Annotated in this window: 50 protein-coding genes, 1 tRNA gene and 2 pseudogenes (1 of these 53 only partly in view); 13 read left to right on the plus strand and 40 right to left on the minus strand. The window is 50.6% G+C overall.

Translation table 11 applies throughout. The features are described from left to right. Window positions 1-383 precede the first annotated feature (383 nt). The 4 genes from H9L05_RS13775 to H9L05_RS13790 all read left to right on the plus strand — a co-directional run bounded on the left by H9L05_RS13775 (window position 384) and on the right by H9L05_RS13790 (window position 6,678). Window positions 384-1,487 (plus strand): putative type IX sorting system protein PorV2, encoded by a 1,104-nt coding sequence (locus tag H9L05_RS13775; RefSeq protein ID WP_187731456.1) that lies wholly within the window; start codon window positions 384-386, stop codon window positions 1,485-1,487. 109 nt (window positions 1,488-1,596) lie between these two features. Continuing rightward, on the plus strand, window positions 1,597-2,022 hold the full coding sequence (locus H9L05_RS13780) for a hypothetical protein (protein ID WP_187731457.1): 426 nt from the start codon (window positions 1,597-1,599) through the stop codon (window positions 2,020-2,022). Then, window positions 2,004-4,577: a putative type IX secretion system sortase PorU2 gene (gene porU2, locus H9L05_RS13785; RefSeq protein WP_455429302.1), complete on the plus strand. Its 2,574-nt coding sequence runs from the start codon at window positions 2,004-2,006 to the stop codon at window positions 4,575-4,577. The genes H9L05_RS13780 and porU2 overlap by 19 nt, the downstream gene beginning before the upstream one ends. Continuing rightward, window positions 4,495-6,678, plus strand: a complete 2,184-nt coding sequence (locus H9L05_RS13790; protein WP_187731459.1) for an interleukin-like EMT inducer domain-containing protein — start codon at window positions 4,495-4,497, stop codon at window positions 6,676-6,678. Before porU2 ends, H9L05_RS13790 begins: the two co-directional genes overlap by 83 nt. A gap of 71 nt (window positions 6,679-6,749) precedes the next feature. Here the strand turns inward: H9L05_RS13790 and H9L05_RS13795 are convergent, their stop codons facing one another. From H9L05_RS13795 to H9L05_RS13805, 3 genes are all read right to left on the minus strand, one after another. After that, the gene (locus H9L05_RS13795; RefSeq protein WP_317174963.1) at window positions 6,750-7,316 is read right to left on the minus strand and encodes a dihydrofolate reductase; all 567 of its coding nucleotides are present in this window, start codon (window positions 7,314-7,316) and stop codon (window positions 6,750-6,752) included. 35 nt (window positions 7,317-7,351) lie between these two features. Further along, on the minus strand, window positions 7,352-8,308 hold the full coding sequence (gene fmt / locus H9L05_RS13800; RefSeq protein ID WP_187731460.1) for a methionyl-tRNA formyltransferase: 957 nt from the start codon (window positions 8,306-8,308) through the stop codon (window positions 7,352-7,354). 87 nt (window positions 8,309-8,395) lie between these two features. Then, window positions 8,396-9,649, minus strand: a complete 1,254-nt coding sequence (locus H9L05_RS13805; RefSeq protein WP_223284429.1) for an exo-beta-N-acetylmuramidase NamZ family protein — start codon at window positions 9,647-9,649, stop codon at window positions 8,396-8,398. Window positions 9,650-9,697: 48 nt separating this feature from the next. Between H9L05_RS13805 and H9L05_RS13810 the strand changes: the two genes are divergently transcribed. Beyond that, window positions 9,698-10,912 carry an ABC transporter permease gene (locus H9L05_RS13810; protein WP_187731461.1) on the plus strand — a complete coding sequence of 405 codons (1,215 nt, stop codon included), beginning with the start codon at window positions 9,698-9,700 and terminating at the stop codon, window positions 10,910-10,912. 85 nt (window positions 10,913-10,997) lie between these two features. Here H9L05_RS13810 and H9L05_RS13815 read toward each other — a convergent pair whose 3' ends face one another. Continuing rightward, entirely contained in the window at window positions 10,998-11,693 is a 696-nt protein-coding gene (locus tag H9L05_RS13815; RefSeq protein WP_187731462.1) for a peptidoglycan DD-metalloendopeptidase family protein, read from the minus strand. Between the two features lie 172 nt (window positions 11,694-11,865). On the opposite strand from H9L05_RS13815, the gene H9L05_RS13820 reads away from it, so the two are divergent. Beyond that, the gene (locus H9L05_RS13820) at window positions 11,866-12,972 is read left to right on the plus strand and encodes a ferredoxin--NADP reductase (RefSeq protein WP_187731463.1); all 1,107 of its coding nucleotides are present in this window, start codon (window positions 11,866-11,868) and stop codon (window positions 12,970-12,972) included. 120 nt (window positions 12,973-13,092) lie between these two features. Next, entirely contained in the window at window positions 13,093-14,838 is a 1,746-nt protein-coding gene (locus H9L05_RS13825; protein ID WP_187731464.1) for a M3 family oligoendopeptidase, read from the plus strand. A 126-nt stretch (window positions 14,839-14,964) separates the two neighbouring features. On the opposite strand, the gene H9L05_RS13830 is transcribed toward H9L05_RS13825, so the two are convergent. From H9L05_RS13830 to H9L05_RS13855, 6 genes and pseudogenes are all read right to left on the minus strand, one after another. After that, a complete protein-coding gene (locus H9L05_RS13830) occupies window positions 14,965-15,564 on the minus strand; it encodes a hypothetical protein (protein WP_187731465.1) in 600 nt (199 codons plus the stop codon). Between the two features lie 48 nt (window positions 15,565-15,612). Beyond that, complete coding sequence (gene paaD, locus H9L05_RS13835) at window positions 15,613-16,092, minus strand: 1,2-phenylacetyl-CoA epoxidase subunit PaaD (RefSeq protein WP_187731466.1); 480 nt, start codon at window positions 16,090-16,092, stop codon at window positions 15,613-15,615. Between the two features lie 63 nt (window positions 16,093-16,155). Next, window positions 16,156-16,910, minus strand: a pseudogene (gene paaC, locus H9L05_RS26900) (1,2-phenylacetyl-CoA epoxidase subunit PaaC). Then, window positions 16,907-17,587: a phenylacetic acid degradation b gene (locus H9L05_RS13845; protein ID WP_187731467.1), complete on the minus strand. Its 681-nt coding sequence runs from the start codon at window positions 17,585-17,587 to the stop codon at window positions 16,907-16,909. Before H9L05_RS13845 ends, paaC begins: the two are co-directional and overlap by 4 nt. Window positions 17,588-17,666: 79 nt before the next feature. Next, window positions 17,667-18,656, minus strand: a complete 990-nt coding sequence (gene paaA / locus H9L05_RS13850) for a 1,2-phenylacetyl-CoA epoxidase subunit PaaA (protein WP_187731468.1) — start codon at window positions 18,654-18,656, stop codon at window positions 17,667-17,669. 33 nt (window positions 18,657-18,689) lie between these two features. Beyond that, window positions 18,690-19,280 (minus strand): TetR/AcrR family transcriptional regulator, encoded by a 591-nt coding sequence (locus H9L05_RS13855; RefSeq protein WP_187731469.1) that lies wholly within the window; start codon window positions 19,278-19,280, stop codon window positions 18,690-18,692. A gap of 163 nt (window positions 19,281-19,443) precedes the next feature. On the opposite strand from H9L05_RS13855, the pseudogene thiL reads away from it, so the two are divergent. Further along, window positions 19,444-20,471 (plus strand): annotated as a pseudogene (gene thiL, locus H9L05_RS13860) (thiamine-phosphate kinase). 84 nt (window positions 20,472-20,555) lie between these two features. Here the strand turns inward: thiL and H9L05_RS13865 are convergent. The 3 genes from H9L05_RS13865 to rlmD all read right to left on the minus strand — a co-directional run bounded on the left by H9L05_RS13865 (window position 20,556) and on the right by rlmD (window position 22,731). Then, window positions 20,556-20,930, minus strand: coding sequence for a hypothetical protein (locus H9L05_RS13865; protein WP_187308949.1), 375 nt, complete (start codon window positions 20,928-20,930; stop codon window positions 20,556-20,558). Window positions 20,931-20,957: 27 nt separating this feature from the next. Then, window positions 20,958-21,275 carry a GIY-YIG nuclease family protein gene (locus H9L05_RS13870; RefSeq protein WP_308422039.1) on the minus strand — a complete coding sequence of 106 codons (318 nt, stop codon included), beginning with the start codon at window positions 21,273-21,275 and terminating at the stop codon, window positions 20,958-20,960. 106 nt (window positions 21,276-21,381) lie between these two features. Further along, the gene (gene rlmD, locus H9L05_RS13875; protein ID WP_187734275.1) at window positions 21,382-22,731 is read right to left on the minus strand and encodes a 23S rRNA (uracil(1939)-C(5))-methyltransferase RlmD; all 1,350 of its coding nucleotides are present in this window, start codon (window positions 22,729-22,731) and stop codon (window positions 21,382-21,384) included. A gap of 219 nt (window positions 22,732-22,950) precedes the next feature. Here rlmD and H9L05_RS13880 point away from each other — a divergent pair, with 219 nt between their 5' ends. Then, window positions 22,951-23,757 (plus strand): SDR family oxidoreductase, encoded by an 807-nt coding sequence (locus H9L05_RS13880; protein ID WP_187731471.1) that lies wholly within the window; start codon window positions 22,951-22,953, stop codon window positions 23,755-23,757. 90 nt (window positions 23,758-23,847) lie between these two features. Here H9L05_RS13880 and H9L05_RS13885 read toward each other — a convergent pair whose 3' ends face one another. After that, window positions 23,848-24,372: a hypothetical protein gene (locus H9L05_RS13885; RefSeq protein ID WP_187731472.1), complete on the minus strand. Its 525-nt coding sequence runs from the start codon at window positions 24,370-24,372 to the stop codon at window positions 23,848-23,850. A 269-nt stretch (window positions 24,373-24,641) separates the two neighbouring features. Between H9L05_RS13885 and H9L05_RS13890 the strand changes: the two genes are divergently transcribed. Further along, window positions 24,642-24,714, plus strand: a tRNA-Lys gene (locus tag H9L05_RS13890). Window positions 24,715-25,389: 675 nt separating this feature from the next. Here H9L05_RS13890 and H9L05_RS13895 read toward each other — a convergent pair. From H9L05_RS13895 to xrtX, 14 genes are all read right to left on the minus strand, one after another. Continuing rightward, window positions 25,390-26,835 (minus strand): malectin domain-containing carbohydrate-binding protein, encoded by a 1,446-nt coding sequence (locus H9L05_RS13895; RefSeq protein ID WP_187731473.1) that lies wholly within the window; start codon window positions 26,833-26,835, stop codon window positions 25,390-25,392. Next, window positions 26,832-27,272, minus strand: coding sequence for a PKD domain-containing protein (locus H9L05_RS13900; RefSeq protein WP_187731474.1), 441 nt, complete (start codon window positions 27,270-27,272; stop codon window positions 26,832-26,834). Before H9L05_RS13900 ends, H9L05_RS13895 begins: the two co-directional genes overlap by 4 nt. Continuing rightward, on the minus strand, window positions 27,269-27,616 hold the full coding sequence (locus H9L05_RS13905) for a malectin domain-containing carbohydrate-binding protein (RefSeq protein WP_187731475.1): 348 nt from the start codon (window positions 27,614-27,616) through the stop codon (window positions 27,269-27,271). Before H9L05_RS13905 ends, H9L05_RS13900 begins: the two co-directional genes overlap by 4 nt. After that, window positions 27,613-28,347, minus strand: a complete 735-nt coding sequence (locus H9L05_RS13910) for a PKD domain-containing protein (protein ID WP_187731476.1) — start codon at window positions 28,345-28,347, stop codon at window positions 27,613-27,615. Before H9L05_RS13910 ends, H9L05_RS13905 begins: the two co-directional genes overlap by 4 nt. Continuing rightward, on the minus strand, window positions 28,344-28,691 hold the full coding sequence (locus H9L05_RS13915) for a malectin domain-containing carbohydrate-binding protein (protein WP_187731477.1): 348 nt from the start codon (window positions 28,689-28,691) through the stop codon (window positions 28,344-28,346). The genes H9L05_RS13910 and H9L05_RS13915 overlap by 4 nt, the downstream gene beginning before the upstream one ends. After that, on the minus strand, window positions 28,688-29,578 hold the full coding sequence (locus H9L05_RS13920) for a malectin (RefSeq protein WP_187731478.1): 891 nt from the start codon (window positions 29,576-29,578) through the stop codon (window positions 28,688-28,690). Before H9L05_RS13920 ends, H9L05_RS13915 begins: the two co-directional genes overlap by 4 nt. Window positions 29,579-29,721: 143 nt before the next feature. Continuing rightward, on the minus strand, window positions 29,722-30,180 hold the full coding sequence (locus H9L05_RS13925; RefSeq protein WP_187731479.1) for a hypothetical protein: 459 nt from the start codon (window positions 30,178-30,180) through the stop codon (window positions 29,722-29,724). 29 nt (window positions 30,181-30,209) lie between these two features. Then, window positions 30,210-31,679, minus strand: coding sequence for a Kelch repeat-containing protein (locus H9L05_RS13930; protein WP_187731480.1), 1,470 nt, complete (start codon window positions 31,677-31,679; stop codon window positions 30,210-30,212). Between the two features lie 634 nt (window positions 31,680-32,313). After that, window positions 32,314-34,218, minus strand: a complete 1,905-nt coding sequence (locus H9L05_RS13935; RefSeq protein WP_187731481.1) for a hypothetical protein — start codon at window positions 34,216-34,218, stop codon at window positions 32,314-32,316. Window positions 34,219-34,734: 516 nt separating this feature from the next. Beyond that, window positions 34,735-35,514 carry an exopolysaccharide biosynthesis polyprenyl glycosylphosphotransferase gene (locus H9L05_RS13940; protein ID WP_223284430.1) on the minus strand — a complete coding sequence of 260 codons (780 nt, stop codon included), beginning with the start codon at window positions 35,512-35,514 and terminating at the stop codon, window positions 34,735-34,737. An 864-nt stretch (window positions 35,515-36,378) separates the two neighbouring features. Then, window positions 36,379-36,582: a hypothetical protein gene (locus H9L05_RS13945; protein ID WP_187731482.1), complete on the minus strand. Its 204-nt coding sequence runs from the start codon at window positions 36,580-36,582 to the stop codon at window positions 36,379-36,381. Between the two features lie 1,363 nt (window positions 36,583-37,945). Next, window positions 37,946-38,470: a class I SAM-dependent methyltransferase gene (locus tag H9L05_RS23755; protein ID WP_223284431.1), complete on the minus strand. Its 525-nt coding sequence runs from the start codon at window positions 38,468-38,470 to the stop codon at window positions 37,946-37,948. Window positions 38,471-39,101: 631 nt separating this feature from the next. Continuing rightward, on the minus strand, window positions 39,102-39,644 hold the full coding sequence (locus H9L05_RS26905) for an XrtX-associated membrane protein (RefSeq protein ID WP_188548696.1): 543 nt from the start codon (window positions 39,642-39,644) through the stop codon (window positions 39,102-39,104). Continuing rightward, complete coding sequence (xrtX, locus tag H9L05_RS13955) at window positions 39,631-40,161, minus strand: exosortase X (protein WP_229743166.1); 531 nt, start codon at window positions 40,159-40,161, stop codon at window positions 39,631-39,633. Before xrtX ends, H9L05_RS26905 begins: the two co-directional genes overlap by 14 nt. A 1,080-nt stretch (window positions 40,162-41,241) precedes the next feature. Between xrtX and H9L05_RS23760 the strand changes: the two genes are divergently transcribed. The 3 genes from H9L05_RS23760 (at window position 41,242) to H9L05_RS13970 (ending at window position 44,103) form a co-directional block, all read left to right on the plus strand. After that, window positions 41,242-41,745 (plus strand): glycosyl hydrolase family 28-related protein, encoded by a 504-nt coding sequence (locus H9L05_RS23760; protein ID WP_223284432.1) that lies wholly within the window; start codon window positions 41,242-41,244, stop codon window positions 41,743-41,745. Between the two features lie 11 nt (window positions 41,746-41,756). Then, window positions 41,757-42,944: a hypothetical protein gene (locus H9L05_RS13965; protein WP_187731484.1), complete on the plus strand. Its 1,188-nt coding sequence runs from the start codon at window positions 41,757-41,759 to the stop codon at window positions 42,942-42,944. Window positions 42,945-43,656: 712 nt separating this feature from the next. After that, a complete protein-coding gene (locus H9L05_RS13970) occupies window positions 43,657-44,103 on the plus strand; it encodes a T9SS type A sorting domain-containing protein (RefSeq protein WP_187731485.1) in 447 nt (148 codons plus the stop codon). 14 nt (window positions 44,104-44,117) lie between these two features. Here H9L05_RS13970 and H9L05_RS13975 read toward each other — a convergent pair whose 3' ends face one another. From H9L05_RS13975 to H9L05_RS14025, 12 genes are all read right to left on the minus strand, one after another. Then, window positions 44,118-45,386 (minus strand): WcaI family glycosyltransferase, encoded by a 1,269-nt coding sequence (locus H9L05_RS13975; protein WP_223284433.1) that lies wholly within the window; start codon window positions 45,384-45,386, stop codon window positions 44,118-44,120. A 13-nt stretch (window positions 45,387-45,399) separates the two neighbouring features. Then, a complete protein-coding gene (locus H9L05_RS13980; RefSeq protein ID WP_187731486.1) occupies window positions 45,400-46,299 on the minus strand; it encodes a hypothetical protein in 900 nt (299 codons plus the stop codon). A gap of 133 nt (window positions 46,300-46,432) precedes the next feature. Further along, window positions 46,433-46,981, minus strand: coding sequence for a WcaF family extracellular polysaccharide biosynthesis acetyltransferase (locus H9L05_RS13985; protein ID WP_187731487.1), 549 nt, complete (start codon window positions 46,979-46,981; stop codon window positions 46,433-46,435). 357 nt (window positions 46,982-47,338) lie between these two features. Continuing rightward, window positions 47,339-48,004, minus strand: coding sequence for a glycosyltransferase (locus H9L05_RS23765; RefSeq protein WP_223284434.1), 666 nt, complete (start codon window positions 48,002-48,004; stop codon window positions 47,339-47,341). Then, entirely contained in the window at window positions 47,941-48,615 is a 675-nt protein-coding gene (locus H9L05_RS26910) for a glycosyltransferase (RefSeq protein WP_394368433.1), read from the minus strand. Before H9L05_RS26910 ends, H9L05_RS23765 begins: the two co-directional genes overlap by 64 nt. Beyond that, on the minus strand, window positions 48,612-49,628 hold the full coding sequence (locus H9L05_RS13995; RefSeq protein ID WP_223284435.1) for a glycosyltransferase: 1,017 nt from the start codon (window positions 49,626-49,628) through the stop codon (window positions 48,612-48,614). The genes H9L05_RS26910 and H9L05_RS13995 overlap by 4 nt, the downstream gene beginning before the upstream one ends. A 189-nt stretch (window positions 49,629-49,817) precedes the next feature. Beyond that, complete coding sequence (locus H9L05_RS14000; protein WP_187731488.1) at window positions 49,818-50,861, minus strand: CgeB family protein; 1,044 nt, start codon at window positions 50,859-50,861, stop codon at window positions 49,818-49,820. A gap of 40 nt (window positions 50,862-50,901) precedes the next feature. Next, a complete protein-coding gene (locus tag H9L05_RS14005) occupies window positions 50,902-52,572 on the minus strand; it encodes a hypothetical protein (RefSeq protein ID WP_187731489.1) in 1,671 nt (556 codons plus the stop codon). 63 nt (window positions 52,573-52,635) lie between these two features. Next, window positions 52,636-53,790 (minus strand): glycosyltransferase family 4 protein, encoded by a 1,155-nt coding sequence (locus tag H9L05_RS14010; protein WP_187731490.1) that lies wholly within the window; start codon window positions 53,788-53,790, stop codon window positions 52,636-52,638. A gap of 317 nt (window positions 53,791-54,107) precedes the next feature. Further along, on the minus strand, window positions 54,108-55,355 hold the full coding sequence (locus tag H9L05_RS14015) for a lipopolysaccharide biosynthesis protein (protein WP_187731491.1): 1,248 nt from the start codon (window positions 55,353-55,355) through the stop codon (window positions 54,108-54,110). A gap of 23 nt (window positions 55,356-55,378) precedes the next feature. Continuing rightward, window positions 55,379-56,383 carry a glycosyltransferase family 2 protein gene (locus H9L05_RS14020; protein WP_187731492.1) on the minus strand — a complete coding sequence of 335 codons (1,005 nt, stop codon included), beginning with the start codon at window positions 56,381-56,383 and terminating at the stop codon, window positions 55,379-55,381. Between the two features lie 60 nt (window positions 56,384-56,443). Then, window positions 56,444-57,671 carry the 3' portion of a GumC family protein gene (locus tag H9L05_RS14025; RefSeq protein WP_187731493.1) on the minus strand. 1,109 nt of this gene lie beyond the right edge of the window, so only the last 1,228 of its 2,337 coding nucleotides appear in the window; its start codon lies off the right edge, out of view — the gene reads right to left on this strand; its stop codon occupies window positions 56,444-56,446.

Consider the following 57,671-nt stretch of genomic DNA (forward strand, 5'->3'; position numbering starts at 1 on the left):
GACAATTTTTATAGAGAGAAAAGGCGAGTAAAATGAAAGCAAAAAGCCCCGCCTGGCATCTTGGGGGCTTTTTTGGATATCAATTATTTCTTCGCAGCAACTGAAATAAAAAATAAAGGGCTTTCGCTGACTAATAAAAATCAGGATACCAGATGAATTCAAATGGTAGCGCTTGCCCTCATGCAGTAGCTTATGCTTGGAAGCGGAGGATTGGAAATTGGCCTTGTGCGCATTTATCGCGCTCAAAAAAGCCCCCCAGCCATCGCCCGGCCCGATTTATGCGGACGTCGCAGACACTATTAGCTCGATTAAACCAGCAGACGCACTAGAAATAAGTAACTTGCGCTGCTGCTGCAATTATTCGTTTTCCCCTACTTTATTCTATGCTGCACTTCTCCAAAGTAGTCCCTTTGCTGATTGGCTTGGGGCTGAGCTTGGGCGCGGCGCCCGCCGCGTGGGCACAGTCGAACGATGCCACTCCCAAGTACAGCAATGAGTTCCTCAATATTGGGGTAGGCGGTCGGGCCCTCGGCATGGGCAATACCCAGGTCAGCATTGTGCAGGATGCCACCGCTGGCTACTGGAACCCAGCCGGTCTGCTCGATCTGAAAACTAAATACGACGGTGTGCTCATGCACTCCGAGCTGTTTTCGGGCATCGTGAAGAATGACTACGCGGCCTTCGCTATGCCGCTCGATGAGAACAGCGCCATCGGGGCCAGCCTAATTCGGCTGGGCGTCGATGATATTGCCGACACCCGCGACCTCGTGAATGAGTACGGCTACATTCAGTATGATCGAATCCGCTATTTCTCCGTGGCCGATTACGCCTTGTTGCTGTCGTATGCGCGGCGCATTGGCGCTATCGAAGGCTTGAAACTGGGCGTCAACGCTAAGATTATCTACCGCAACGTCGGCAAATTCGCCAACGCCTATGGGTTTGGCGTTGATGCAGGCTTACAATACGAGCATCAAGGCTGGCGCCTCGGCCTGATGGCCCGCGATATTACCACCACCTTCAATGTCTGGTCTATTGATGCCGATGAGTTCAAAGGATCCGCTACTACCATCGACGAAATCCCCAGCAACAGCTCGGAAGTAACCCTGCCGCGCCTCATCCTAGGTGTGGGACGCTCAATCAAATTGCCGGGCCAGTTTACCGCCCTCGTCGCCACCGATCTGGAGATGACCACCGATGGGCAGCGCAACACGCCTATTTCTACAGGCTTAATCAGTATTGATCCGCACGCTGGTTTGGAAATCGGCTACAACAACGTCGTGTTTCTGCGCGGCGGGGTTAGCAATTTTCAGAAGATACAGGCCTTCAGCGGCAAAGAGGAATGGAAAGCCCAGCCCAGCCTTGGCGTGGGCATAGCCACCAGTGGCCTCCGCTTGGATCTGGCATTGTCGCGGCTGGCGGTGGAGAAGCTGGGGCAGCGCTCCCAAACCAACTCCATTATCGTTTCGCTGGGCTACGGATTTAAATAAGAAAGTGAATGAGTACGTGGCTTTGGGTTAGCCATTCCGCCATCCGATTATTCAGCCATACAATTAGCATGAAACAACATTACAAGTTACGCTACCTGCTGGGGGCTTTTTGGGGCTGATATTGCTACTAAGCAGCTTCCAAGCCGTCGCACAGTCAGGACCTTACGGCAACGAGTGGATAGTGCCGGGCCAGTCTTACTATAAAATCCGGGTAACGCAGGATGGTATTCACCGCCTCGACAACCAATACCTGACCCGCGCTGGCCTCAGCAACGGCACCGATCCGCGCCGCCTCCAACTCTGGCGGCGGGGCCAGGAAGTAGCCATGTATGTGGGCGGCAACCAAACCAGCCTCGACCCCAGCACCTTCATCGAGTTTTACGGCCAGCGCAATGATGGGCGTCTGGACCGCGGCATGTATAAGAAGGCCGTTGATCAGCCGCAGCCGCTGTACAGCCTCTTCACAGATACGGCTGCTTATTTTCTGACGGTGGCCCCACAGCTACCGGCCGGCGCATGGCGGAGCCAACAGTAGCTGCCTCTGGTGGCCAGCCCTATCACTTACAGCAGCGGCAGCGTATATTTTCTAGCGAATACTCTGATATAACAGAAGGTGTGCTTGCCTATATGCCGTGGGCTAGTGCGGGAGAAGGCTTTTTGTCGGGCCAGTTTGGTCGTAACGCAGTTAATCCAGCTGATTTTGAGGTGGATTCGCTGCAGAATGTAGCCAGCAGTGGTACGCCGCACGTAGTTGTTGGGCTGGTCGGGACTAGTCCATCCATACACATCACGCAGGTATCGGTGGTGCAGCCTGGCGGCACGGTGCGACTATTAGGTACGGTAGCTAATTACGACAGCTTTGATAGAGTGAAGGCGCAGTTTCCGCTGCTGCGCTCAGATATTGGCTCTGATGGAAAAGTAAAACTGCGGTTCGAAAACACTGGCCCCAATGATAGCCGCTTCCCCCGCGACCGGTCGCGGCTGGCTTATATAACGGTGGTCGCTCCCCGCGATAATCGCGTATTCAGCGAACGGCGCAGTACCGCCTTTAGCAATGATTCTACTTTGCAGGGGCCCGCTACCTACGTGCTCGAAAATGTGCCCGCTACCCTGCGCGGCTACGATGTTACGGATGCCGCGGCAGTTCAACGAATTGAAGGCAATAGCACAGGCGGTGCCCAGCGCAGCTACGTGTTTCCGGCGGCGGCAGGCCGCACACGCAATCTGTTGCTGGTCGATGCCGCCCGTCCCAGGGTGCCGCTGCCGGCCCGCCTTATTCGGTTTCGCACGATTACGCCTGCCGCTTACAGTTTTCTGGTAGTTAGTCACGGTTCTTTAATGCGCCCCGTCGGGAATGTGGCAAACCCTGTGCGGGCCTACGCTAGTTACCGTGCCTCCGCGGCCGGCGGCCGCCACGATACCCTCGTGGTAACAAGTCAGCAGCTCTACGACCAGTTTCACTACGGTGAGAAATCTCCCCTCGCTATTCGACAGTTTGCGCAGTGGATGCTGACAAGCAACCGCGAGAAGTATTTGCTGCTTTTGGGTAAAGGGCTGGCCACAGCAGAAGGTGTACGCACTGCTGCCGGTTCTTTTTATCATCGGCAAGTGCCGGAAAAAGATGCTCCGGTACTGGATTTGGTGCCAACCAGTACCCGCTCGCCATCTGATATATTTTTTACGGCTGAGTGGCAGCGTAACCAATACGTAGCTCGCATTCCCACGGGGCGCGTATCGGCCCAAACGCCCCAGCAGGTCGTTAATTACCTCAACAAGCTGCGGGAGCATGAAGGCCTCGGGCCAGAACCCTGGCGCAAGAATCTGCTGCACATGGCAGGCGGTGCCAATGAAAGTGAATTCGCTCAGTTTCAAAGTTATGTAAACGGCTATAAAGAGCGGGCCGAGAAGCCTTGCTTTGGAGGTACCGTAGTAAAAACCTACACCCGCGACACGCCGGGCGATTATCAGCGCTTTCCGATCACCATCAATATTGCGCCGGAGCTGAACGCTGGCTTAAGCCTGATAACCTACTTCGGCCACGGCTCTCCGCTAGTCTTCGACCTGAACCTGGGCGATATCAACGACCCCAGCAACAACTATAACAACCGGGGCAAGTACCCGGTCTTTATCGTTAATGGCTGTGCCGGGGGCTTCGCTTATGGTTCTTTTACCTCTATTGGTGAAGACTGGACGCTGGCGGCTGACAAGGGCGCTATCGGATTTCTGGCTGATTCCGACTTTGGCTACGATGGTCAGCTGGATGCTTTCTGCGACCGGATGTACCAGCTGCTCTTCAATGACCCGAATTGGTATGGGAAGCCCATTGCCGTAATTCAGGCAGAAGCGAACCGGCGCTTGCAGGCAGTGTTTGGCAATAACCCGAATGGTGTTTCGCTGCTGATGAACACGACGTGGCAAGGCGACCCCGCGCTGAAGCTTTATGCCCCCGACAAGCCGGACTTTGCCACGGCTGATTCGCGCTTGCAAATTGCCCCCCAGGCACCCGAAACCACCGTTCAGGCTTCGTCGTCCCGGTTTCAGCTGCGGGTGGGTGTCAGCAATGCCGGTAGCCTCTGCTCTGGCGGCACAAGCCTGGGTATTTCCGTAACGCGCCGCTATCCGGCTAGTGCTGCCCGGCCCGCCGAGGTGCTGCGCTTCGAGGTTCCGCAGCCCCGCCGCGATACGACCTATGTTTTTGAGCTTCCAAACACGGGTAATGTGTTCGGGGAAAACGAGTTTGTGGTGGTGTTGGATCCTGATAATAAGGTAACTGAGCTAAGCGAGACGAATAATCAAGCGGCTATTAAGTTCAATTTCCTGCAAGGCGGCGTTACGGCCCTCAGCCCTCCCGAGTTTGCGATTGTATCCAGCCCGGCCGTACGCTTAATCGGGCAAAACAATGACCCAAAGGCCAGCTGCGCTTCTATGAAATGGAGTTGGATACGGTGCCGACGTTTAACAGCCCATTGGTGCGCCGCACCACCGTGCAGGCTGCAGTTGCCCCAGAATGGAAGCCAACTTTGCCCCCGCGGCCGGCCGCGACAGTGTAGTATGGTACTGGCGGTTGCGGTTTCAAACCAGTGGTCCTAGCGAAAACCAGGAGTGGGCCGTCAGCTCTTTCCGCCTCATAAACGGTAGCCCCGGCGGCTGGTCGCAGAGCCACCATGGGCAGTTTCGCCGCGACGGGCGCACGACCGTGGACGTCGCGGCACCTTCGGGCAAGTGGGACTTTAGCGACCAAAGTATTGGCGTGAAGCTTTCTACCCGCGGCGGAAGCACCGGCACTGGCCCTACTTTCCTCACTTCCTATGGTATTGCTCCCGAGGGAACCAGCCCGTACGTCATTAACTGTGCGCCCTCCACGCCCAATATGCTGGCGGCAGTGTTTGATGGCCTGACCCTGAAGGCCGTTCGCAACGTGCCGGGCGCATACGATTCCTGCGGCCTGAACCCTAATATGTACTATCACTTTGCCCGCGAAGGCACGGCTGATAACCTGAATACGCCTGCCCGCCAAGCCCAGCTGCTGGCTTTGCTGACCAACCTGAAACCCGGTCAGTATGTGGCGCTGGTCTCGATGAATAAGGTAAACTTCTCTGCCTTCTCACCCGAGTTAAAAGCTGCTTTGAAGGCCCTTGGCTCTCAGCTGATTGATCAGCTGCAGGATGGTGACCCGTTCGTGTTCTTGGGACAAAAGGGTCCCGGAGCCCGGCCGGCTCAGGAGCGCACGTTTGACGCGGCTAGCACCGTGGCTCGCGCTGAGCAGATCATAACACTGGACGCTTTCCTGCGCACCCGCGCCGCCCGCGGCACGATAACTTCTACCCTGATCGGGCCGGCCAAGCAGTGGGGCACGCTCTTCCATACCGTGCGCACGGAGCCGTCCGACAGCTACACGCTTCGTCTGATTGGCATCGACAAAGACGGTAATCAGCGACAGTTGAACCCTGATGTGAAGAACCGTCAGCTGGCCTTGGCTGGGGTATCGGCGCAGGATTACCCATACCTGCAACTGGTTTTACAGATGCGCGACACGCTCAATAGGACGGCACCGCAACTGAAGCAATGGCTAGTAACCTATGAGGGCTTACCGGAAGGAATTGTTCGCCGCGACTTAGCGGAAGCAAAGGACGCGAAAGTGTACGATGCTGCGACGTTGGCCCAACAGGCCATGACCCGCGGCGAATTGACCTTCCCTGTCTACTTCCAAAATGTGTCGTCCTTAGATTTCGGCCAGCCGCTTGTTGCCGAAATCACGGTGCGCGATGCCAGCAATAATGTGCGTACGGCCAAGATTCAATCTCTCCGCCCACTTAAAGCTGACTCGACGGCTACCTTCAACATCCGCCTCGATGTACGCGGTTTGTTGGGGGCCATTACGGGGCAGGTAAACGTGAATCCGCGCCTGCTGCCGGAGCAGTTCTACTTTAATAATGAGTTGATACTGCCGCCTTTCACCATAGAAGACCGCAATACGCCACCTGTGCTCGATGTGGCCTTCGATGGGCAGCATATTCTGGATGGAGACATCGTGTCGCCGATGCCCGTTATCATGGTACAACTCAATGATGAGGATAAACTTCGCGCCGTCCGCGACCCCAGCAACTTTGATTTGTTCCTGACCAAACCCGGCGAATCTATCCCAATCAAGGTGCCGATGACGGGCTCCGACGTACTCTTCACGACCGACGTGGAGAAGGGCATCGCTCGCGTAGAGTATCAGCCTGGCAAGCAAACGCCTCTACCAAATGGCATTTATAAGCTGGAAGTACAAGGCCGCGACGCTACTAATCTGGCGGCCAGTACGCAGCGCTACTCTATTCGCTTCGAGGTGATTAATGAGTCTACCATCACCAACTTTTATCCGTATCCTAATCCTATCACCAGCAAAGCCAAGTTTATCTTCATGCTTACAGGCGCCGAGTTGCCCCGCGACCTAAAAATTCAGGTGATGACGCTGACGGGCAAAGTGGTACGTGAAATAATGATGGCTGAACTCGGCCCTCTGCATATCGGCAACAACATCACCGACTATGCCTGGGACGGCACCGACGAATTTGGCGACCAGCTGGCGAACGGTACCTACCTCTACCGCGTGGTGATGGACAACCCCGGCCAGTTTGAGCGCCGCCGCACCGCCGGCGACCAAGCCTTTAAGAAGGATTGGGGCAAGCTGGTGCTACTGCGTTAGCCTCGAATATTCAAATAAAAAAGCCCTCCAGAACTTATCTGGGGGGCTTTTTTAGTAATATGCATTCGCAATTAACGCCGGCGCAAGGTTACAAAGCTGAATGGATAGGCGTGCTTCTCGTCGGGCTCATAGCGTTCACGGGTTTCCTCGCGCCATTCGGTGTGGTTGAGGTCGGGGAAGGTAACGTCGCCCTCAAAGTCGTGGTGGACTTCGGTCAGGTAAATCGTGTCGGCTGCTGATAGTGACTGACGGTATATTTCGCCGCCGCCAATAACGAAGATATTTTCATCGTGGGTTTGTGCCAGTTCTATTGCTTCGGGCACGGAATAAGTTGTTTCTGTGCCGTCGGCTTTCCAATCGGGCTGGCGCGTAACCACAATATTCTGACGCCCCGGCAACGGCTTTCCGATTGCCTCAAACGTGCGCCGTCCCATGATAATTGGGTGGCCCAAAGTCAGGGCTTTGAAGTGTTTTAAATCCTTCGGTAAGTGCCAGATAAGCTGATTATCACGACCAATAACACCATTCTGAGCTACTGCAACTACTAAAGCAATCATATAATTCTTTTGATTAACGAGAAGTAATTTCTCCTCACTCTGCTGAGTAATGTCGTGCTGCAGCAAGCTCAGCCGGATCATACTAGCAGCTTATTTACTGGTCGAAGGGCAAACGGCTATTTCTGCAATGCCGACTGATTAAAACCACGCAGAAACTCCTGAATCGGCATCCGCTTTTTACCTTCTAGCTGCACATCCAATAGATCCAGCAGGCCATTGGTCGTTTGTACGCGCAAATAGGTGCGACCGTCGGAAAACCAGGTGCCTGGATACGTGGTGGTCGGGCCGGTAGAGTCCTCATCGTCGAGGGCCTGGGCGCGAAATACCTTCAGGATGCGGCCGTCGGGCAGGGTAGTGAAGGCTGTAGGGATGGGGGAGAGGCCACGCACCAGATTCACCAGCTGGGGGGCATTTTGCTTGAAATCGAGGCGGCCGGTTTCCTTCTGAATCTTGGGCGCAGGGCGTAGCTCCCCGCTTTCCATTTGAGGTAAGCTGGGCGCGGTGCCGTCCGCAATAGCTTGCACTGTGCGCAGAGCTAGGGCCGCTCCGGCCGTTTTCAGCTTCTCATACAAGGAGCCAAAATCATCCTCGTCCGTAATCGGCACGACATCCTGAAAAATCAGGTCGCCGGTGTCAATTTCGTGGCGCAGGAAAAAAGACGTTACGCCGGTTTGCGTTTCTCCATGAATCAGGGCCCAATTGATTGGCGCCGCTCCCCGATACTGCGGCAGCAAGGAGGCATGTATATTAATAGAGCCCATAGGAGGCATACTCCACACCGCTTGCGGCAACATCCGAAACGCCACGACAACCTGCAAGTCAGCTTCTAACTGCTTCAGTGCAGCCTGAAACTCCAGATCTTTCAGATTCGTGGGTTGCAATACGGGCACGTTGTGCGCCTGCGCGGCTTGCTTCACTGCCGATTCGGCTAGCTGGCGTCCGCGCCCTGCTGGCTTGTCGGGAGCCGTTATGACAGCTACCACCACACAACCGGGCCAGGAAAGCAAGGCTTCCAGCGTGGGTACGGCAAATTCGGGCGTACCCATGAAGACGATGCGCAGGGGTTGAAGCATAATTGATTTCTCGCAGTGTTACGCAGTGAAAAAATGCAGTGTTGCGCAGTGTTCAGGTGTCAACACACTGCGTAACACTGCGGGAAATTATGCCTCAGGATACAGCAAATACTTCTTGCGCATGGCCTTGTATTGACCCAGCGCCGGCTCCCAGGTCTTACGGATTTCGGCTTCCGACTTACCCGCTATAATTTGCTGGCGCAGGGCTGCGGTACCAACCAGGCGCTCAAATCCTTTATTAAAGAAGTTCGCTTTGTCGGTGCTTTGCTGGTAGAAGTCGAGCAGGTATTTCAGCGTAAAACCGATGTCGCCGTTGGTTTGGCGCAGGTCGAGGCCGTAGCAAAGCTTACCTTTTTGGGGAGGCGCGGTGGAGGCAGGATTGGGAGTAGGCGTGAAGCTGAACGGGCGGGTAGAAGGCTGAGTAGGCGCGCCAATCACTTCGAAAGGCATAGCTGTGCCCCGGCCCACGCTCACATCGGTGCCCTCAAACAAGCACAGCGTCGCGTATAGATCGACTGAGTGCGCGGTGGGCAGGTTGGGCGAGGGGCGAACGGGCAGCTTATAGCGCGTGGCATGCGTGTAGCCTTCCACCGGAATCACCGTCAGGGAGCATTTTTTGCCCCCCGCCAGCCAGCCTTCCCCATTTATCATCTGAGCCAGCTCGCCCATAGTCAGGCCGTGAACCACGGGAACCGGGTTCAGACCGACGAACGTTTTGAACTGCGGCTCCAGCACCGGGCCATCTACGTAGTGGCCGTTGGGGTTGGGGCGGTCCAGCACGATTACCGTCTTGCCCTGCTCGGCAGCGGCTTCCATCACGTAGTGCAGCGTGCTGCTAAATGTATAGAACCGGGCGCCAACGTCCTGAATGTCAAATACCAATACGTCCAGATCCTTCAGCATTTCGGGGGTGGGCTTACGGGTGGCGCCGTAAAGGGAGCGCACGGGCAGGCCGCTGCGGGCATCGCGCCCATCCTTAATTGTCGCTCCATCGGCCTCTTCGCCCCGAAATCCGTGCTCGGGGGCAAAAATGGTTTTGACCTGAATGCCTTGCCGAAGCAGCGTATCTACCAGATGGGAGCGGCCCACCAGGGAGGTTTGATTTACGACCAGCCCCACGCGTTTGCCCTTCAGCAGCGGCAAGTAGCGGTTGCCCAACTCAGCGCCCATGCGCGGCTCCTCCACGATTTGCTGCGGCGCCGACTGCACTGCTACCGGCGCGACTGTCGTACTGGCTTCGGTGGTTGCGCTGGGGGGCAAAGTTGGCGTAGTTTGGGCTGCGGAGCAGTTGGCCATCAATACGCTCAAACTTAATAGGCCGGGAAGGAAGGTTGAATACATGCGGAAATGGGGCTAGAAAACTGGACGGGTTAGAGTAGCTTTACGGCAGTGAATATATCGCGCTACATCTCCAGTAAGATTGACGGAGCCGACTCTGGGTCGTTTACTTCGTCGGTGACAAAAATAGCCATTATCAGCATTGCCCTCGGGCTGGCTGTGATGATTGTGTCATTTTCCATCTTGGAGGGCTTCCGAAACGAGATCCAAAGCAAGATTTTTTCCTTTGGCGCGCACCTGCAAATCAGCAAGTACGACACCAACAACTCCCTGAACGCCGAGCCCATTAGCGGGCCGCGTCTTATTCAGACGCTGCGCCGCTCGCCGCAGGTAGATGTTATTCAGCCTTTTGCCCGCAAAACGGCTATTATCAAAACCAAGGAAGAGGTGCTGGGCATCGTGCTCAAAGGAATTGATGAGAAGACGAGCCGCTCGCCTATGCGCCAAAATCTGGTGGCCGGTGAGTTTCTGACCTTTCCCGATTCCAGCGCCAGCAACGACGTACTGCTCTCCCGTAAAGTGGCTGATAAGCTGCGCTTGAAGGTAGGCGACGAGGCGCTGTTTTATTTTATTCAGAACCCACCCCGCGTGCGCAAATTCCAGGTGCGCGGTATCTACCAGACTGGCCTCGACGAGTTTGACGAGGTGTACATTATCGGCGATATTCGGCAAATCCGGGAGCTAAACGCTTGGCCTGATACCTTGGTGGGTGGGCTAGAGGTAACGCTGCGCGACTTTCAGCGCCTCGACCCCGTGTCGGATAACCTGTACGAAACGCTGCCCTACGACCTAAAGTTGGATAAGATAACTGATCAGTATGCGCAGCTGTTTGATTGGCTGAAGCTGCTGAATAAGAACGTTGTTATTTTCCTGATCCTCATCATCTTCGTGGCTACTTTTAACATGGTGGCCACCATATTTATCATGATTCTGGAGCGCACCAACATGATTGGTGTACTCAAAGCCATTGGCGCTACCGACAACCAGATTCGGAGCATGTTTTTCTTTCGGGGCCTGAGCCTGACGTTGCGCGGCATGCTCATCGGCAACCTGATTGGTCTGGGTTTCTGTGCCGTGCAGTACTACACCCACCTCATTCCGCTCGACCCCGAGAACTACTACATGGACCGCGTGCCGATTCACTGGGACCTCACCATCATCATCGTCCTGAACGTGGCTACCTTCCTCACTTCACTCTTGGCCGTGCTCATCCCAACGTACCTGATTTCGCGCATCATGCCCGTAGCCGCTATCAAATTCGACTAAACTAGGTATTTCATCAATAAAAAAGCCCCCTAGCAATGCGCTGGGGGCTTTTTTATTGATGAAATACCTAGCCACAATTTCTGTATTAGTCAAGGTGCCGGCTTTGCAGAATCAGGTTAGGATTGGGACACAACGCGGCCCACTTCTCGCGCTCCTCCAAAGGCGCCACGCCCGGAAAATCACCCTGTCGGCCCTGCATGTCAGCTATTACCTGAAAATGGAGGTGAGGCGGCCAGTCGCCATTCTCGGGGTGCGGGCCTACTTCGGCAAAGGTGACGCCGGGCTCGACCAGCATTCCCGGCCGTAGCAAAGCAACTTCGCGGCGGCCTAAGTGGCCGTAGAGGGTATAAAAAGTGGTGCCTTCCAGCTCGTGCTCCAAAATAACGGTTGGCCCGTAGTCGCCGAAATTCTCATTATCGGCCAGGCTGTGCACAGTAGCGGGCAAGGGCGACCAAACGGGCGTGCCGGCCCGCACCCACACATCGACGCCCAAGTGCAAAGAACGCGGATGCACAGTCGGGTCGCCAAACAAACCGGGGCTGCGGCGGTAGATAATACGATTCTCCAAATAGCCACCCACCCCAATCAGTCCCTCCTGAGCCTCCAGCAGCTCAGCTACTAACACCTCGAAAGCAGCGGTATCGCGCAAATCAGCCGATACTACCCTCGGATTGCGGTCGGTAAAATCGAGCCGGCATACCTCCGGGCTGTTCAGGTCGATGGGCAGCACCGGACCGAATTGCGCCTGATGCCGTTGTAAGAGTTGAGAAAGTTCAGTCATATTAATTTCGGGAGAAAATGACCGTTTATGAGGTATTTGAAAATGAAGAAAGCGTATACACGCGCTGGCTTTACCACATAAAGTCGGGCGCAAGCTAAGGTCTGAGCAGCATTAATCCCGTACTTTTGCCCCCTAGGTTTCCAAGTTCCTAAGCCCCAGTCTTCCATCCAGAATGAGCAGTCCTTACCTCACCCTCCACGTTGTCGAGCTCACCCACGAAACGCCCGACGCCGTTACGATTCACCTTGAGCTACCCACCCGCCAGCCCATTGCCTGCCAGCCCGGCCAGTTTCTAACCCTGATTCTGCCCTGCGGTCCGGGGGGCAAAAAAGAGCGCCGCGCTTACTCCCTGAGTAGCACGCCGCACGAAGCCCCGCGCTTGTCCGTCACGGTGAAGCGGGTGCCCGGAGGTTTGGTAAGCAACTATCTGCTTGATACAGTGCGCGTAGGCCAGCAGATAGAGGCCATGGCGCCGCTCGGCAACTTTACCGTAAAGCCCAGTCCCAAATCGGCTCGCTCGTTGGTTCTGGTTGGTGCCGGTAGCGGTATTACGCCTTTGATGAGTATTCTGAAATCGGTGCTGCGCGAGGAGCCTCAGAGTCATATTCTGCTCGTGTATGGCAACCGGAATGAGGAATCAGTAATATTCCGGCAGCAGCTAGCTACGCTGGAGCAGGAGTCGGGGGGGCGTTTGCAGGTCGAGCATGTGTATAGCCAGCCTGCCAATCCGGAAGCTGCGCAGCATAAAGGCCGTCTGAACCGCACGATGCTGTTGCGCATTCTGGAGCAGCGCCACCAGTTCCCGGCCGAGCAAGCCGAATATTACCTCTGCGGCCCCGATGGCCTGATGCAGGAAGCTCGTTCCGCGCTGGAGCTGCTAGGCGTTCCTGCTGCCCGTATCCATCGGGAAAGCTTTGTTGCGGCCGCCGACACTATTGAAGCTGCTGTTGCTCAGCCCAATGGGCACGGCGACGTATCATCGGCCGACGATGACGGCAAAATCGTGACCCGCACGGTAACCATCAATTACGAAGGCAGCGAATACAAACTGGTGGTTGAACCCAACCAAACGATTCTCGAAGCCGCCCTCGATCAGGATATCGACCTGCCTTATTCCTGCCAGGCGGGCTTGTGCACGGCTTGCCGCGGCAAGTGCCTGTCGGGCAAAGTACACCTGGACGAGCGTGAAGGCTTATCCGATTCTGAGATGAAACAAGGCTACGTCCTTACCTGCGTGGGTCATCCGCTGACAGCCGACGTTGTTATTGAGATAGCGTAAGGAACTAGCGAAACGGGATTTCGCGAAAATATCTCCTGTTGAGGTAGATTTGTAGTAAGTCGATTGGAATTTGCCTCAACTTTCGACAACATTAAATCGCTGGCTTATCTTGTACTTCCTATGCTACACGCCGCCCCCGAAATACAGCTCGCCTCGGCCACTGATACCCAGCGTCCCGCCCGCCGCTATTTGCCCGAAGATTTTATTGTAACGGATTGGTCTGCTCTGGAGTCCTACTTCATTGAGCTGCGCGACCGGCAGATAAATGCCCCCCAGGAACTGGAAGAGTGGCTGCTCGATCGGAGTGAGCTGGAAAGCGCGTTAAGCGAAAACCTGGCCTGGCGCTACATCCGCATGACCTGCGACACCCAGGACGAAGAGCGCGCCGAAGCCTTCCAGTATTTCGTGAGCGAGATAGAGCCCAATGTAGCGCCCTACGACCACGCCCTGAACGAAAAGCTCATTCAATCAGAGTACGTGGGCGAGCTGGACCCGCAGCGCTACCGCGTTTTCATTCGGTCGGTGCGGCAGGCGCTGGAGATTTACCGGGCCGAGAATATTCCGCTCAAAACCGATATCAGCACCAAGCAGCAGCAATACGCGGCCACCGTGGGCGCGATGACGGTTAGCATTAATGGGGAGGAAATGACGCTGCCGCGGGCCGCCGACTTTCTGAAAAACCCCGACCGGGCCGTGCGCGAGCAGGCGTATATAGCTATTCAGGAGCGGCGCTTACAGGATAAAGAGTCGCTCGATAAGCTGTTTACGCAGTTGGTGCGGCTGCGCCACCAGATGGCGCTGAATGCGGGGTTCAAGGACTTCCGCGACTACATGTTTGCCGCGCTGGGCCGCTTCGACTACACGCCGCAGGATTGCTTCAACTTCCACCGCGCTATCCGCGAAACGGTAGTGCCCCTCATCGACGACCTCGACTTGGAGCGCCGTCAGGATCTGAATCTGCCGGAGCTTCGGCCCTGGGACTTGGATGTGGATGTGAGCGGCAAAGCGCCCTTGCGGCCCTTCGAGACGGGTGCGGAATTGCTCGAAAAAACCATCACCGTTTTTCAACACCTTGACCCTTATCTAGGTGACTGTCTGCGCACAATGCGGCAAATGGGGCACCTCGATCTTGAGTCGAGGAAGGGTAAAGCGCCCGGCGGCTACAACTATCCGCTGGATGAAACCGGCGTGCCGTTCATCTTCATGAATGCCACCTCTTCCCTGCGCGACGTGGTAACGATGCTGCATGAAGGCGGCCACGCCGTGCATTCTTTCCTGACCCGCACCTTGCCGCTATCAGCCGATAAGCACCCGCCGAGTGAGGTAGCTGAGCTGGCCTCCATGAGCATGGAACTGATGAGCATGGACCATTGGGACGAGTTTTTCCCGGATGCCGATGAGCTACGCAGGGCCAAGAAGACGCACCTGGAAAGTGTGCTCGAAACCTTCCCCTGGGTAGCCACCATCGACAAGTTTCAGCATTGGATTTACGAAAACCCGGAGCACACCACGGAGCAGCGCCACGAGCGCTGGGTGCAGGTGTTCGACGAGTTCAACCAGCGCACAGTGAGCTGGAAGGGCTTGGAGCAATACAAGCCGTACTTGTGGCAAAAGCAGTTGCACCTCTACGAAGTGCCGTTCTACTACATTGAGTACGCCATGGCTCAGCTTGGTGCTATTGCCGTGTGGCGCAACTTCCGCCAGAATCCGCAACAGGGCTTAGAGGCTTACAAGCGCGCTTTGGCTTTGGGTTATACTGCCCCCATCGGCGAGATTTATGCTGCCGCCGGTATTCGCTTCGATTTTAGCACTGAGTATTTGCGCTCCTTAGCCGACTTCGTGCGCGAGGAAATGGCCCGGTTGTAAGAAGTATAAACAAGTAAGAGGCGGTCATGCTGAGGCCACGAAGCATGACCGCCTCCTAGTAGAAATAAAACCTAAAAAAGCCTCCCAGAATATTTCTGGGGGCTTTTTTAGGTTTAGAGGTTACAATTATTGTTGCAACTCAAATAAGGGTAGGGGCTGCAACTGGCTGTATTCGCCACCTATCTTGGAAATCTCAGACTCGTGTAGCTTGAGGTAGTTGTTGAACTGCTTCGCTGCCTGATCATAGCGGACACGGTGACCAACTACTTCACTATCAGCTGACTGAATGCTTTCAGTGAGCGTCTGGACGGTTTCGTTGGCAGGGCCGCTGGCAGGAAGAGCTACCTCGTAAATCGCCCGCAGTACCGAATCCTGGGCTGCGTCATAGGCATCGATACGCTCAGAGGCAGCCATGCTTTGTTGGGAGTAGCGCAACGTTTTGAGTCGCTCGTTGGCGCGGGCAAGCTGCTGTATCTGCGTTGCATTGGTATCAGGTTGCTTGCGCAATTCGCTTAAAACCTGTGTAGTAGCGCTCATTTTGGCGTCGTCACTGGCTATCATACGAGTCCAGCGGACGTCCAGTGTATCGCGGAATACATCAAGCTGAGCTTTCGCCGCCGCCGGCGATACCGGATCGACAATAGCTACTTTGTTAGCGCGGTCAGTTTTGCAGGAAGAGAAGGCGGCCATAAAAAGAATGAAGGCCAATGGAAATATTTTTTTCATAACGGAAATAACGCCGGAAATCGGCGAATAGCATATGCTGTTAGGTTGTTAAACGGGTTTAAATTGTTCAAATAGCTGTCGGCAGTCGTTGCAGTAGTGCATGGAGCGGCACAAAGTGGCTCCAAAAGGCGTTCGCAGCTCCGTATTGTGGCTGTTGCAGAAAGGGCATTGAGCGTATTCCAAGATGTCCAGATCCAGAATTCCCTGGTACGCGGGCGGAGGAGCCAGCCCAAAGTTCTTAAGCGCCTCCCGACCTTTCTCCGAAACCATATTCGTGTCCCAAGGTTCCTCAAAGCTCATTTCTGTTTGAACATCGGCTATGCCGTGCGCCTGCAAAGTCTGCACCACATCGCGCTGCATGTAGTCCATGGCCGGGCAGCCCGAAAACGTAGGCGTCATCTTCACCGTCACGCGGCCGCTTTCGTCTATCAGCACGTCGCGAATTACCCCCAAATCCACCAGCGAAAGCACCGGAATCTCAGGGTCTTTTACCGCTTCGAGCCAAGTAAGAATAGTGGCTTTGTCCATGATTAGGTTAGGAATAGGTAGTGCAGGTTTCCGATGAGCGGCTATATAACAAGCTGCATCCAATTACCATTCCGCTGTCGGATCAACCCGAAACACCTCCGCCATTTCATCGAGCAACGGCTGCAAATACTCCGTATGCTCGCCTATTCTACCACCAAATACCGGTGTCAATGCAGCCAGGTCAGGTATATCTAAAGCTGTCTGGCTGAGAATCTTGGTGATATTCTCCTGCCAGCGTGCCTTTATTTCGTCCTCGCCTACGAAGATGCCTTCCGAGATTATCTGGTCTTCGGCTGCTGTCTTCTCAAACAAACCCAGTGCGAAAGGCAAGGTGTAATTCAGTGAGTTTTGCAGCCGCTCAATAGCTTCTTCCGTCGAGCTGCCGAGTTGCTTTATCCAGGTGTTGGCGTGCAGCGTATGATATTTCAACTCGCCCTTCAGCTTGCGCGCCACTTGCGCCAGCGGCTCATAGCTACTGTGGCTGAGCGCTTCAAAGCGCAGAATCTCGGCGTGGTCATACAGGAAGTGGCGAATCAAACTGAAGTCGTATTCACCGATGGGAAGCTCTACCAGCTGCGCGCAGTGAAACTGGGGGCATTTCGGGTGAAAGCTACCGTGTCGGGTTCCGCTTCGCCGAGCTGGTGGAGCAGCGTGTAGAGTTGAAGGCTGTGGCCCAGCTTGTCTTGGGCCATGGAAGAGAAGGCAATGTCTTCTTCCAAAATAGGCCCCAGACCGTTCCACTCGGAATTGCGGTGACCCAGGATAAGCTGGTCGTCGGCCAGGCGGTAGAGCAGGTCTTTTAGCGCGTCGGTGTTCATGCTTGGGGGGCGTTTTCGGGGTTCTCGGCTTTGAAGCGCTCAATTTTGTCCTGCACTTTATAAGCCAGGGCATCGCGATATTTTTTCTCGGGAGTAGTCGACCAGATGTCGCGGTCATCTTCGTCCGAGCGCAAGATGTCGGCCGACCGAATCACCCATACATTCACTACTGGCCGCTGGTCGCCAAACACTGCTTTTGCCTGCTGCAAGGCCATCGTGTGCGAGCTGGCCCGCACCTTCCCAACATGAACGTGCGCTTTGCCGCGCTTCTTCAGGTGGAAAATGTCGTAATCTTCCTCCCCAGCCGCGTAAGCCACTTGTTCCTCCGCAGATTCGGAAAGCGGTGCTTCAGTAGGCTCATTTTGCCCCCCAGGCAGCGTATCGTACACTGAGCCCGTGTCGTCGCCGTAAGCAGTTACCTGCACCGCGCTGGTTGGAGTCACCCACAAACCGGTGCAGGCAAAACGACGACTATATTGCTCTTTACCAAACAGAAAGGCCACATCCAGAGAAGGCGCATGCACTGGCCCTACATAAGCGTAGGCAGTGCCTTCCTTTTTCTGGTGGAATACTTCGTAGGTCTCGAACTGATCTAAAGCGGGCTTATCCGGTGGAGGCGGAGGCGAATCGGGCAGCCCTAAACGGGCAATGCGGGGATCAAGAGAGGAAAGGGACATTGGAAAATCGTATGTCAAACAGATAGAACGTCATGCAGAGTGGTAGCGAAGCATGACGTTCTTGTTTATTTCAACTTGCTTATGCCAACGGTTTCACGTATTTCGCTTTGGGCGAAAGTAAAGCCCGGCGTACCCAAGCGCCATTTTCCTCGGCAGCACGACGCACGGCTAAGCGTTCCGCGTTGCAGGGACCGTCGCCGTTGATTACGCGCTTAAAGTCTTCCCAGTCAGGCTCGGTGAATTCCCACACGCCATCTTCGTTTTTGCGCAGTTTAGCATCGGGCACCGTAAGTCCTAGTTCCCAAATTTTAGGTACGTACATATCGAGGAATTGCTGGCGGCAATGGTCGTTGGAGGCCATTTTTACCTTCCAGCGCATCAGAATCTCAGTGTGCACACTCATCTTATCCGAAGGACCGAAGAAGGTCATAATCGGCGGCCACCAACGGTTCAGCGCTTCCTGAATCATGCGGCGCTGGGTAAGGGTACCGGTAGCCAAGTGTACTACGGCATCGTGGCCATACTTTAGATGGAAGCTCTCTTCGGCGCAAATCCGCTCCAGAGCCCGGCAATAGGGGCCGTAACTGCCTTTGGCATTCGCCATCTGGTTAACGATAGCACCAGCATCAATCAGCCAGGAAATAACGTTGGAATCGGCCCAGGTGAAGGCGGGGTAGTTGAAGACGTTGGAATACTTGCTCTTGCCATTAATCAGGTCAGAAAGCATCTGCTCGCGGGTTTTGCCCAATGTCTCAGCCGCCGAATATAGCAGTTGCGCGTGGCCGACTTCGTCCTGCACTTTGGCCATCTGCGCCATCTTGCGACGGAAGCCCGGAGCCCGCGTAATCCAGGTGCCTTCGGGCAAGGAGCCGATGATTTCGGAGTGCGCATGCTGCTCAATCATACGGATGAGCTGCTTGCGGTACAAGGCCGGCATCCAGTCGCGGGGCTCGATTTTTTCGCCGCGGGCAATGCGCGCCTCAAACTCAGCCAACAGGATTGGATCTTCGTTTTCGAGGCCGGTAGTGGCGCTGACCGGAATATCGTGGGTGCTTGCGGAGCCGTACATAAGGGTGGGATTATGAGGGTGGAATGCTAAGATTTAGGAGTTAGCCAGACCAAGCAACAACTGGTCGGCCAAGCGATGCGCAATTTCACTGGGGGGCAATTTGCCGTCAGGTTTGTACCAAGAAGGCAGCCAATTCAGGCTGGCCAGTAGAGTGAGCGTTGCAAAAGCGACATCAGGCGTGCGCAGGTCGTTTTGCTCAATGCCCCGCTGAATTAAAAGCCGAAAGCCGGCTTCATATCGCTCGCGTAAAGCCAAAAACTCGGTGCGGGCGGGTTCGCTCAGGTGGCGCCACTCGTGCAAAAACACCGCGGAGGCAGCTACATCCTGCGTCAGGACTCGCACATGGCTTTCAATGGCCCGACGCAATTGCACAGCAGCCGGCTCGGCCGCATCGTGGGTAGCGGCGGCAAAGCCAGCAAAAAAGTCGTCGGCCAAGCGGAAGCAGATACGGTGCAGTAACTCCTGCTTGGACTTGATATGTGAATACAAGCTACCTGCCTCCAAGCCTAAGGCCTCCGCTAGCTCACGCATACTAGTGGCTGCAAAGCCCCGCGTCCGAAACAGGGCCGTAGCCGTCTGGTCGATTTGGGCTTTCCGCGAAAGGGTAGGGGCAGTGGCTTCCATATTCTAGTAAACAAAGCTAAGGTTCCTAACGTTCGTTAGCAAGCAGAAGTTGCGTTTAGTATAGTGCTGCAAATCACCGCATAACCGCGATCCTGCTCAACGGTAGCTCTCTTGAGCAAAATGCTGCCAACGCCAGCCCAAAACCTCACGTACCTTTGCACCTATGAGCGACATTACACCTCTCGATAAAGTCGGTGAGTTCGGCCTTATCCGCCGCATCCAAGAAACCATCACCCTGCGCCAGCCTAGCACCACGCTCGGCATCGGCGACGACGCCGCTATCCTGACACCCGCTGCCCAACACGACATCGTGGTGAGCACCGACCTGCTGGTGGAAGGCGTCCACTTCGACCTTACATTTTGCCCCCTGAAGCACGTGGGCTACAAAGCCGTTGCCGTCAACGTGTCGGATATTGCCGCCATGAATGCTCTGCCCACGCAAATCGTGGTGGGCCTCGCCATCGGCAGCCGTTACTCCGTGGAGGCCATTGAGGAGCTATACGAAGGCATGCGCTTAGCCTGCGAGGCGTATAACGTAGATCTAGTAGGCGGCGACACCACCGCCAGCCGCGGCGGCCTCACCATCAGCATCACGGCCATGGGCCAAATAGAAACCGGCCGCGCCGTGCGTCGCAGCGGCGCCCAGCCCAACGACCTCATCTGCGTAACCGGCGACCTCGGGGGGCTTTTTTGGGCCTGCAAGTGCTCGAACGCGAAAAAGCCGCCTTCCTCGCCGACCCCGAAATGCAGCCCGAGCTAGCCAACTACACCTACGTACTCCAGCGCCAACTCCGCCCCGAAGCCCGCCTGGACATCATCCACGAGCTGCGCGACCTGGGCCTCACACCCACCAGCATGATCGATATTTCCGATGGCCTAGCCTCCGAAATCCTGCACATCTGCACGGCCTCCGGCACTGGTGCTCGCATTTTCTCCGAGAATCTGCCCGCCGCCAACCCCATGCTGGAAGTCGCCAACGAGTTCAACCTCGACCCCATCATGTGTATGCTCAACGGCGGCGAGGACTACGAACTTCTCTTCACGCTGCCCCTGGCCGATCACGCCAAAATCAAAAACCACCCCGATATCACCATCCTCGGCCACATCACGGAGAAAAGCGATGGCGTAAACCTCATCACCAAAGCCGGCCAGCCCGTCCCAATTACTGCGCAAGGGTTCCAACATTTCTAGATCATAGTATCGTGTGAAGTACCAATAAAAAAGCCCCCCAGGCTAGTCTGGGGGGCTTTTTTATTGGTAGAACTCATCTGAAACCTAATCCTCAGGATAAGGCACGTACACGAAATTCGTAAACTCCTCATCCAGCACGAATAAGCAGCAATACTCCTCCGGGTCTTTATACGTCTGTTCAAAAGCCTCAATGCCTTCAGGGCTGATAACGCGTTGCTGCACGAATACATCCAGATACGAGGCGAAGACGTGCCACTCCAGATTCAGCTCGTCGGCATTCACCAAAAGGCCCCCCAACGGCACCTCCTGCCGGGCAAACACGAAAATGGGATACTTCGAAATCTCCCGCTTCCGAATTTGATAAGAAGCTTCTTTCAGCGTATCCGATACCGTGGCGAAGTCCTTGGTGATGGTACCGAGGTATTTGCCGTTCAGTTCGGGGTCGTTAGAGTAATCCATAATACGTAGCAGTCGTTGTTAACATTGTCATCCTGACGAAGGAAGGACCTTATCGCCGATGCAGTCTTGCGTTTTCTGCGGCTGCAAAAAAAGCCAGTCAGAATTATCCGAAGCAATTAGCGCCTCTTTTTTCGCTCGCCTCCAGCCCTTCAACTCCTTTTCGCGCTCAATAGCTGCCTTGCTATCAGAGTATTCTTCAAAATACAACAGATTGTAGCAGAAATAGCGTCCAGCAAAAGTTTGGTTCGTGCCACGATTACTGTAATGCTGCGCCATTCGCTGAAGAAGACTATTCGTGATGCCGATGTACAAAACCGTTTTGGCCGGGTTGGTCGTGATGTACACGTAATACGGCATCGCTAATTGGGTGTAAATGGTTTTGCAGCGACTTGTTCAGGCGTGATAAGGTCCTTCGCAAGCTCAGGATGACAGGCGGTTATTTAATGAAAACTCATCGCAGCTCCAGCGCTACCACATTCTCTACATGATGCGTGTGCGGAAACATATCCACGGGCTGCACACGCGTCACGCGGTACGCAGGGTCTAGTAGCTCCAAATCCCGCGCTTGGGTGGCAGGGTTGCAGCTGACGTACACGATGCGGGGGGCGCGTATTTCGAGCAGACGCTGCACTACATCGGGGTGCATGCCGGCACGGGGCGGGTCGGTGATAATGACGTCGGGGCGACCGTGCTGGGCGGTGAAGTCGGCGGTGAGCACGTCCTTCATGTCGCCAGCAAAGAAGGCCGTATTCGTGATATTGTTGATTTCTGAGTTCACGTAGGCATCCTGCACGGCCTGCTCCACATACTCAACCCCAAGTACCTTGCTAGCCTGACGGGCCACAAAGTTGGCGATGGTGCCGGCGCCGGTGTATAGGTCGTACACCAGCTCGTTGCCAGTTAGCTGGGCAAAGTCGCGGGCTATTTTGTAGAGATTGTATGCCCCCTCAGAGTTGGTCTGGTAGAAAGACTTCGGCCCCACGCGGAAGCGCAGCCCTTCCATTTCCTCGTGAATGTGGGGCTCACCTTTGTAGCACACCACATCCAGGTCGTGGAAAGTCTCGTTACCCTTGTTGTTGAGCACGTAGTTGAGCGAAGTGATTTGGGGAAACTTCGCGTGCAGATAATCCAGCAGGGGTATTAGGGCATCGTGGTGGTAATAGCACTGCAAAATCACCATCAGGTCGCCGGTATTGGCCGTGCGGATGATGAGGTTGCGCAGGAAGCCTTCCTGCGTCACTAGGTTATTGAAGGGCAAATCGTGCTCGTGGGCGTAGTTGCGCACGGCCAACCGGATTTCATTCGAGGGCTCGGGCTGTAACCAGCAGTGCTGCACATCGATGATCTTGTCGAAGCGGGCCGGAGTGTGAAAGCCCAGCACCCGGCGCTCAATCTCCGCGCCCGACTGAATCTGCTCGTTGGTAAGCCAGCCGTTGTGGCTGAAGGTGTATTCGAGCTTGTTGCGGTAGTATGTGCGGGCCGGCGAGTGCTGAATAGGCGCCACGGGGGGCATTTCTACCTTGCCAATGCGCTGCAAGGTGTCCTCTACCTGCTGTTGCTTGTACTGAAGTTGAGTATCGTAGCCCAAATGCTGCCACTTGCAGCCCCCACAGGTGCCAAAGTGCTGGCAGAAAGGCTCCACCCGCAGGTCGGAATACTTGTGGAAACGCGTGGGCACGGCTTCTAGGAAGCTTTTCTTGGCTTTGGTAATGCGCAGATCCACCACGTCGCCGGGCGCTACGCCAGTCACGAAGATGACCAGATTATCATGGCGCACGAGGCATTTGCCCTCGGCTACCATAGTGGTGATTTCTATTTCGCGGAGTCCTTCCGTCTTGAGTTTTTTTGCTGTCGTAGTCACGAGTGCAAAGGTAGGGCAAAGTAGCGGCCTCGCCAGAAGATGAGGCGTATTAGCCAAGCGTAAGGCTTTCGAAAAAGCCCCCGCGGCGCTGCAAAAACCGTAGTTTTGCTTCCGGTGGGCTGCAAAGTCGTAGGCCCACTTCTGCTTGAACAACTGCATATGAAAGATAAAGTAGTGCTCATCACCGGCGGAACCTCAGGCATCGGCCGGGCCTGCGCCGTGGTATTTGGGCAAGCCGGCGCCCGTGTCGTCGTCACGGGCCGCGACGAAGCCAAGCTCGCCGAAACTGCCCAGCAACTCACCCAACTCGGCATTCAGCACCGCACCGTACGCGCCGACGTAGGCGTTGAAGCCGACTCAGCCCGTGCCATCGAGGAAACTATAGCCGCTTTTGGCCGCATCGATGTTCTGATCAATAATGCTGGTATTTCTATGCGGGCCTTGTTTCAGGATGCTGATCTGGAAGTGATTAAGCGACTGATGCAGACCAACTTCTTCGGCACTGTTTTCACCACTAAGTTTGCTCTGCCTCATATTCTGGCCGCTAAAGGCTCCATCGTGGGTATTTCCAGCATCGCCGGTTACCGTGGGTTGCCGGGCCGCACGGGCTATTCCGCCTCCAAATTCGCCATGCAAGGATTCCTGGAAGCCCTACGCACAGAGCTATTGCCCCAAGGTGTGCATGTGCTGGTAGCCTGCCCTGGCTTCACCTCTTCCAACATCCGCCAAACGGCCCTGGCTGCCGACGGATCGGCCCAAGGCGAATCGCCCCGCGACGAAGGCCAGATGATGAGCAGCGAAGAAGTAGCCGGCCACCTGTTGCGCGCCGTGCAGCAGCGCCGCCGCGACCTTGTTCTCACTAGCCAAGGCAAGCTGACCGTTTTCCTGAATAAATGGCTGCCTGGTATTACGGACAAACTGGTGCTCAATCACTTTCGCAAGGAAGAAGGCTCGCCGGTGAGATAAGCATGAAGGATTAACCATCCATAAGACGCTCTGCCTGACCGCCAATTAAAAAAGCCCCCAGTCACCTCTAAGTAGGGGCTGGGGGCTTTTTTATTGTACCAGCATCAAGTCATGGCGTCTGATGTAAGCTGACTGCCCGCGCCATTGAACTTCGTACCAAATGTCGCGCTGGCCTACTACCACCAGCCGGTCGCCGGCGGCTGCGGTGGTTAGCCAAGCAGCTCCAGGGCTAGGAGCCCCCATCAGTGCCGCGGCAGATTTGGACACGATACCCACCTTCTCTGGCCCGAATGTATTCAGGTACACAACCGTTAACCCTAAATATGCAGCGTATACCGCCCACCAGCCAGCGCCCATCTGGCGGTGCCGCACCAAAAGCAGCGTGCCGCCTATAACTGCGCCCACTAATAGTGCCTGTAGAATGCGGTAATAGTACCGTCGAATAGTAATGAGCAGCTGCTGTTGCCAGGTGTTCGAATAGCCAGTAAGCCGATAATTTTGGGCCAGTTCCGTCATTTTGCGCCAGGTCGCCGCTCGAGGCTGATGTGCTTGTGCAAGACTCAGATAATAAAGCGCGGCCGGATAATGATCCAATCCTTCCTGGATGTAAGCCATACGCAGCAGCAAGCGCGTCGAAACCAATTGCTCCTGCCTTAATACCTGTCGGTATAAGGGATAAGCTTGCTGATAAGCCTTAGCTTCAAACAGAGAATCTGCTTTAGCAAGAGCTAAGCTATTCTTTTGGCCCAGAACAGGTTGGCTGTAAAAAGCCCAAAAAAGAAAAAAAAGATACAGCTTTTTTAGCAAAACGTTTGGTGGTTAAGGGGCGGCCCTCTACTTTTGTACCCGCAATCAAGGAAGGCGTTTTCCAGTTGCAAATAAACGATTCTGTAGCTCAGCTGGTAGAGCAATACACTTTTAATGTATGGGTCCTGGGTTCGAATCCCAGCGGGATCACGAAAGCCACTCTTAACCGTGTGGCTTTTTTGTTTCTAATATGTTTCTATATAACCTTATAAGGTTTGGCCTATTTCAGTTAAAGTAATTTGAAACATAGTCTTACATTTTGACCAAATTGTGGTCTTGCAATTCAGGTTGGTAAGACCAGAGTCCGAGTTTATAAGACTATGTTTTAGCTCAAAGCCTAAAGTAGAAACTTTTTCTGCTCTCAGAGCCCACCCCATGGGCTAGGAGAGAGGGCGCAAACCGCCTAAAAAAGCCTGATAGTCTCCCGAAGTAGGCGGCAGCATCACTCCGATCCAGAAAGCTATGCATGCCTCGGCTACGCCGCCGTGCTGGCTATCGAGGAACCGCTGCCTTGCCCTTGTATCTTCTTAGCACCCCACTGGTAGGCCAGGCTCCTCCGTGTCCACTAAGCCGGGCAAAAGCCCGTGCATTTCGCTCCACCCGAAAAAGCGAATCAGTATACTTAGACGGCTCGCCCAACCTGCACTTTCATTTTACTAAGAACCAGACCAAGCAAAAGATCGATGCCATGATTGAACGCTACTTCCGCCTCGGTGGTGTCGCCTTCTATGCCGCTCAATACTGTAAGTCAGAAAGCCAGCAGAAAGCAGCATACATTATTAACGTATACTGCTTCCTGCTGGCTTCTTTACTTTGGAGTACCGCTTACTTACGAATTAATTTTAGGTGAGTTTGAATCTTAGCTCCTTGTAAATGCAAGTAATATTCACCTATTATGCTCATTTGATCTGCGAAATTGAGCTGTAGCAGGGAAGTGGCAGCAGGCAAAATAGCCTTGCCGCTACTCACCTTCGACCCGGTGGAAGACACTAATGTATAGGTAATCTCACCCTGGAAAGCTTCTGGCAATTCCACAGTAAAATGCCCATCAGATGAGGGATTTGGATACACATTTACTAGGGAGGTTGAAAAACTTAATTCCTTTTCTTTAAGAGTAGTGGAGGTAGTAGAAGCCGTTAGAGCAGTCTGATCAGTGACGGTGAAGTTGACAGTGAGCGCGGTTCCCGCCGTGCCGGCCCCATTGCTTTGTGTGTAGGGGGTGCCTTTGAGCGAGTAGCTACCGACGGGTGGGGTCCAGGGGTGGTAATTATAGCCCGTCGTAGGGAAAAGGGCATAGGGCGCATTTGGATCGCTCTCACTCTCGGTCAGGTTGACGGCACCACTTAAGACAAACACCACACTCCCTACCACCGTCGGGTTGGTATTGGCCCGTATGTTGAGGTTTTTGGTGGGCAGGGTGGCCAAGTTCAGGACATCGCCCGCGACCAAGTCGCGAATGGGCAGGTCCGTGTCCGCATTGATAAGTGTGAAGCTCGTTACTTGCTGACCTGCTGGGGTGGTCGTGGTGGAGTTGACGGTAACGACGACCTGATCAGCAGCGCTAGCCTTGCCTAGGTTATCGGTGACCACCAGGGCAAAGGTGTAAGTGCCCGCCACCAAGCCACTGGCGGTGAGCGAGGCGGTGTTGGCGCCACTGAGCGTGGCCGTGCTGGGCGTGGTACCCACCTGGCTCCAGCTGTAGCCGGCAATCGAGCCATCATCCGTGCCCGAGCCGGTGAGCACCACGCTGTTGGTGGGCAGGGTGATGGTCTTGTCCGCGCCGGCATTGGCCACGGGCGCCGGGTTGGTGGGCGTGGTGGAGCTCACGCTGTAGACCTCGATGGCCGAGACCTTGGCGTTGTCCACCCCGCCCTCGCTGGCCAGGGCGCTGAAGGCGAGGTTGAGCGTGCCATCGGCGGCCGTCACGGTGAAGGTTTCGCTGATGGCCTTGAAGTTGCCCCCCGCCTTTTGGAAGATGTCGTAGTTGTCGAGCACTTTGCTGCCTTCCGCGCTCACATCGAAGACGCGCAGCCCGGAGCCCCATTTGTCGATCTCGGCGAAGTGCAGCACCACCCGGTACTGCTGGCCACTGGTGACAGGGAAGGCATAGGAGAAGGGGTTGCCGTAGCGCTCGCTCTGATACAGGCCATCGTCACTGGTGTTGGCGATGGCGGTGCTGGTCGTGTACGAGTTGCCCGGGGTAGGCGCGAAGCTGTTATCGGCGGCAAACGTGCCCAGCGAGGTGGTCAGTTGCCCTCCACCCGCATTCACCCGGTATAGCGCCGTGCCCGCGGGGGCGGCGTGGTCGTCGCCGGATTCACGGTAACGGTAACTTGATCGGCGGCACTAGCTTTGTCCAGGTTATCGGTGACCGTTAGGCTGAACACATAGCTACCCGATACCAGGCTGCTCGCCGTCAAATTGGCCGTGTTGACCCCACTGAGTGTGGCCGTGCTAGGGCCACTGGCCTGAGTCCAAGCGTAGGACTTGATGGAGCCATCATCCGTGCCCGAGCCGGTAAGCACCACGCTGTTGGTGGGCAGGGTGATGGTCTTGTCCGCGCCGGCATTGGCCACGGGCGCCGGGTTGGTGGGCGTGGTGGAGCTCACGCTGTAGACCTCGATGGCCGAGACCTTGGCGTTGTCCACCCCGCCCTCGCTGGCCAGGGCGCTGAAGGCGAGGTTGAGCGTGCCATCGGCGGCCGTCACGGTGAAGGTTTCGCTGATGGCCTTGAAGTTGCCCCCGCCTTTTGGAAGATGTCGTAGTTGTCGAGCACTTTGCTGCCTTCCGCGCTCACATCGAAGACGCGCAGCCCGGAGCCCCATTTGTCGATCTCGGCGAAGTGCAGCACCACCCGGTACTGCTGGCCACTGGTGACAGGGAAGGCATAGGAGAAGGGGTTGCCGTAGCGCTCGCTCTGATACAGGCCATCGTCACTGGTGTTGGCGATGGCGGTGCTGGTCGTGTACGAGTTGCCCGGCGTGGGCGCGAAGCTGTTATCGGCGGCAAACGTGCCCAGCGAGGTGGTCAGTTGCCCTCCACCCGCATTCACCCGGTATAGCGCCGTGCCCGCGGGGGCGGCGTGGTCGTCGCCGGATTCACGGTAACGGTAACTTGATCGGCGGCACTAGCTTTGTCCAGGTTATCGGTGACCGTTAGGCTGAACACATAGCTACCCGATACCAGGCTGCTCGCCGTCAAATTGGCCGTGTTGACCCCACTGAGTGTGGCCGTGCTAGGGCCACTGGCCTGAGTCCAAGCGTAGGACTTGATGGAGCCATCATCCGTGCCCGAGCCCGTGAGCACGACACTGTTGGTGGGCAAAGTAATAGTCTTGTCTGGGCCAGCATTAGCCACCGGGGCTGGATTGGTGGGTGTGGTGGTGGAGTTGACGGTAACGACGACCTGATCAGCAGCGCTAGCCTTGCCTAGGTTATCGGTGACCACCAGGGCAAAGGTGTAAGTGCCCGCCACCAAGCCACTGGCGGTGAGCGAGGCGGTGTTGGCGCCACTGAGCGTGGCCGTGCTGGGCGTGGTACCCACCTGGCTCCAGCTGTAGCCGGCAATCGAGCCATCATCCGTGCCCGAGCCGGTGAGCACCACGCTGTTGGTGGGCAGGGTGATGGTCTTGTCCGCGCCGGCATTGGCCACGGGCGCCGGGTTGGTGGGCGTGGTGGAGCTCACGCTGTAGACCTCGATGGCCGAGACCTTGGCGTTGTCCACCCCGCCCTCGCTGGCCAGGGCGCTGAAGGCGAGGTTGAGCGTGCCATCGGCGGCCGTCACGGTGAAGGTTTCGCTGATGGCCTTGAAGTTGCCCCCGCCTTTTGGAAGATGTCGTAGTTGTCGAGCACTTTGCTGCCTTCCGCGCTCACATCGAAGACGCGCAGCCCGGAGCCCCATTTGTCGATCTCGGCGAAGTGCAGCACCACCCGGTACTGCTGGCCACTGGTGACAGGGAAGGCATAGGAGAAGGGGTTGCCGTAGCGCTCGCTCTGGTAGAGCGCATCGTCACTGGTGTTGGCGATGGCGGTGCTGGTCGTGTACGAGTTGCCCGGGGTAGGCGCGAAGCTGTTATCGGCGGCAAACGTGCCCAGCGAGGTGGTCAGTTGCCCTCCACCCGCATTCACCCGGTATAGCGCCGTGCCCGCGGGGGCGGCGTGGTCGTCGCCGGATTCACGGTAACGGTAACTTGATCGGCGGCACTAGCTTTGTCCAGGTTATCGGTGACCGTTAGGCTGAACACATAGCTACCCGATACCAGGCTGCTCGCCGTCAAATTGGCCGTGTTGACCCCACTGAGTGTGGCCGTGCTAGGGCCACTGGCCTGAGTCCAAGCGTAGGACTTGATGGAGCCATCATCCGTGCCCGAGCCGGTAAGCACCACGCTGTTGGTGGGCAGGGTGATGGTCTTGTCCGCGCCGGCATTGGCCACGGGCGCCGGGTTGGTGGGCGTGGTGGAGCTCACGCTGTAGACCTCGATGGCCGAGACCTTGGCGTTGTCCACCCCGCCCTCGCTGGCCAGGGCGCTGAAGGCGAGGTTGAGCGTGCCATCGGCGGCCGTCACGGTGAAGGTTTCGCTGATGGCCTTGAAGTTGCCCCCCGCCTTTTGGAAGATGTCGTAGTTGTCGAGCACTTTGCTGCCTTCCGCGCTCACATCGAAGACGCGCAGCCCGGAGCCCCATTTGTCGATCTCGGCGAAGTGCAGCACCACCCGGTACTGCTGGCCACTGGTGACAGGGAAGGCATAGGAGAAGGGGTTGCCGTAGCGCTCGCTCTGGTAGAGCGCATCGTCACTGGTGTTGGCGATGGCGGTGCTGGTCGTGTACGAGTTGCCCGGGGTAGGCGCGAAGCTGTTATCGGCGGCAAACGTGCCCAGCGAGGTGGTCAGTTGCCCTCCACCCGCATTCACCCGGTATAGCGCCGTCCCCGCGGGGGGCGGCGTATCATTGGTAATGGTTACTTGGAACGTATCTTCGACAAACAAGCCATCCGCGTCAGTTGCCCTAATGGTCACGTTTGCGGAGCTTATGGCATTCGGAGCGTACGTTAGCGTTAGGGTAGTTCCGCTGAGGGAGGTAGAAACTACGTTCGGATCTGAGTTAGCGGTGACCGTTAGTTTAAGGTTGGCGGCACCGCCGTTATCAGCAAAAACAGTAGCTAGGTTGAGCTGCGTGGGGGGCTATTTTTAGGTACTGTAACATCCGCGATAGGAGAACTGACCGTCGGAGCAGAAGTCGTGGGGGTATCATTTACCCCTGATGCCCACTGCACCAAACGCTGCGCGAACAGTTTGTTATCTACGCGGCTAAGTTGCGTACCTGGGCCCGCATTCCAGAAGGCATTGCGGTCAAAAAAGCCTAGGACCCGCCCTTGGCCTACTTTTGCGGATGAAATAGCGGCATCAGCAGGAGTAACGGCACCATCCAAGCTGTTGAGTTTAGCACAGCAGGCTGGCATATAGGCCAGAATGGTAGCAGGAGCGCTTGTACGAATAGGGCTGGCTCCTTCTGCCTCAATCGTTAAGCCGCTGGTTTTATTAAATCCATTAATGTAGTGGTCAGTTGTCCACTGCGTTAAACTAAATGTCGTCACCCCATTATCACGCAAGAACTGCATGCCAAACTGTTGGGTGAGGTCGTTGTCACTTAAGGAGCCCTGCGTGCTATTGATGCCCCTCCAAATGCTCCATCAGACCAGGCTACTAAGCCACCACCCGCATTCACCCAGGTAGCAACGGCCGCTTTTTCGGCGTCAGTAAAGCGGCGATTATTAGAGCTTAAGATCAATACTTTGTATTGGTTCAGCGTAGTAGCATTTAAGGTGATACTAGCATCAAGCGCTTCTGTTGTCACCATGCCAACATCCTTTAACGCCTGATTGAATTGCGACATGCCTGTTGTGCCGGTGTCTGAGAGTTTCATATCTACCTCGGCAGGCGGAATACTACCATAGAGGTAGAGCACCTTTACTGCAGCTGCGGACCCTGAAACCGTTAGAGACACGGGCAAGGTAGCATTAGGGTACCCTGGTGCGGTAGCGGTAATCGTAGCGGAGTAGTTACCAGCCGATAAGCTCGTTGTGTTCACTGTCAGCGTGACCTCACTGCCTCCTAACAAGTCTAGAGTGCCTGTGGCCGGGCTTACTGTAAGCCATGGGGGGAGCTGGTTTGTGGCGATACTATAAGTAGGCGCGCCACTCAGTGACCACAGCAATACCTCTTTGCTAGTCGTAGACCCTTGCGTAGCCGTTAACTGTACCTGGGCAGGCGAGAAGCCTATTTTATAGTTAGGCGTGCGGGGAAAGTGCCGCTTACGGGCGGTCGTTTGCGGGTTAGTGCGGGCGTTGAGGGAGCCGTTCGAGACAAATAGCTCTTCCCCGATTACTTCAGCGCTGGGGCCAAACAAATTAACGGGAAGCGGCGCCTGTTCAGTCCAAGTGTCCGTTGTTGGGTCATATGTGGTGATCGTATTTAAAATATTATTATTCAGTGACACACCACCCACCAACGTTATCTTCCCATCGGCCACAAAGGTGGCCGATTCACTGTGGGAGCGGGCATAAGGCAATGCCTTCAGGTCGGACCACGTGTTCGTGGCTGGATCATAAACATTTGCCGCACTGACGTCTAGGACGGGCCCATCATGGCCAGTCTGGCCTCCTAGGGCATATATTTTGCCGGCCACGACCGCGCTAGCAAAGTGGCAGCGCGGCAGTGGCATAGGGGCAGCGTTACTCCAGCCCGCCGCGAGGTTATCTAAGTCCAGCACATAGTGGGCGGCATTGCCTGTTTGACGGTCGGGCATCATACCCCCGAACGAGTGCAGTTTACGCCCGACCCGAACGAGTGCATTCCCACCCATTACAGCTGGCAACTTGGGCCCGCTACTCCAGGTGTTGGTGCTTACATCATAGATCTGCAGCGCGTCCGTGTTAGGCTTGCCTGCCTCCAATCCTGTAAAGCCACCAGCTACGTATATCTTGTTCCCATCAGTGGCAACACCTGCGTGGGTGACCGGAAGAGGCATATCAGCTAGATACGTCCACGTGTTAGTTGCTGGGTCGTACGACTCACACTTGGGGGTAGTTCCTGTTTCGGCCGTAAAGAAGCCGGACATAACTTGCATTTTGTTGGCCACCGAAACACTGACACCAACCCATTTAGGGGTGTTAGAAGGGGCAATGGTCACCCAATCGGTTGTTTGCGTATTGGCGGTAACATAGAGAAAATCCCAGGTTGCTGTGAAGGGCGTGGCCCCCGGGAAGTCGCGATAACACCCACCGCATAGGCTTTGCCAGTCTGCAGCGCGCTTAAAAGCGCCCCGCTTACCTGAATAGGATTGCCTAGGTTAGTGGTTGCCCCCCCATTGATTGCATACTTGGGCTGCACTGCGCCAGTAGTAGGGTTAACAGCAAAAAAGAAGTCTAGAGTGGAACTAGGGATGCCACCGGGTATGGGAAAGGTAGTAGTAACAGGAGTTCCCGCATTTTCATAGACTACTTCGAGCCCACCAGTACCGTTATTGGCAGTAAGCGCTATTTTCAAGTAGTTATCTTGATCCCCGTTGCTGAGGTAAATGCCTTGTGACTGAAAATTTTGAGGCGTCTTATTATTAAAAAAAGGCCCTAGCAGTCGTCCCTGCACCGTGAAAGGAGTTGTTGAAGCCTTCACACCAAATTGGAACGCATTTTCCTGGGTATTTAAGGCTCCCAGTGCATCGCCAGGCGTCGTATTTACTATTGAAAAGGCCCCTACAGCACCCCGGCAATGAGATTATTTTCATCGTATAGCTCCGTATAAATGGTAGTCTTATTACTAAGCAAGCCTGTAAAGCCCACGCCGAAAAGTCCAGTTCCAGGGCTGTTGTTAAATAAGTCGTACTTAATGGGAAGGGCAGTAGTCAGCCCATTATCTTTATCTAAAGGAAAAAAATCGATGTTATCTGCAATAGCATCGTTATCATCATCTACATCATTTAAATCAGAGACGTAATCGCCGTCAGCATCAGGGGGCATACTGGAGGCTGAACAAGGCTGGGTAGCGTTGTCAATCTCGTCTGCATTCGTATAACGGTCTAGGTCATCGTCGTTGCTATCGTATTTGCCCGTGCAAACCAAAAAGTCCTGGGGCTCAAATATGGTAATAGAATTGGATCCATAGGTAATAGCCCATACTGAGCCGGGAAAGACATCATTATCACCCTGGGCAACAATATCTAAAGGGGTGGAGCCAAAACCGGAAGCAAAGGGTAGATCTTCATTTAATTTATTGGTCGTATTCCGGGGGTTCGTTACGTCGGTGCCATCGGCCGTCAGGGCGATTTTAACGATGTTACCATCGAAGCTGCAGGCGAGCAAGCTGCCTTGCAGGGCTCCTCCAAAATTGGAAGCGGTATACTCCGCCATTCCATTCGTTGAGGCGGTAAAAGTTAGCAGGTCTTTGCTCTGCGTACTTCCGGGCATTTTAAAATCACCTTCTATAGGATTGGCGGTTGCCACAGGTGGCCAGTCAGCAGGCAAGGGTGGCGTCCCGGTTTTGCTGGTACGCCACACACCCGAGGTACCATTATGGGTATAGAGTCCAGCACCACTAGGGTTAGCTCTAGTTGGATTAGGGTGACCACCATAGTAGCTGCCCGGCGTATAGGTGTCCAGGTTGCCGATATAGTCTAAGTTATCGAGATTATTGACCTGCGCTTCAGTAGGCGCTGGACCGGTTGAGCCAGGTTCGCCAACGACGTAGTTATTGTTGGCATTGGCCGTTCCCTCATTCTGTGGATACCCTCCCCACCCCTGGTTAGGACCGTTGTCTATGGTATACATCCGCCGAGACTTAGTAATCACTAAGTCATAAGCATTGCGATAGCCGGGAGAATAGATCTGTACCGGGCCACCGGGTACAATTTTCGCCTGGTTTAGACCGTCGTTGCCCCCAAAAGGATCAAAAGGATCAGAGCCATCCGGATTGTTAGCACGATCCGGGTCATCTAGCGTTGGGAGGTTATATTTATAGGCTGTATTGCCTGTTCCTTGCGTTGGCAAGGCGTCGATGGCGTTAAGATTAACCGAGAGAATAGCGGCTGAAAGCGCATACTCGGGAGTGTAGGCAAAGTTTTTGGATGTACCTCCGGCGTTGGTGTGCCCACCTTGGGCTACATACAAAATATTAGTTTTCTCATCCAACTGCATGCCATTGGATGCATGATTCTCTTCTGATCGTGGTAGTCCACGCACCAAATCCAGCTTGGTCCAGCTAGTGCCACTACGCGTGAGTCTGGAAATAATGCCGGAGTTAGTATCCAAATTAAAATCTCCATCGGGGCCACCGATGCGGCTGTCGCTGGACGTGACATAAATAATTGGAGTAGTCGCTGTGCCCTTAACGAGTATGCCGGTAACCTGTCGGCTAGTAACGCTCGTGTTTAAGCTTCCGTTATCGTTATGATTGGGAATCTGATTGATAATGTTAATTACCTCGGTGCCCGTAACCGAGTAGTCATTGGCTGCATTTCTTTTTATAGTAAAAGCTTGAATAATACCAGCTTGTTGAGCTACGTATAAACGCCCATCTGGCCCAAACTGAAGGGAGGTAGGTTGACCTATTGAGCTACCTTTTAACCCACTTGGGGCGAAGTTATACTGAGCATTCGCAAGCATAACCCCTGCGATATCGATGGGAGGCAGTTTAGCTCCTTTCTTTCTTTCTTTTTGAGCTAGTAAACTTGAGGGGTAAACGCTACATAGAATTATACCTATAATGGCAAGCCAACACGAGTATCTCCTCCCGACATACTGCTTAGCATAAAGTAGGTGCTGATCCATAGTAAGTGATTTTGAAAAAACTGAAAAACCTGAGATCAACCACCCTTATTTCGGGCACAAGTGGTTGAAAATCAATAAATAATAAAAAGGTGCGTTGAGCGCAAGCTATCCTAAGGCCGCAAAGGCCGGTTGGATAACGTGAGGAGTTTGAGTGTGAGGGTTGTGAGGTTGGTAGTGCGCCCCCATCAGGCTAAAGGCAATAGCCTAGGCTTTGACTTCAATGGTGGGTAAGTACAACCACAGTTAACCTTGAAAGCCTGCTTGCTTCTAAGTGATCCGCTCGTGATCAGGGCTAGCTGGAACATTACTAATACCCTGGTAGCTGAGGCAGTACCAATCAGCCTTAGTAGGCTAGTAGGCATTGGGCTGGCGGCCCAACCATAGGCCGAGCGTGCGGGCGATGATATGCACATCCAGCAGTAGAGACCAATTTTGCAGATACCACAGGTCAGCCTTGACGCGGTTTTCCATGGCGATCAGTTCCTTTGTTTCGCCTCGGTATCCATTGACTTGTGCCCAGCCTGTGATACCTGGACAAACGCAGTGGCGCAACATAAAGTAATCAATAGCTTGAGCATAAACTTCTGTCTGTCGCAGCATATGAGGCCGGGGGCCAACAACAGACATATCTCCGCGTAACACATTAATAAACTGAGGCAATTCATCAAGATTGTTGCGTCGCATAAAGGCCCCAACGCGCGTTACGCGCGGGTCGTTAGGGCAGGCCTGCCGCAGGTCGGCTTCGGTATTGAGACGCATGCTGCGAAATTTCAAGCAGTAAAATGGCTTGCCATTGCAGCCTGTACGTAGCTGTTTAAAGAAGACAGGGCCCCGTGACTCAAGCCGAATTAGTAAGGCTAGGAGCGGAGCCAGCCAACTCAGTACGAGTAGAACGGCGATTAAAGCTACTAGAATATCAAAGGTGCGTTTAAGGCCGTGATTGACGATAACTGGAGTATGAGGTACATTAGAAGCTAGTTCATACTCGATGATTTTCGTCTTGGGCGTAGTATAGGAGTGTATCATCTGCTGTTTATATTTTGTTACTTGACGATTACCATATTCCTTTAATTCATAGGCCTTCTTAGCTATACTTCCCAAAGTCCTAAAACAAGTGTAAAAACCCTGCAAAATTCTACTTTTAGACTTATCTCATATTTTTTATGAACATAGTAATAAATGTCCGCTTTTCTGAAGATTAAATCAAAAAAAATCTTCGAATATAAACAGATGAGCTAAAGCTAGCTCATCTGTTTATATTCGAAGATTTTTTAGTATATCACAGATACCCTAATTGAAAGAGCTTAACTTTCAGTTATATACACGGATTATAAATAGGATTCCTTAAATGTTTTTCTATCTAGAAAGGTGGGTACCACAGGTAAAACTTACTAGGAATGGATGATAGGTTCTGCCCAAGAAATCATGAATCACAGGTCATGACGCCCTTCACGCTATTCATTGGGAGGAGAAAAAACTCCCAGCGCGTACGGGTGTGGCAAGCTATGTATCCCCAATTTGCTGAATCAAAGTGCCCTTATCACATTAGTTAAGTAAGGATACCTACTCGCCTGAGGGACAGAGCACATGGTAGGGTACGTACGCTAAAGAGCCAGAATCAAGCAAGCTGGATACACTACATGAAGCTCTCAAGGAACATGATTTATCAGCCTTTTGCTTAAGGCCCGCCTCACGCTGAAATAATTAGTCTAACTGTATTGTGTTTATTGCCTGCTGGCGTCTCATTAGCTCATGACACATAACCCTCACATAGAAAGCAAATGCTTCCCTCGCGACTATTCGTAGGCTGTTAGCTTAAAGCCTACGTTTACGGGAGTTGTCCTTTAAGCTAGCAATTCTGCTTCAAGGATGTAATCTATAAATCGAAACCTGACTTTTACAGAACTACCTATGATTCTTATAGGGAGTAATAATGCTCCTATCTGTCTAATGCAGCTAAGTAGCGTACCCCCCATAATGCCTTTATGAGTTTACCTAGTTCTTGCGGACTTGTTTCTTATAGTCCTGGCGTAACGCTTCCATTTGTAGTGAGATGGCTTCGAGTTGCTGGACAAGCAGGCCAGCCTGCTTTCCATAGGAGGTTTGTGGGTTGGTCCAAGTGATGAATTGCTTTAACTCCTCTTTTGCGAATCGCATTAGGGTGCTAGCATTCTCTATAAATTCGTCTTCCGGCTCCATAGAAAAGCAGATATACGTTTTATTGTCTCCAACCTACTACAGACAGAATAAAGGATGGGACCCTTAAGGATGAGGACTGCTTCAATGTCATCATGCCAAAATAAGTTACGTATTCGTTAACTACTGGTTTTTGTAATAGGTAGCCATTCGGCGCTGGCTTAGGATCGCCTAATAATACCCCTAACAGCCTTAAACCACTGTTTTTGGAGTATACTCTTGGGGCGAGCGCGGGATACCCAGGCTGTACGTCACCAGCGCACGGTTGATCTATCATAAAACCACGACGCTACGGCCACAACCCTCAGTGAGAAGCCGATCGGCTACGGGATCCAAGGCCAGCTAGAGGAGCACTACATCGTCATCTATTACCAAAAACGTTGCCCAATCATTAGAAGACCACCTACAGCCTCTTTAGGCCGACCTGCTGGTGCCAGGAGGGACATGGGGGTAGATCTCGTGGTTTTTGTAACAGATGGACATCTCTGACGCCCCTCGGTTCTTTTAGGATCCTTTCTTTAACCGTCTCCAACCTAAAGTCAGCGGGGAGATGCCCAACCGCTACGAGCGGCGCTTAGTTCAATCCACGTTAATGCGCCGCCCCGCAGCACGACGCACGGACGGGAGGCGGGGATAACGATCAGGACCGCCTGAATTTTTATGATTAAGCTTGCGGAGGGGCGCCCCTCGCTTCGGTCTAGGAGCAGGACCCGAATTCAGCAATCGAAAATGCGATGCGTTGGGGCGAAGGTAGCTGCCGGTGCTCCCGCGCTGAAGGGCTATTGGGATGGTCGATCGGGTTCAACGGCGTAGCCGATGCGTCGGCCGGCGACTAGTGGGGGGCATTTAATGTTACCCGAGGAACGTGTTTGACGGGTACTGCTACATGCTTCTTTGATCCGACGACGAAGGATCATCACCCCTGCCTGTGGGCGGCTCAATTCGGTGCGGGCTCTGCCCCGTACCCGTGCCCGCGGAGGACAGGTCCACAAGGTTGTCCGCCCTCGCGCGGTGCCGCCGCTGTTAGTACTATTTGGTCTACGTCACCTTCTGCTTGGTAACGCCCAGGGCACTGGCTACCGCGCTCCCGGGGTGGTAGCCCATGGGAGCCGTGACCGGCACCGCCACCACTGCGTGTGGGGCGAACCTTCCGAGGGCGCACGTACCTTTTGGACCAACCTTTTACCTAAGGCCACACATGCACTGAATTATCAATAAATTAAGCGTTGTATGCCGAAACCTGTAATGAGTTACAAATAAATCTTCGCCGATATCAACAATTGGGGTAAGTTGTTGACTAGCCAATTGCTAATTAACAGACATGTGTAGGTGCCAAGCAATCGTGGAAGAAAACCCTAATGGATCATTACTTCGTTCTTCTTGCTATGCACATCAAGGATAAGGCACTTTCTTCAGCATTAGGATTTCGGCCCGATAGAAGGTTGCCCATTCTGTACTTTAATTCGGCTTTGCCTGGCTGACCTTGCAGAACTTCTGCTCCCATTTCATGATTGTGCCGAAATACCGCCACTTCAAACCCTAGGGGCTCAAGCGTGTTCACAAAGAAAGGTTTCGTCACACCATGTCCCGGCTTATGATGGATTTCGCATTTCAGGCCCCAATACTGTTGGCTGTTTGTTTTGTGAAACCCATGACCCGTAAGTTTATATATGATTAAGCGCCCGTTCCAGAGCAATTTAGCCAGCCCTTTATAATCCCAGGCGCTTAGCTGAGGGTCATGGTCAGTGATTAACAAACCGCCTGGTTTAACTAAGCGAGCGGCTTCTTGCAAGACGACGCTCATATCCTCACAGTGATGTAACGCAGCATTCAAGACCACGTAGTCGGCAAAGCCGGAGATAAAGGGCAAGTTGGTGGCATCAGCTAGCACAGGCAGTTAGCTAACTCTAGTGATTTGGCAGCTACATCAATACCAATAAGTAATTTAGGTTTCGCTTGTAGCGTGGCAAAAATATTACCGGGCCCGCAGCCAATGTCTACTACAATGCTGTCTGCACAGACACCGAGAGCAGCTTCCCAGCGGAGCTTGAATGACTCACTACGGGCAGTAGGTTAAGTAGTCTTCTGCCCATTCAGGATGGTTGAAGTAGTACGCATTCGCTTGGAGATCCGCTGAGGGATTATGAATCGGAAATTCTAAGTACTCTTCCCGTTCAACTACGGTGGCTCCTGAGCGCAAAAAAGGTTGAATTTGAGCAAGCATCATTCCTAGGCATTAAAATGAGACACGGTTCTGCCATTAAGCTTTCACCTGTGGAAGCTTAAACTGGTGGGAATGGGCGAGGGTGGGAGGGCGGCTAGTTAAAAAGCCTACTAAGAAGGCAACTTAGTAGGCATACAGTTAAAGATTGTATACATAAATGATCTGTAATTAATGAGATCATTTGTAGCTAGTCTTAACTTAATTTTTAATCAACTATGAGCATTAGGCTACTCTCAAATTAGTCGACAACTAAAGTACGTTTTTTATAAAGTGCTCTAAGCCCTTAGATGAGCATATGCTAACCCTTCTTTGTATTTGCTGAATACCATCGTAATAAAGGCACCAGAATAATTACAGGGACAGGGGACACAAGGAAATGCAAGAGGTGGCTAGTAAGGATTGTAATGGAAAAATTAGGACCAACCAGTTTGTTGGTTACCAGTAGCAACAGCGAAGCGACAGCTATAATGCCGTAGAAAAGAAGTACGTATCGTCGTTGAGTAGGGTAGGGTAAGAGCAAAAAAAGCAGTGCCAAACAGACCGTTACATACAACAGACTATATAAGATAACCGCTGGAATACTATGCGGTCGATTCATAGTCTGACCGATCACGCCACCTTGTTCAAACAATCTAGGTAGATACGCTGCAACGCCTAGAGCATCGAATAGGCTTTGACAAAAGGTACCGAGTACGGCATATAGCTGCTCAGCGAAAAGCGAAGCACTAAATAAAAGAAGGACTAATAATAAACAGCACCCTATGCGAATAATTCTATTGTCAGTAAGCCTCTCCAATGCTGGTTTGGGATCTTCATTAATGAGGCGTTTAAGCGTGGACATGCGGAGCCGAGTTAATAGGGACGCGAGGTGCTAGCCGTGTAGCCCACCAGATCCATAAAAGAAAAATAAACCCGTATACGATGAAGGTAAATGTAAAGTGATGATTAAAATCTACGGTCTGGTGCCAGTAAATATGATTAAGACAAAGGGCGGCAACACGTAATATATTGATGCTATAGATTAGAATCAAGCCCATGGGAATGAACCACAATTTATATCGGATGGGCCCGGGAAAAGCTAACACAAATCCAGTGAACAACGCGTATAATACTAGTCCGTCACAATAATATCCAACCTTAACGGCAGGTGTATTGGATAAAAGAATCAAATTTGCTTGTTCCGGGGATACGACGGCATCAAAGCCTACCAGGCGCAGTACGGCGGCTCCAGCCATGGCGATATTTTGCGTTAAGGCGGCATCCAATCGACCATCAATAGCCAAGTAATGTTCATACCCAAAAAGCCACACCAAATAAAGGCTTCCGGCTATCAGCATAAAACGTAGAAGAGGATTCATAGCTAGTATTATACCTTTGACATTATATAAATAAGACATTGCTGGATTAAATAGCTCTGCGAGTAAGCAGGCTATTTAATCCAGCTAGTAATGCTTATTACTGTGCCTTACTAAGGCGAGCCTTACTAATGCGGCGCAAGGCATAGGCTGCTCCCCAGCAAGAAGCAAAGAAGCTCCTCCGTCAATTGGGACATCGGTGGGGCCACCATTCCCTTTACCGTTGCCTTGATTACCTTGGCAATTTCCACACTGGTTGGGTTCTCCAGGATTACCGTTTTGAGCCTGAGCAGGTGTGATTGTTAGCCCTAAGAGGAAGATTAGAGCTGACAGGGAAAAAAAACTCACAAGTTTTTTCATAAGAGTACTATTTAAAAAGGTGAAAAAGGGAAAAATAAAAAGGGTAAAAAGCTACTAGTAAGTTGTTGTTTCCTAAGTAAACTAAAGAAATTTATTCTGGCGTAATAGATAAAATAGGCATGTAAATGGCTAAAGCTCAACAGCTATCAATACGGGCAAGTCTCGATTAGAGAAATAATAATACTACATGAAAATGGGTTTTCAAACAGTTTTATCCAAATTTATTTGGTTTTATTTATATATTATAACATTATTGGTTTTATATAACTTATAAATTTCTTCTATTTGAATAGAAGAATACTTAAATTAATGCCTCAGACATGCGATTGGGCCTGTAGCTACTAATAGTTATTTGTATGGGACGCCTTGGCTTATTGGTAGCTGTATTCACAGCCTGGGAATGTGGTATTGGTTCGCTAGCTGCTAGCGCTCAAACTAAAATTTTTAATGCAAGCCCAACGGGGCGGCCTAGTGAAGCGATTAGTTTACAAGGCCATTTTAGTGCGACAGCCAAGGTTTACCTTGCTCAAGGAACGGGTACAGCTATTACTCCCCCATCCTAGTGCAGAGTGCGGGGCAGGCTACCGTAGCTATTCCCGACAACTGGCCGTTAGACATGTATAAACTTTGGGTAGGGGACAGCACCACCCAAAGTCCTGTCGTCTATATAAACCGCGCTAGAGGGATGCATTATGACTCCCCGAAGTCATAGCGGGGGGGACGGTGCGCATCTTTGGCCGAAATTTAAGGCTTGCCGAGGGCAGTTGTAGTGTTCGGTTCGTGCAGCATGATTCAGGTGCTTCTACGGACGCAACCATCGAGGAAAGTGGAGCCGAGGAATACAAAATCCGCGTTAACATTCCTCCCAGTTTAACCGCTGGCAAGACGTACGATGTCTATATAACAAACGGGCTGGGGGGCTTATTAGGAGAAACTAAAGTAGAGCAACCCCTTACTGTTATTGAAAGAAACACTAATCCGTATGACCTCCCTGTTGGCTGGGGCCATAAATACAACTTTACTCGTAACATCTACAATGTAAAAACTGATCCTCGCCTCACAGTAAAGGCTATAGGAGATGGACTAACGAATGATAAACTAGCTATTCAAACAGCAATAAGTGTCGCTAAAAAAGCGGGCGGAGGGGTTGTTTTCTTGCCAGAAGGTATCTATAAGTTGCTCCATAGTGGTTGGGGGGCTTGGAAATGGGAGACCGTGTGGTACTAGCAGGGGAAGGAATGGATAAAACGGTGCTCCGCTATGGGTACAATAATGAGAGTGGTATCGGACTACGCCTCAATCCTGGGGTAAAAACCACTGGGTTTGCCGATTTAACTATTGAGAATATATCCGATGGTGGACAGTGGTCTACCAACTTAAGTGCATCGGGGATTGAGGAATTCTTTATGCAGCGGGTGCGCTGGAAGCTGAATATAGGTAGATGGCTGGACATAGCCGACGCCAATAAAGTATGTATCGTCAACTGTGACTTCACCCAAGGAATAACAGCTACAACCGGTTATCGAGGTCCCTTGCGCATGGATGGCAGCAAGAATGTTGTGTATGCAGACAATAAAATAGTATATGCAAATGATGGGCTGCACTTTGGCCATACACGCGCAAATGGTGGGGCGCAAAATATTGTGTTTGAGAACAACAAAACCTACCGGGATGGTAGTGCGCGATGGCCTGGTAATGCTCGTGTTATAACGCACGTCACTACGTGGGATTTTGCCCGTAATGTGGCTATCCTGAACAATACATTTCAAGTGATTAATGGACGCCCGCAGAATACTAATGACGGGGAAACCATTCTAGCTGAACAGGGAGCTAATTATGTACCTGATGAGTCCATAGGCACCGTAACCAGTGCAACGAGCAACACCCTAACTGACAATACAAAATCATGGGGAAGTCTAGTGCAACCTCGGGTTGGGGTAGGCATTGTACAGGGCAAAGGAATGGGCCAGTGGCGGCAGATCACCAGTCGTACTGGTACTACCCTTACCCTGAAAAGTAATTGGGAAGTGATACCTGATCACACGTCCCGGTATGCGGTCTGGACATGGGGGGCTGAAAATTGGCTGGTGCAAGGAAATGTAATGGAAGGTAACCAACGCGGGATTATGTTGTCGCAAAACGCTAACCACGATATAGCAATCGTCGGTAACACCTTGACTAATAATGGTTCAATTGATATTGCTCCCTTCCAACGAGAAACGACAAACTGGCACACCACCGTTGGGATGTATCCTACCTGGAATATACAGATAGTAAAGAACTCGGTTTCCGACCTTAATGGCGAAATGGGGGTATTTATTGGCGTTCATCCGACGCAGCATATTCAACAAAAGCCTTTTGGCACCTTAGCGCTTGGCGTAGAGATGCGAAATAATTCGCTCACAGCGCATACCCCAATGCAGTAGCGCGAGTGGACGATAATTTCCCCAATGGGTACCTCAATTATTTAGAGTTCCATAAGCTTACGCACAATTATGTAGATGAAGGTATTCCTGCTATACTAGGCAGTATCATTCAAAACAATAGTGCAACCAACTGCGACAATGCCGTTTATCTTAACTCCGGTACGTACAATGCGGTTGTATGTAATACCAGTTTAGTTAATACGGCAAATAGCATTAAGGATAAGACCTTGCAAGGACTGAATCATGCCTCAGTCCATACAAGTACCTGTGCGGACGCTACCACTGGTCAACTCCCGCTAGCAGATCCAAAAACTAACCTGCCCATTCCCAGCAGTGCTGGCCTAACTCGTTTGCTGCCCCTTACCGGTTCTGCTCCCAGTGGACCGATTACTGCCTTCGCTATTAGCAAGTTGCCGTCCGTCACGAGTGGCGTCCTCTATATTAAAGAGACTCCGATAGCAAAAGATACGGTCGTATCGATTGATCAAGCAGCGTTGGTAAGCTTTCAGCCTAGCCTTAACTATACTGGCAAAGCGAACTTTGCCTATAGCGCTATTGATAGCAAAGGCAATAGTAGCTTACCAGCTACTTTTAGTATTCCCATCATTTCCCCGCCCCCGTCCAACAAATACAATTCACCGTTGAAGCTGATAGCGCAAACGCATTTCTACATTGGGAAACAGCCTCCGAAACGAATGTCAAGCACTTTACGGTGCAGCGCAGTCTCGACGGGCTTTATTTCACTGCAGTGGAGCAACTAAATGGGCGAGGCAGCCTAACATCAGCCAAAACAACCTATAGCTACCAGGATATAGGTATCGGTAAAACCCTTAAGGGCCCTATCTACTATCGATTAGAACAAGTTAATACTGATGGTTCAATCCAGCATAGCCTCGGGCGATCAATCGACTTTCTGACGAAGAATGCCTCTAAGGTCAATATCTATCCCAACCCAACCAACAACAATTTATTCGTGGTTTTATTGGCCCCCTCGGCGCTACTTGAAATTTACTCAGTAGCAGGGGCATTGATACAAACTACTTATACGGCTACCAGAGAGAGTGTACTCAATGTGCGAAAACTTCCAGCCGGGGTATACATTTTGTTAATCAAAACCCAGGTGGGCGGTCAAACACGGCACTATTTTATTAAAAATTAAAAGACAAAAATAACCTAAACACAAGGTATAGGTTGTAATGCTAATACTTGAAACGATTTCATAATCCTGTCAATTTCTAAGTATCGATCCGCGTAAGAGCGAGCATTTATTTTAATCTCATCATTAAGTTCATTTAAGGCTTCTGTTAAACCCTTATATAACGCTACTTGATTTTCTGGTTCAACAACCAAAGCTATATTGTGTTTCTTAATCATAGAGCTAAGGCCAGAATCGTTATTAGCTGTTACTAAAGCTAACCCCCCAATAGCCAGTATGGTAGTGAGTTTAGAAGGCATCACTAAATCACACGTACTACATTTTTGAATAACTAAATGAACATCAGCTAGGTTGAGAAAACTATTAAATTTTTCAAGCGGCTGCACTGGAAGAAACAGGAGGTTGGTAAGTTTTAACTCTTGGGATAACTCTATTAAGTGTTCTTTATAGGGCCCGGATCCACAGATAATAAATTTAACATTCATGTCGCATTCTCCGAATCGTTTTGCGACAGACAAAATGTTTTCTAATCCTTGCTTTTCCCCAATCGCACCTGAGTATAAAACAATTCTTTCGGCGTTTCTAAATCCAAATAATGATTTCAGTTTGCACTTGTCTTGGATAGGGAAGAAAAGGCTGGTATCGACCCAATTGGGGAAAAGGTGAACCTTTTTTTCGGATTTTTCATATATTTTGATTGCCATGGCTTCCGATATGGTAGTGATGAAATTCGCTTTGTTGAAAATAAACTTTTCAATTTTTAATAATAACTTGAACAAGAAGGTAGATTTAATCATATGCAGATCTCGAGCGGCCTCGATTTGCATGTCTTGTATATGATAAATAAAGGTAGATTTTTGTAAAATTTTACATAAAATTCCTAATAAGCCGAGTTTAAAAGCGGGAGCGATAGTAATTACATATTCAAACTTGTGTTTGCCAAGCAAGTGAATTACTTTGATTAATGCCGTAAATAGAAAAGATAAATCTAAAATAACCCTTTTGATTCCCGAAGGCCTGGATGGCACGTAAATGGGACAGCGACAAATTGTGGCCTTACCTCCCGCTGGATAGGCTACAACTTCTGTTGTAAAGGAAAAGCGATTTTTAATATAGGGTTCTTGAACCTTCCAGTAGGGATAATACGGATAGGTAGTTATTACGGTACAGTTGTATCCTTGTTTAGCAAGCCAAGCAATCATCTCTCCATTATATTTGCCTATTCCAGTAGGCTCTGGGTAGAAATTATAGCCTATCAATAAAAGGTTTTTTTTGCTAGTCATCATGGCGTTTGATTGTTTAATAGCATGTCTTTAAAATATCGAACATTTTTCGTTGTCCGCTATGGGAAAGATGAATATTATCTCTGTAATCCTGGGGTTGCATGTTATAATCTAATTCTTTAACTAATCTTATTTTGTTACTTTCGCAAAACTCAATTATCAGTTGCCCATGTGCATTGTAGCGCCGGAATCTAAGTTCGCTGATGTCAGCATGCAGATAGATAGTTAACGGTATTTTAGCACTATCACAGTAAGATTTAAAAGCACTAAATCCGTTATTAAAGTTTGCGCCTCGCTTATATTTATTTATTAATAGTTGATCGGTTTTGCTACTGGTTACGCGCTCTTTTTGAGTGAAAAAATCTTTGATGTAAGGATAGTAAATGTATCGTACTAGGACCTCACAGATTGCTGAATGATATTGAGTATTAGGATAGTTAGGATGAATGCCAACTATTTTTTCAAAAGTCATATTATCATAAGCATCGTGAGAGCTTACTACCAACAAAACACCTTTAGCCCTAAAGTTGCCATATTTCTTTAAATAAGCATAGCAATTGTCTGGACCCCACGATCCCGCGCTAATGTTAGTGAATAATACATCCTTCTTGTATTTTTTGGACAGGTAGCTAGAAAGCATAGTTGTAGCCAAGCTATCTTGATCGGTCAAGGCGCCCCCATTTAAGATAGAATCGCCGAATCCAAGGATAACAGTTGAATCAGTAGTTAACACTTCTCGGTTCCTTTGAGAAAAGGAATTATATACATTATTGTGACCAAATCTTTGTTTTGATTGCGGAACAGGAATATACTCCACATAGGGATCTTCTTTAAATAAAATCGCATTGCCAAATCCCAAATATTCACGCAATCCTATCTCGGTAATAGATAAAAATAAAATAAAGATAATAATCACATAAAATAGATTTATCCTTGGTATTTTTTGCATACTCAAGCTTGAACTAAGCCGAGAATATTTTTTAGTAACGGTATTCATATCTGGGAACACTTAAGATAAAAATATATTCGAACTACTTTTTTGTGATATTCTAACTTCGCATGGTGCGACCTCTGACGAAGGCTGCGGGATTGCCTGAATAAATTGACCAAGCATCCATATTCTTCGTAGCCACCGATTGCACCGTTAAAATCGAATGAGATTTACAAATAATTCCCGGGCAAACAACCGCACGAGCTCCAATCCATACGCCATCTTCTAATTGTATTTTTCCCAGGCGATAAGGAAAGCTACTTACCCTATAATCATGGTTGCCTGTAAGCAGCATGGCCCCTTGTGATATACTTACATTATTTCCTATGGAAACAGTATCCAGGTTGTCGATCCACACCGATTCTCCTATCCAACAATTGTTTCCGATGGTTAACAACCAAGGATATTTGATTCTTACTTTAGTTTTGATTACGATTCCCTCCCCTACGTGAGCACCAAAGAAGCGTAATAATATTTCTTTGAATTTATAGGGCCAAGGGACTGCAGTGTCAAAAACGTAGTAATTAAGTAAATACCAGGCAATTATTTTTACTTTAGAGCCCGCTTTGTAATCGCCTACATTAAATTTGGATAGATCAGTTTGCATTGAGCAACGAGTACATTAGTAATGTGACAGTTATTAAAAAATAAGCTCTAATATTCTTTTCAGGCAGCCAGGCAATACTATAAATCTAAAATTATGTATTCAATGACTGCATCCTTCCCTCCAAGCTAAACACAGTAGCAACTTTGCTGCCCAATGCTAATTCCATCGGTAAAGACCAATAATTGTAAGGCTGTTACAGCTTGTATTTTCAATGTATGGTTAAATTATTTAACAGAATGCGAAGAAAAATTTTTAATATAAATTCGGTAGCCTCATGCAGCTTAAAATTAGAAATCTCTTTTAAGTAAAAGTTTTTTTTGCTTTCGTTTAACGCCCATAACTTTTTATGAAAACAAATTATTGATTCATACTTTTTAACGCTTCTGACAATGTCTTCGCAGCTGCTGCAATACCAAAATTATTTTGGTACGCATCCAGTGCTCGCTGTCCCATCAGTTTTTTCTGAGCGGAGGGGGAATTTATCCAGCGTTCCAATAATTCTTGTGTGCCCGTTAAGGTGTCATCCGCCACTAATCCGCAACCGTTCGCTACAACCTCGCGCCAAATATTTACTTTATCAGTGATAAGAACCGGCTTGCTACATGCTAAGGCCTCCACTACTGCAATCCCAAAGTTTTCTTGATGGCTAGGCAGCACAAAGGCCTCGCAGCCGTAGAAAGCCCCCCACTTAGCGGCACCAGTAAGCATCCCTGGAAAGAAAACGGCAGATGCGGGTAGTTCGGCAGCTGCCTGACGCAGGCGCTGGCCGTAGGGCGAGTTCAGTCCTGGACCGGCAATGACGAGAGTTGGCATTTCCGCACAGGCGAAAGGCAGAGAAGTCGACCCCTCACCAAGGCCAGCGGCACGAGCACCACATGCCGCATCTTTAGCCAACTGACGAAAGAGGACTTTGTAACCGTTAATCAACAAATCGACGCCTTTTTTTTCGTCTATCCGGCTCAGAAACAGCAGATAGGGACGATTGTGCAACGCAGGGCAGGTTGCCAAAAAAGCCTCCTGCATCCGAGGTGTAAACGGGGGGGCGCTTCTACACCTAGCCCGACTACCAGTTCTCGTTGGGGGCGATAGGGGGTAAATGGCTCGTGGGCCAGTAGACGTTCCGTTTCACAAGTGAAAAGTAAGCCAGTGCTCTCGTTTACCACTCCCGCTTCGATCAGGTGCCAGTATGCCCAATTTCGCCACGCTTTCAGCCGCCGACCAGAAGCTCGCTGGAAGTAGGGGTCCAGCATGCCATGCGGCATGATAAACAGACCAGGCATGTTCCTTTTTTTAAGCCCTGCGACAGAGCTTTGCCCCTGCAATTGGCGCACGGCCTTGTGTACGGCGTAGCTATGATAAAGCCATAGGCCGTGCACAATCACGGCATCAAATCGCGATAAGTTCTCCAGCAGCCAAGGAAGAAAAGCGGGACTGTACCGCCAAGGCCCTCGTCCGGGGCCGAGGGTATGAAGGCGAAAGGAATCGGCCTGAATTTCTGGAGCAGCGGGAGCATCTAGGCTTACAACTTCACTAAGGTCTCCGAAGGGAGTTAACCCCACAATTATAGTGCGGACCGCTTGGGCAACCCCTCCCTGTTGGGGGTCCATACTGGCAACAGCGTGAAGCAGCCTCATTCGTTTGGAAATGTGTCAAGAATACTGTGATAAATTTCTTCTATGCGGTTCAATGCCATATTGGTCTCAAATCTACCCGCGTTGGTCAGCCCCACGGCCACAACCTGGGCCCGATCGCGCGGAGGGAGCGTAACGACCTGCTCGATAAGCAGCGCCCCGTCCTGCGCCCAAATGGTGGCATCGCCTGTCGCGGGCCGGCGTGGCAGGTAAAAGGCCGCCGTGCCTCCTACCTCCGTCATGGGCGCTTCACCGGTTGTAATGACTGGACAGCCCGAAGCCATAGCTTCAGCAATGGGCCATCCAAAGCCCTCAGCTAGTGACGGAAAAAGAAGAACCAAGGCTCCTGCATAAGCTAGCTGCACTAATTCATCCGGAACGCTGCTAAAAAAATGAATGTTTTTTGCATAAGGCGACTGAATTTGTGCTTGTAAAAGGCGGGGGTTTGGTTCTTCGCCCATTAATAAGAGTGGTAGGTCAACTCCCCCTTGTAAACGCCAAGCATTATAGAGCTCAATAACGCCTAAGCGATTTTTGTAAAACAAGTTGCCACCTACATGAAGCATGTAACCGGAAGCGAGATTTAAGCCCATAGCTTCCCCTACTAATAGCCGTGCTTTACGGGGGCCGAGTGGACTGTACTTCCGGTTAAGACCATTATATACTACGGTCGAGTACAGGGGTAATTGTGGAAGAAAGTGGTGCAGATCACGCTGCGTTTTTTCCGAGACCGAGATAAAATATTTTCCTTTTGAATAACCCCGGTGAATAAACGATTGATATAGCCGGCCAGTCCAGCTCGTTGGATTTTCCTGAATTTGACCTTTTGCCGATTGCTGCGCTAAAAAATCGTGACAATGAATGATATGGGGGCGATCATGAACTAAGGGGACCCATGGACCTAGCGCTTGATCAGTGAAGACAAAGAGCGTATGGGGAGAGCATAACTTAATTCGAGGTTGTATTTGGCTGGGAAATAGGATGTACTGATCTATATAGCCCAACCATTTTTTCAACGCTCTTGGGCCCGCTAAGCGGCAAAGTCTGGGGGGGGGGACCAAATTTCTACCTTATGCCCGCGTTCACGCATCCCCTCTGCAAGCATCCGGGCGAAACGAGGCATGCTTTGAGAATCTATAAAATTGGGATGGGTAAAAAAAACAAGCTGCATGGCAGATTCTTATTAAGTACGAGTAATAAAGTGGTTAGCCAATACGCAAATGGGTCAAAATTTTGCGGCAAATGTTCTCATTTCCAACTTGTAGTGCTAGTACTCGTTTTTGGCCCGCTACCCGTATATTCTCCCGTAGCGAATCATTCAAAAGTAGCCTGTGGCAAATACTTGCGCACTCCTTGGCATCGGCCCAAAAAACTGCTTCTTTTCCTTCCTGATACATTTCCAGATGCTCCGTTGTGCGTTCCGCACATAATAAGCCCGCGGCAAACGGTACTTCTAAGGATCGTTGGGTATGGAGATCACGATTTCCTTTTGAGAGTAAACCGAGGCAAATTTTGGATCCCTGAATGGCAGCAACATAATCGCGACCGCTCAAGGAGCCCCCACGGTAGGCAATTTGCAACTTGGCCCAATGCGGTGATTTTTTCCAACGGCTACCCCAAATACTAAGGGGAAGACCTTGTTCTAGGAGGTGGAGCAGGAACTCATCCCGTTTTTCATAGCGCATCCAAGTGCCGATAAAAATCACTTCGGAGCGAAACTCGGTTGGAATATGTGTTGGGTTCAGAAAAGGTTGATGCGCAACCTCGTCATAGCTTCTTATCACCCTCATCACCTGTTTCGCTCCCAAGCTTAGGCATTCTGCTTCCGTTTCTTTACGTACTACCACTACTAAATCGTACAGAGGCAACGCTTTTAACAAGGAGTCGAACCTTCGACCATCTCTGTGGCCTGTAGGGTCATCAACATTGTAGAGTAATATGGGACATGCTAGTCCTTTTAAACCGGCAATGGCCGTAGGCCCAAAGAATTCACCGCTATCCACCCAAACGAGATCAGGCTTTGGTATTGAATCAATAATTTTACTTAGCCAGGAACGTATGGGTGATTGCAAAATCCGGTAGCCCGTCCGGTAATGAATAGGGTCAAGCCATGAGGATCCCATGAATCCAGTAGCCGCCGCCGCAGGATTATGATGCGAAATAGTATGTCCTAGCCGGGCAAGCGCTTGCGCCCGGTGGAGGGATGTAGAGCCATGCGCATCACATCCTAAATAAAGAATATTTGCCATCACTTGCTCTTGTTCTATTCAGTAAATTATTGGAATACCCTTAATAAATCGGCTGGCTTTGGGGCTTAACCCGTCGGGAAGGAGCAAATCCTGTTAAGGCCTTATCCAAAAAATAAGTGAGATGATATAATACGAAATATAAGATAATCATTTGCAGCCAGCCACGTAACAGAAACGCACCAATTTTTTCTACACTTTCTGCTGGAAAGAACTGAAAAATGGGGGTTAGGAATAACAAGCCGCAAAAACTAAAGCGCAGTTTAGTATGAAATGCTGCTGTCGGTTGGTGCAGAGCACGTGTTTGAATAGTTAACTTATCATATAAGAAATAAACCGGAATTATGCCTACCCCTAATATTGCTAAATACCACCAGCCAAAGGCAGCCATACCGGTGCCAGCAAAATGACCAGTAAAAAAACTGCCTAGTGCTTGAGGTTTCGCATAAACTTTAGAAAAAAGATAATCCCCAAATGATACTTGGTTAACTGATCTTTTATCGAAGTTAACTCCTAATAGGTTCAATACGGGCGAAGGTAAATTGGCCAAAAAATGATTGATGGTAAAATCAAACACGTCGGGATCATATTCACTTATTTTTGAAGATAGTAATAAACTAGTATCGTTGTATTTTAAGTTAGAAAACCTAGCTATAAATATATTATTTAAATAGTGCTCATCCCAATCCTGCTTTTCAGAACTCTCAGCCATTCTATATAACCGAATAGATTCTTTGTCGTGGAACGCTTCTAACGTTAAACTTACAAGCTCGGAATAGGGGATGTCATTGCGTTGTTGTCGTACCAGAACCATAGCCGTACCAATATCAGCTACCGGTCCGGTAAAAAGCCAGAAAGAAGTTAAGGCAATAAACAGATACCGTAGTGTAAAAAAACGGGCCTTGTAATATCCTAGTAGAAGTCCCAATGCATAGGCGAATGCTAATGAAGCAAATCCAATCATAAAAGTGCCACGGCTATTGCGCGCAATACTTATAGCAAAAATGGCAATAGTGTAAGCGGTTAATAACAGCGCAGTTCTTTTCGATAATGGTTTTGCTTCGCCGTATAATTTAGTGAATGGAATAAAATAAGGAGCGTATGAGAATGGAACTAAAGCTTCTATAAACTTATCTGTTGCCGTTCCAACTGTCTTGGTTGCTGTTAAGGCATACAAATAAACATAAAAGGTAGCAGCCAATCCAATGAATCCCATAAGCCACAATTGCAGGGCACTAGGAGGAGTAAAGAATTTATATTTCTCCAGAGTTGACACCCTTCTTGTACTAAACTGCTCCACTAAACCCCGATATAATACGTGCGCCAGTATTAATATAAGCAATGCAGCAAATGAATGGAAAAAAACCCGTAATGGCAGTTCCAGATTGAAAATGAGCGGTTTTCCTTCTAGCAAAGTAAAGATTAGGGGGAAATAAAATTGAGTCGATACGTATCCTATTAAAATAAAACTAGACAAGGGATAGGTGTTTATATTTTTATAGCTGAGTACAGCACGGCAAAGCAGTAACCACGCAAGAATTACAGCTCCGGTGGCAATGCTATTATCTAAACTGCCAAATAAAACAACTTGGAATAAGGAAGCGAAGCCAAGTATGATCCAAGACCAGCGAATAAAGGCAGGAAGAGATTGCTCTTCCTGTCTAGATAAGACAGTCCTAAGGTTCCAATGGATATAAGGGGGCTGCGTTTTCATCAACTTGAGGAGCTTAAAAATTGCGTTTTTATTAATTAATATACTATTAAACGCCTAGGTTTTTTAAAGTGATTTTATTAAATGGGTAAATGAGTTGCCATAACTATTCCAGCCTCCTAAGGCCTTCACCCTTAGTTTGGCAGCCTCCGACATTTCTAGTCTTAACTGATTATCTTCTAGCAATTGCTCAAGTCGTTCCCTAAGCTTTTCTGGCGCGCGAATGGGTACTATATATCCTTCTACTCTATCGCTAAACAGGTCTTCGGCACCAGTATTCGTCGACGCAATAACGGGACACCCGCATGCTAGTGCTTCGCCTTGCACCATGCTCAACCCTTCTTCAATACTAGGAAGGACAAAGACATGGGCCGTGCTGTAAAGCATGGGCAATTCTTGGTTCGACACGGTACCACGGAAGCATACCCCCTCTACCTTTCGCCGCCTTTTTAACAAGCTTTTCATTTCTGGCTCTACTGACCCGACGACGAGCAATTCTTTGTTAGGGGATTTAAGCGATGCAAACGCCTCTAGCAAATCGAGGAACCCTTTCCGTAGGCTAACACTCCCTACCCACAGCACTCGAAATCGATCCTTCGGCGGCTCTCCAACTTGTTTAAAGCGATCTAATCGGGCTCCATAAACCATTTTTACAAGTTTCCCTACCGGTACTCCCATTTCGATAAATGATTTTTTAACGAACTCCGACGGTACCGTTATAAAATCAGCCTGTTGGTATTCCGCTTCCTCTTTGGCTATTATGCGCGGGTCAATGCCCGGAAATGGAACGCCAAAGCGGGCGTACTCCTCCCGTAAGATTCGGTCTTGAAACCGTATATGAGACGAACCACGATCACATATATGATAACCACCTTGTCGCTGGGCCACTGCTCCTGAGTGCAAACCAGATCCTGACAGGGCGATTAATGCGGTTGCCTGCTTCAGATGTGCCGCTACATGGCGGTCCAAGGTATCTTGCGCTAACCATGACCATTCTCTGGTGAGCCATAACCACTTGGCTAATCCAAAGCGCCCCCGCGCCATATAAGGAGTGTGCAACCAAGGAAACGTCCGAATTTTGCCCTTGGGAATTCCTTCCTCATCTCGTAATTTTAGTGAGGGATACCCCGTCCAGATGCAGGTCAACAGGCCGTTTCGTTCCATTTGTCGTGCTAAATGGAAATGATGAAACCGCCCAAGTGAAATCTGAGTAACATGCATACGAGACCAGATTAGTTGCTTGTTTGATCATACCGTTAATGTTGCCCTTCTCCATGGAAGCTTACTTGCTAGTCGCAGAATGTGCTGTACAGCGATTGCAGGCAAGACTCGCCAGTAACGCCAAGTATTTACACTCAAAAGCAGAATGGAAACGGCTACGATTGCCCATTTTGCTAACGGAAATACGATCATGAGAACCATCGCCACGGCCGCGATACAAATGGAAGTAACTGCCACCAGAAAGGAAGAATTAGGCCATTTCATGCCGTGTTGATGCATCCACCGTTGCGCCACCGTCTTGTAGCCTGCCGATGTAATCATTTCAGCCCTAGTAAGGCAATACCAGCACCTACAATACCAATTCGGGGTACGAATAGGTATATCCCCCCTACCACGCTTAGCGCGGCCAAGGTCGAGAGCAGTAATTGGGGTTTAAGTAAATTATTCCCTACAACGATGGTCGTGGCTGGCTGAACTACGGCGAAAACAAGCACACTTAGAGACAGCAGTGCAAACAGCCAAGGGTTAAAGGCAATATGTCCCCTAGTCCATACCAAGTACACCGGTTCAATCACTGCTTGGAGTACTACAACTGCTGGCGCCATTAGGGCCACTACGATAATCCAAACCGCCCCAAAAACTGACTCGCATCGTGCTTGATCACGTTGCTGGAGAAAGCGCATTAAATCCGGAATCAATGGATTTGTGATGGTATTGAGGCCCTGTAAGGCAATGTTAGATCCCGTACGCATGGTAGAAAAAGCAGCTAAGCCACCCACCCCCACGAGCGGTGCCAGTACTATCCTTACCCCTTGCTGACGAATATTCTCAAGGGATATTTTTCCAAAGACAGCAAGGGAAAGTAGGAAATTAGCATAGCCTACTTGCCAAGAGGGATAGCTGAACGGAATATTTTCTTTGCGCATCAAGCGTACCAAATCGCAGTATTTCGGAATACTGAAAATGACGGTGACAACAGCGGTGACAACCCCAGTAGTGAGCAGATCAGCGCCCAGCGACACTGCAACTAGGGGAGTTAGGGCGGATATAATAGCATCAATAAAATTCCACCAAGCCATCCTCGGATAATAGCCGAACGGGGCGAGGACTCTAAATAACAAGCCTGAAATGCTTGTTCCAATAAGCCAGGCAATTCCTTGTGCAATTAAAATAATGCCAACCATCCGTATGATTCCCGGGGCAAGAATACTTGAACTACCAAGTAAATCTGATATAACGCCAGTAATTAAAAAAAAACTGATTAATAGAAGTTGAAACAAATTAATTCCAATACTAAAAACGATACCTGACCAAAGGTAGCGGCTCAACTTTGAGCAGCTGTGTTTTCCAATGCGCATGAACTCATAGCCTAAAAACTCTTGGTGTCCTAGATCAAGGGTAAAGAGTAAGCTAGCTAGGGCGTGGGTAGCCAGCCATATTCCGTAGAGTTCGACGTCCCAGTGCGTAAGATAGAGGGGAACTAATGCAATCTGCGCCACTACTGTAACGCCCACGCGTGCCCAAGAGGCTGCACTTGCCGAAAGAAACCTTTTTACGGTTGACATAAGGGAAGAAAAAACAAGCTATTCTATTTATTATAGCGCACCAAAGGCCAGAGAACCTGTGAACCCTTCAAATAAGCTTTGCAGGTAGCTTCTACGTTTGACACTATATTTATTGGTTTCCCTAACCCATTTAAATACAGCCAATAAACTAGTTGTGCGGGGGAAGTAGATGATAGTTTTTGTAGGGCGGCAAGCAACTCTTTTTTCTCTGTTTCGTCGTAGATGTCCCAAGCCAAACAATTCGCATGTTTGCACGCGAGCTGGGTTTTGCTAGCCAACACGTCTTTTATTTCCCACCCCCGTTGATGGTAAGCTGGCTCCAGGACCTCTTCAAATACCCGTTGAAGACCTGTAATTTCCGTGAGCTTGCGTTTGCGTCTTGCATGTCCAGTCGTTTCCCAGACTCGGTAAAAAGCTAGGGTTTCATCCAGATAAATGTTATCGTAACCAGCGGCACAGATAGCCGATGCTAAACTATAATCTTCTACTTGGGTCGGCCTACCTGATACATAGTTCACGGTAACCAGTGCTTCCCGTTTAAACATGATGATGTTGGCTGCTACTCGGTAGCCTTTCAGCATAGACCGTAAAGCCTCATTACTTGCTTGAGAACCTGACTTCCTAAACAATTTTCTATGTTGTAAAAACGCCCCAGCATGATCAATTTCCTGAACAGCAGCGTGCGCATATCCAGCTTTAGGAAACTTAAGTAATTGCTGCCCTAATTTTTCTATGTAATTAGGTGATAAATAGTCGTCAGAATCAAGCCGAACAATAAAATCCCCTGATGCGTGGCGAAGACAGGCGTCTGTATTCCCCATTATTCCTACATTCTGCCGTTGTCGAATAACCTTTAAATAAGGGATTTCAGCCGCAAGCTTGGCTAAAAGCGCAGATGTATCATCGGTACTACAATCATCTGCAACAATTATCTCCAAGGGAGTATGAGATTGTTTTGCAGCGCTCTGAATGGCTTGCTCTAAATAAGCGCTTTGGTTATAGGTAGGAATACAAACCGAAACTTTCATGATTTATTAGCTTATTTCAGGTAGAAAATAAATATTAACAGATCTTAAAGCGTACTTAAATCACGATAGCAAGGACTTTTTTGCAGATTTACTTTGTTTATAGCCATATCCGTAACCATATTTTGGCAGATGATTATCCGCAGCATCATTCAGTACAAGCATGCAATTAGTTAATCTTTTATTTTCACACATTTTATTCATTAATCTAATCTGAGATTTAAGGGTATAGTTATACCTTGCTATATAGATGGTAGCATCAACATTGTGCGCTAAAGCAAAGGCATCCGCCACCTGGCCTACCGGGGCCGTATCAATAATAATGAAGTCAAAGTTTTCCCTTAATACGCGTAGTAACTGCTCGATTTTAGGGCTCGTCATTAGCTCTGCAGGATTAGAAGGAAGTGGCCCTGAATTAATGATATACAGGTCTGGGATGCTCTCTGAAGGCCTGACAATGTCATCAACAAATACATCGATATGCATTAGATAATCGGTTAGACCACTAACCGACTCGGAATTTAAGGTTTGCTTTCGCAAGTCCATATTTATTATAACTACCTTTTTTCCAATTAACAATAAGCTTGATGCAAAATTAACGCAAAAGAAAGTTTTGCCTTCGCCACTCATACTAGACGTTACTAATAATACACGACTAGACTTATTTACATTAATAGTAAATTGTAAATTCGTTCGAATAAGTCGAAACATTTCTGATAGTGGGCTGCGGCTATCTTTAGCGACCACAATTCCATTGCTAGATTTATTATGCATAAGTTCCCCTAAAATGGGAACAGCGGTAGCTTGTTCAATATCCTTTATTAACTGGATTTTATTATTGAAATGATGTTTTATAAATATAATGGCGAATGGTATGCCTAGCCCAAGGATAAGAGCTATCAAATAGATAGCTGGTTTCTTTGGGCTAACGGGCTTGGTGTACCAAATCGCGGGATCCACAATTTTTGAATTAGAAACAGTTGCCGCTAAAGTCAATCCAGCTTCTTCTCTCTTTTGCAAGAGATATAAGTACAACGAGTTCTTAATTTCCTGTTGCCTGTTTATCCCCATAAGTTCACGTTCAATAGTGGGTACTTTTTGAATTCTAGACGAAAACTGATTGGATTTAGCGGATAAACTCCTGCTTGTAATAATTAAGCTGTTCTTAGTTGATTTTAGATTATTTAGGATGTTATTTCTTAAGTAAGCTAATTGTTCATTCATGTTTTGCACAAATGGATTAGTCGGGGATGCTGTTCGCAATAGCCGTTCACGGTCCAACTGTAGCTCG

It is taken from the genome of Hymenobacter qilianensis (assembly GCF_014489555.1).
Taxonomy (GTDB): Bacteria; Bacteroidota; Bacteroidia; order Cytophagales; family Hymenobacteraceae; genus Hymenobacter; species Hymenobacter qilianensis.

Coding starts and splice junctions, on each gene's coding strand:
- H9L05_RS13790 (WP_187731459.1), top strand. CDS start 4,495: ATGGAAGCCAACTTTGCCCCCGCGGCCGGCCGCGACAGTGTAGTATGG.
- H9L05_RS13820 (WP_187731463.1), top strand. CDS start 11,866: ATGAGCAGTCCTTACCTCACCCTCCACGTTGTCGAGCTCACCCACGAA.
- H9L05_RS13775 (WP_187731456.1), top strand. CDS start 384: ATGCTGCACTTCTCCAAAGTAGTCCCTTTGCTGATTGGCTTGGGGCTG.
- xrtX (WP_229743166.1), bottom strand. CDS start 40,161: ATGAATCCTCTTCTACGTTTTATGCTGATAGCCGGAAGCCTTTATTTG.
- H9L05_RS14010 (WP_187731490.1), bottom strand. CDS start 53,790: ATGCATGTTACTCAGATTTCACTTGGGCGGTTTCATCATTTCCATTTA.
- H9L05_RS14020 (WP_187731492.1), bottom strand. CDS start 56,383: ATGAAAGTTTCGGTTTGTATTCCTACCTATAACCAAAGCGCTTATTTA.
- H9L05_RS13795 (WP_317174963.1), bottom strand. CDS start 7,316: ATGATCCGGCTGAGCTTGCTGCAGCACGACATTACTCAGCAGAGTGAG.
- fmt (WP_187731460.1), bottom strand. CDS start 8,308: ATGCTTCAACCCCTGCGCATCGTCTTCATGGGTACGCCCGAATTTGCC.
- H9L05_RS13865 (WP_187308949.1), bottom strand. CDS start 20,930: ATGGATTACTCTAACGACCCCGAACTGAACGGCAAATACCTCGGTACC.
- H9L05_RS13885 (WP_187731472.1), bottom strand. CDS start 24,372: ATGGCTTACATCCAGGAAGGATTGGATCATTATCCGGCCGCGCTTTAT.
- H9L05_RS23765 (WP_223284434.1), bottom strand. CDS start 48,004: ATGCAGGAGGCTTTTTTGGCAACCTGCCCTGCGTTGCACAATCGTCCC.
- H9L05_RS13930 (WP_187731480.1), bottom strand. CDS start 31,679: ATGTCCGGCTTCTTTACGGCCGAAACAGGAACTACCCCCAAGTGTGAG.
- H9L05_RS13945 (WP_187731482.1), bottom strand. CDS start 36,582: ATGGAGCCGGAAGACGAATTTATAGAGAATGCTAGCACCCTAATGCGA.
- H9L05_RS14015 (WP_187731491.1), bottom strand. CDS start 55,355: ATGTCAACCGTAAAAAGGTTTCTTTCGGCAAGTGCAGCCTCTTGGGCA.
- H9L05_RS13805 (WP_223284429.1), bottom strand. CDS start 9,649: ATGTATTCAACCTTCCTTCCCGGCCTATTAAGTTTGAGCGTATTGATG.
- H9L05_RS13985 (WP_187731487.1), bottom strand. CDS start 46,981: ATGCAAACTGATCTATCCAAATTTAATGTAGGCGATTACAAAGCGGGC.
- H9L05_RS13935 (WP_187731481.1), bottom strand. CDS start 34,218: ATGCTTGCGAATGCTCAGTATAACTTCGCCCCAAGTGGGTTAAAAGGT.
- rlmD (WP_187734275.1), bottom strand. CDS start 22,731: ATGGTAGCCGAGGGCAAATGCCTCGTGCGCCATGATAATCTGGTCATC.
- H9L05_RS13925 (WP_187731479.1), bottom strand. CDS start 30,180: ATGCAGTTCTTGCGTGATAATGGGGTGACGACATTTAGTTTAACGCAG.
- H9L05_RS13965 (WP_187731484.1), top strand. CDS start 41,757: ATGGATAAAACGGTGCTCCGCTATGGGTACAATAATGAGAGTGGTATC.
- H9L05_RS14005 (WP_187731489.1), bottom strand. CDS start 52,572: ATGAAAACGCAGCCCCCTTATATCCATTGGAACCTTAGGACTGTCTTA.
- H9L05_RS26910 (WP_394368433.1), bottom strand. CDS start 48,615: ATGAGGCTGCTTCACGCTGTTGCCAGTATGGACCCCCAACAGGGAGGG.
- H9L05_RS13975 (WP_223284433.1), bottom strand. CDS start 45,386: ATGATGACTAGCAAAAAAAACCTTTTATTGATAGGCTATAATTTCTAC.
- porU2 (WP_455429302.1), top strand. CDS start 2,004: ATGGCGGAGCCAACAGTAGCTGCCTCTGGTGGCCAGCCCTATCACTTA.
- H9L05_RS13880 (WP_187731471.1), top strand. CDS start 22,951: ATGAAAGATAAAGTAGTGCTCATCACCGGCGGAACCTCAGGCATCGGC.
- H9L05_RS13825 (WP_187731464.1), top strand. CDS start 13,093: ATGCTACACGCCGCCCCCGAAATACAGCTCGCCTCGGCCACTGATACC.
- H9L05_RS13845 (WP_187731467.1), bottom strand. CDS start 17,587: ATGTCCCTTTCCTCTCTTGATCCCCGCATTGCCCGTTTAGGGCTGCCC.
- paaD (WP_187731466.1), bottom strand. CDS start 16,092: ATGGACAAAGCCACTATTCTTACTTGGCTCGAAGCGGTAAAAGACCCT.
- H9L05_RS13855 (WP_187731469.1), bottom strand. CDS start 19,280: ATGGAAGCCACTGCCCCTACCCTTTCGCGGAAAGCCCAAATCGACCAG.
- H9L05_RS26905 (WP_188548696.1), bottom strand. CDS start 39,644: ATGTCCACGCTTAAACGCCTCATTAATGAAGATCCCAAACCAGCATTG.
- H9L05_RS13815 (WP_187731462.1), bottom strand. CDS start 11,693: ATGACTGAACTTTCTCAACTCTTACAACGGCATCAGGCGCAATTCGGT.
- paaA (WP_187731468.1), bottom strand. CDS start 18,656: ATGTACGGCTCCGCAAGCACCCACGATATTCCGGTCAGCGCCACTACC.
- H9L05_RS14000 (WP_187731488.1), bottom strand. CDS start 50,861: ATGGCAAATATTCTTTATTTAGGATGTGATGCGCATGGCTCTACATCC.
- H9L05_RS13830 (WP_187731465.1), bottom strand. CDS start 15,564: ATGAAAAAAATATTTCCATTGGCCTTCATTCTTTTTATGGCCGCCTTC.